At 67.0% G+C, this 54,429-nt stretch carries 55 protein-coding genes, 1 tRNA gene and 2 pseudogenes (1 of these 58 only partly in view); 19 read left to right on the top strand and 39 right to left on the bottom strand.

The features are described from left to right. Positions 1-455: 455 nt before the first annotated feature. Positions 456-929 carry a hypothetical protein gene (locus ACP69S_RS03675; protein ID WP_425994949.1) on the top strand — a complete coding sequence of 158 codons (474 nt, stop codon included), beginning with the start codon at positions 456-458 and terminating at the stop codon, positions 927-929. A 19-nt stretch (positions 930-948) separates the two neighbouring features. Here ACP69S_RS03675 and ACP69S_RS03670 read toward each other — a convergent pair whose 3' ends face one another. From ACP69S_RS03670 to ACP69S_RS03655, 4 genes are all read right to left on the bottom strand, one after another. Next, complete coding sequence (locus ACP69S_RS03670; RefSeq protein WP_425994947.1) at positions 949-2,229, bottom strand: phytanoyl-CoA dioxygenase family protein; 1,281 nt, start codon at positions 2,227-2,229, stop codon at positions 949-951. A gap of 320 nt (positions 2,230-2,549) precedes the next feature. Beyond that, positions 2,550-3,107 (bottom strand): transcription termination/antitermination protein NusG, encoded by a 558-nt coding sequence (gene nusG, locus ACP69S_RS03665; protein ID WP_425994945.1) that lies wholly within the window; start codon positions 3,105-3,107, stop codon positions 2,550-2,552. 9 nt (positions 3,108-3,116) lie between these two features. Further along, positions 3,117-3,428 carry a preprotein translocase subunit SecE gene (gene secE, locus ACP69S_RS03660; RefSeq protein ID WP_425994944.1) on the bottom strand — a complete coding sequence of 104 codons (312 nt, stop codon included), beginning with the start codon at positions 3,426-3,428 and terminating at the stop codon, positions 3,117-3,119. Between the two features lie 98 nt (positions 3,429-3,526). Next, positions 3,527-3,602, bottom strand: a tRNA-Trp gene (locus ACP69S_RS03655). A gap of 236 nt (positions 3,603-3,838) precedes the next feature. Here ACP69S_RS03655 and ACP69S_RS03650 point away from each other — a divergent pair. Further along, positions 3,839-4,045, top strand: a complete 207-nt coding sequence (locus tag ACP69S_RS03650) for a hypothetical protein (RefSeq protein WP_425994942.1) — start codon at positions 3,839-3,841, stop codon at positions 4,043-4,045. A 55-nt stretch (positions 4,046-4,100) separates the two neighbouring features. On the opposite strand, the gene ACP69S_RS03645 is transcribed toward ACP69S_RS03650, so the two are convergent. Beyond that, positions 4,101-4,499, bottom strand: a complete 399-nt coding sequence (locus ACP69S_RS03645) for a hypothetical protein (protein WP_425994940.1) — start codon at positions 4,497-4,499, stop codon at positions 4,101-4,103. Positions 4,500-4,769: 270 nt separating this feature from the next. On the opposite strand from ACP69S_RS03645, the gene ACP69S_RS03640 reads away from it, so the two are divergent. The 3 genes from ACP69S_RS03640 to ACP69S_RS03630 all read left to right on the top strand — a co-directional run bounded on the left by ACP69S_RS03640 (position 4,770) and on the right by ACP69S_RS03630 (position 8,806). Beyond that, the gene (locus ACP69S_RS03640) at positions 4,770-5,612 is read left to right on the top strand and encodes a ferredoxin--NADP reductase (protein ID WP_425994938.1); all 843 of its coding nucleotides are present in this window, start codon (positions 4,770-4,772) and stop codon (positions 5,610-5,612) included. Positions 5,613-5,615: 3 nt separating this feature from the next. Then, positions 5,616-6,845 (top strand): gephyrin-like molybdotransferase Glp, encoded by a 1,230-nt coding sequence (glp, locus tag ACP69S_RS03635; protein WP_425994936.1) that lies wholly within the window; start codon positions 5,616-5,618, stop codon positions 6,843-6,845. 83 nt (positions 6,846-6,928) lie between these two features. Next, on the top strand, positions 6,929-8,806 hold the full coding sequence (locus ACP69S_RS03630; RefSeq protein WP_425994934.1) for a polysaccharide biosynthesis protein: 1,878 nt from the start codon (positions 6,929-6,931) through the stop codon (positions 8,804-8,806). Between the two features lie 4 nt (positions 8,807-8,810). On the opposite strand, the gene ACP69S_RS03625 is transcribed toward ACP69S_RS03630, so the two are convergent. The 3 genes from ACP69S_RS03625 to ACP69S_RS03615 all read right to left on the bottom strand — a co-directional run bounded on the left by ACP69S_RS03625 (position 8,811) and on the right by ACP69S_RS03615 (position 14,412). Continuing rightward, positions 8,811-12,050 (bottom strand): error-prone DNA polymerase, encoded by a 3,240-nt coding sequence (locus ACP69S_RS03625; protein ID WP_425994932.1) that lies wholly within the window; start codon positions 12,048-12,050, stop codon positions 8,811-8,813. A gap of 126 nt (positions 12,051-12,176) precedes the next feature. Further along, complete coding sequence (locus tag ACP69S_RS03620) at positions 12,177-13,703, bottom strand: Y-family DNA polymerase (protein WP_425994930.1); 1,527 nt, start codon at positions 13,701-13,703, stop codon at positions 12,177-12,179. Beyond that, positions 13,618-14,412, bottom strand: coding sequence for an ImuA family protein (locus ACP69S_RS03615; RefSeq protein ID WP_425994928.1), 795 nt, complete (start codon positions 14,410-14,412; stop codon positions 13,618-13,620). Before ACP69S_RS03615 ends, ACP69S_RS03620 begins: the two co-directional genes overlap by 86 nt. 122 nt (positions 14,413-14,534) lie before the next feature. Here ACP69S_RS03615 and rfbH point away from each other — a divergent pair, with 122 nt between their 5' ends. Genes rfbH through ACP69S_RS03600 form a run of 3 tightly spaced genes read left to right on the top strand, consistent with a single transcriptional unit; the run spans position 14,535 to position 17,276 of the window. Continuing rightward, positions 14,535-15,878, top strand: coding sequence for a lipopolysaccharide biosynthesis protein RfbH (rfbH, locus tag ACP69S_RS03610; RefSeq protein ID WP_425994926.1), 1,344 nt, complete (start codon positions 14,535-14,537; stop codon positions 15,876-15,878). Then, positions 15,875-16,747: an NAD-dependent epimerase/dehydratase family protein gene (locus tag ACP69S_RS03605; protein WP_425994924.1), complete on the top strand. Its 873-nt coding sequence runs from the start codon at positions 15,875-15,877 to the stop codon at positions 16,745-16,747. Before rfbH ends, ACP69S_RS03605 begins: the two co-directional genes overlap by 4 nt. Continuing rightward, positions 16,737-17,276 carry a dTDP-4-dehydrorhamnose 3,5-epimerase family protein gene (locus ACP69S_RS03600; RefSeq protein WP_425994922.1) on the top strand — a complete coding sequence of 180 codons (540 nt, stop codon included), beginning with the start codon at positions 16,737-16,739 and terminating at the stop codon, positions 17,274-17,276. Before ACP69S_RS03605 ends, ACP69S_RS03600 begins: the two co-directional genes overlap by 11 nt. Here ACP69S_RS03600 and rfbG read toward each other — a convergent pair. Next, on the bottom strand, positions 17,269-18,342 hold the full coding sequence (gene rfbG, locus ACP69S_RS03595) for a CDP-glucose 4,6-dehydratase (protein ID WP_425994920.1): 1,074 nt from the start codon (positions 18,340-18,342) through the stop codon (positions 17,269-17,271). The genes ACP69S_RS03600 and rfbG overlap by 8 nt on opposite strands. Next, positions 18,327-19,109, bottom strand: coding sequence for a glucose-1-phosphate cytidylyltransferase (gene rfbF / locus ACP69S_RS03590; protein WP_425994918.1), 783 nt, complete (start codon positions 19,107-19,109; stop codon positions 18,327-18,329). Before rfbF ends, rfbG begins: the two co-directional genes overlap by 16 nt. Positions 19,110-19,195: 86 nt before the next feature. Between rfbF and ACP69S_RS03585 the strand changes: the two genes are divergently transcribed. Continuing rightward, positions 19,196-19,957 carry a DUF4422 domain-containing protein gene (locus tag ACP69S_RS03585; protein WP_425994916.1) on the top strand — a complete coding sequence of 254 codons (762 nt, stop codon included), beginning with the start codon at positions 19,196-19,198 and terminating at the stop codon, positions 19,955-19,957. Between the two features lie 22 nt (positions 19,958-19,979). On the opposite strand, the gene ACP69S_RS03580 is transcribed toward ACP69S_RS03585, so the two are convergent. From ACP69S_RS03580 to ACP69S_RS03560, 5 genes are all read right to left on the bottom strand, one after another. Further along, complete coding sequence (locus tag ACP69S_RS03580; RefSeq protein ID WP_425994914.1) at positions 19,980-20,345, bottom strand: VanZ family protein; 366 nt, start codon at positions 20,343-20,345, stop codon at positions 19,980-19,982. A 181-nt stretch (positions 20,346-20,526) separates the two neighbouring features. Next, positions 20,527-22,107: a phosphoglycerate dehydrogenase gene (gene serA, locus ACP69S_RS03575; protein WP_425994912.1), complete on the bottom strand. Its 1,581-nt coding sequence runs from the start codon at positions 22,105-22,107 to the stop codon at positions 20,527-20,529. A 125-nt stretch (positions 22,108-22,232) separates the two neighbouring features. Next, complete coding sequence (locus ACP69S_RS03570; RefSeq protein WP_425994910.1) at positions 22,233-23,405, bottom strand: phosphoserine transaminase; 1,173 nt, start codon at positions 23,403-23,405, stop codon at positions 22,233-22,235. 135 nt (positions 23,406-23,540) lie between these two features. Further along, the gene (locus tag ACP69S_RS03565; protein ID WP_425994908.1) at positions 23,541-23,966 is read right to left on the bottom strand and encodes a hypothetical protein; all 426 of its coding nucleotides are present in this window, start codon (positions 23,964-23,966) and stop codon (positions 23,541-23,543) included. Positions 23,967-24,027: 61 nt separating this feature from the next. Beyond that, positions 24,028-24,378, bottom strand: coding sequence for a hypothetical protein (locus ACP69S_RS03560; RefSeq protein WP_425994906.1), 351 nt, complete (start codon positions 24,376-24,378; stop codon positions 24,028-24,030). Positions 24,379-24,538: 160 nt separating this feature from the next. Between ACP69S_RS03560 and ACP69S_RS03555 the strand changes: the two genes are divergently transcribed. Next, positions 24,539-26,425 (top strand): ATP-binding protein, encoded by a 1,887-nt coding sequence (locus ACP69S_RS03555; RefSeq protein WP_425994904.1) that lies wholly within the window; start codon positions 24,539-24,541, stop codon positions 26,423-26,425. Between the two features lie 133 nt (positions 26,426-26,558). After that, positions 26,559-26,921, top strand: a pseudogene (locus ACP69S_RS03550) (hypothetical protein); the annotation flags it as partial. An 81-nt stretch (positions 26,922-27,002) separates the two neighbouring features. Here the strand turns inward: ACP69S_RS03550 and ACP69S_RS03545 are convergent. From ACP69S_RS03545 to ACP69S_RS03530, 4 genes are all read right to left on the bottom strand, one after another. After that, on the bottom strand, positions 27,003-27,824 hold the full coding sequence (locus tag ACP69S_RS03545; RefSeq protein WP_425994902.1) for a PhzF family phenazine biosynthesis protein: 822 nt from the start codon (positions 27,822-27,824) through the stop codon (positions 27,003-27,005). Between the two features lie 83 nt (positions 27,825-27,907). Beyond that, complete coding sequence (locus tag ACP69S_RS03540; protein WP_425994900.1) at positions 27,908-28,495, bottom strand: nucleotidyltransferase family protein; 588 nt, start codon at positions 28,493-28,495, stop codon at positions 27,908-27,910. Next, positions 28,492-29,295 (bottom strand): bifunctional hydroxymethylpyrimidine kinase/phosphomethylpyrimidine kinase, encoded by an 804-nt coding sequence (gene thiD, locus ACP69S_RS03535; RefSeq protein ID WP_425994898.1) that lies wholly within the window; start codon positions 29,293-29,295, stop codon positions 28,492-28,494. The genes ACP69S_RS03540 and thiD overlap by 4 nt, the downstream gene beginning before the upstream one ends. 1,005 nt (positions 29,296-30,300) lie before the next feature. Then, the gene (locus tag ACP69S_RS03530; protein WP_425994896.1) at positions 30,301-31,026 is read right to left on the bottom strand and encodes a hypothetical protein; all 726 of its coding nucleotides are present in this window, start codon (positions 31,024-31,026) and stop codon (positions 30,301-30,303) included. A gap of 125 nt (positions 31,027-31,151) precedes the next feature. Here ACP69S_RS03530 and ACP69S_RS03525 point away from each other — a divergent pair, with 125 nt between their 5' ends. After that, a complete protein-coding gene (locus tag ACP69S_RS03525) occupies positions 31,152-31,676 on the top strand; it encodes a TetR/AcrR family transcriptional regulator (RefSeq protein WP_425994894.1) in 525 nt (174 codons plus the stop codon). A gap of 23 nt (positions 31,677-31,699) precedes the next feature. Here ACP69S_RS03525 and folP read toward each other — a convergent pair whose 3' ends face one another. The 14 genes from folP to ruvC all read right to left on the bottom strand — a co-directional run bounded on the left by folP (position 31,700) and on the right by ruvC (position 44,613). Then, positions 31,700-32,515 carry a dihydropteroate synthase gene (gene folP / locus ACP69S_RS03520; protein ID WP_425995005.1) on the bottom strand — a complete coding sequence of 272 codons (816 nt, stop codon included), beginning with the start codon at positions 32,513-32,515 and terminating at the stop codon, positions 31,700-31,702. A gap of 136 nt (positions 32,516-32,651) precedes the next feature. Further along, positions 32,652-34,523 (bottom strand): ATP-dependent zinc metalloprotease FtsH, encoded by a 1,872-nt coding sequence (ftsH, locus tag ACP69S_RS03515; protein WP_425994892.1) that lies wholly within the window; start codon positions 34,521-34,523, stop codon positions 32,652-32,654. A 76-nt stretch (positions 34,524-34,599) separates the two neighbouring features. After that, complete coding sequence (tilS, locus tag ACP69S_RS03510; protein ID WP_425994890.1) at positions 34,600-35,823, bottom strand: tRNA lysidine(34) synthetase TilS; 1,224 nt, start codon at positions 35,821-35,823, stop codon at positions 34,600-34,602. Beyond that, positions 35,814-36,662: a tol-pal system protein YbgF gene (ybgF, locus tag ACP69S_RS03505; RefSeq protein ID WP_425994888.1), complete on the bottom strand. Its 849-nt coding sequence runs from the start codon at positions 36,660-36,662 to the stop codon at positions 35,814-35,816. Before ybgF ends, tilS begins: the two co-directional genes overlap by 10 nt. A 207-nt stretch (positions 36,663-36,869) precedes the next feature. Continuing rightward, entirely contained in the window at positions 36,870-37,436 is a 567-nt protein-coding gene (pal, locus tag ACP69S_RS03500) for a peptidoglycan-associated lipoprotein Pal (protein WP_425994886.1), read from the bottom strand. Between the two features lie 171 nt (positions 37,437-37,607). Then, positions 37,608-38,906 (bottom strand): Tol-Pal system beta propeller repeat protein TolB, encoded by a 1,299-nt coding sequence (tolB, locus tag ACP69S_RS03495; protein ID WP_425994884.1) that lies wholly within the window; start codon positions 38,904-38,906, stop codon positions 37,608-37,610. A 20-nt stretch (positions 38,907-38,926) separates the two neighbouring features. Beyond that, positions 38,927-39,748: an energy transducer TonB gene (locus ACP69S_RS03490; RefSeq protein WP_425994882.1), complete on the bottom strand. Its 822-nt coding sequence runs from the start codon at positions 39,746-39,748 to the stop codon at positions 38,927-38,929. An 8-nt stretch (positions 39,749-39,756) separates the two neighbouring features. Beyond that, the gene (gene tolR / locus ACP69S_RS03485) at positions 39,757-40,290 is read right to left on the bottom strand and encodes a protein TolR (RefSeq protein ID WP_425994880.1); all 534 of its coding nucleotides are present in this window, start codon (positions 40,288-40,290) and stop codon (positions 39,757-39,759) included. Positions 40,291-40,293: 3 nt separating this feature from the next. After that, positions 40,294-40,992, bottom strand: a complete 699-nt coding sequence (gene tolQ / locus ACP69S_RS03480; protein ID WP_425994878.1) for a protein TolQ — start codon at positions 40,990-40,992, stop codon at positions 40,294-40,296. A 114-nt stretch (positions 40,993-41,106) separates the two neighbouring features. Further along, a complete protein-coding gene (locus ACP69S_RS03475; protein ID WP_425994876.1) occupies positions 41,107-41,556 on the bottom strand; it encodes a YbgC/FadM family acyl-CoA thioesterase in 450 nt (149 codons plus the stop codon). Further along, positions 41,553-42,404 carry an FtsW/RodA/SpoVE family cell cycle protein gene (locus tag ACP69S_RS03470; RefSeq protein ID WP_425994874.1) on the bottom strand — a complete coding sequence of 284 codons (852 nt, stop codon included), beginning with the start codon at positions 42,402-42,404 and terminating at the stop codon, positions 41,553-41,555. The genes ACP69S_RS03475 and ACP69S_RS03470 overlap by 4 nt, the downstream gene beginning before the upstream one ends. A gap of 4 nt (positions 42,405-42,408) precedes the next feature. Then, positions 42,409-43,449 (bottom strand): Holliday junction branch migration DNA helicase RuvB, encoded by a 1,041-nt coding sequence (gene ruvB, locus ACP69S_RS03465; protein WP_425994872.1) that lies wholly within the window; start codon positions 43,447-43,449, stop codon positions 42,409-42,411. A 28-nt stretch (positions 43,450-43,477) separates the two neighbouring features. Then, a complete protein-coding gene (ruvA, locus tag ACP69S_RS03460) occupies positions 43,478-44,095 on the bottom strand; it encodes a Holliday junction branch migration protein RuvA (RefSeq protein ID WP_425994870.1) in 618 nt (205 codons plus the stop codon). After that, a complete protein-coding gene (ruvC, locus tag ACP69S_RS03455) occupies positions 44,092-44,613 on the bottom strand; it encodes a crossover junction endodeoxyribonuclease RuvC (RefSeq protein WP_425995003.1) in 522 nt (173 codons plus the stop codon). The genes ruvA and ruvC overlap by 4 nt, the downstream gene beginning before the upstream one ends. A gap of 120 nt (positions 44,614-44,733) precedes the next feature. On the opposite strand from ruvC, the gene ACP69S_RS03450 reads away from it, so the two are divergent. Beyond that, entirely contained in the window at positions 44,734-46,158 is a 1,425-nt protein-coding gene (locus ACP69S_RS03450) for a M20/M25/M40 family metallo-hydrolase (protein ID WP_425994868.1), read from the top strand. 149 nt (positions 46,159-46,307) lie between these two features. On the opposite strand, the gene ACP69S_RS03445 is transcribed toward ACP69S_RS03450, so the two are convergent. The 4 genes from ACP69S_RS03445 to ACP69S_RS03430 form a co-directional block, all read right to left on the bottom strand. After that, positions 46,308-47,240: a nucleoside hydrolase gene (locus tag ACP69S_RS03445; protein ID WP_425994866.1), complete on the bottom strand. Its 933-nt coding sequence runs from the start codon at positions 47,238-47,240 to the stop codon at positions 46,308-46,310. Positions 47,241-47,481: 241 nt separating this feature from the next. Next, the gene (locus ACP69S_RS03440) at positions 47,482-48,237 is read right to left on the bottom strand and encodes a YebC/PmpR family DNA-binding transcriptional regulator (protein WP_425994865.1); all 756 of its coding nucleotides are present in this window, start codon (positions 48,235-48,237) and stop codon (positions 47,482-47,484) included. A gap of 177 nt (positions 48,238-48,414) precedes the next feature. Next, positions 48,415-49,236: a TIGR00282 family metallophosphoesterase gene (locus tag ACP69S_RS03435; RefSeq protein WP_425994863.1), complete on the bottom strand. Its 822-nt coding sequence runs from the start codon at positions 49,234-49,236 to the stop codon at positions 48,415-48,417. A gap of 122 nt (positions 49,237-49,358) precedes the next feature. Then, a complete protein-coding gene (locus ACP69S_RS03430; RefSeq protein WP_425994861.1) occupies positions 49,359-49,955 on the bottom strand; it encodes a 5-formyltetrahydrofolate cyclo-ligase in 597 nt (198 codons plus the stop codon). A gap of 500 nt (positions 49,956-50,455) precedes the next feature. Between ACP69S_RS03430 and ACP69S_RS03425 the strand changes: the two genes are divergently transcribed. The 3 genes and pseudogenes from ACP69S_RS03425 (at position 50,456) to ACP69S_RS03415 (ending at position 51,218) form a co-directional block, all read left to right on the top strand. Further along, on the top strand, positions 50,456-50,710 hold the full coding sequence (locus ACP69S_RS03425) for a hypothetical protein (protein ID WP_425994859.1): 255 nt from the start codon (positions 50,456-50,458) through the stop codon (positions 50,708-50,710). 33 nt (positions 50,711-50,743) lie between these two features. Then, positions 50,744-50,962: pseudogene (locus tag ACP69S_RS03420) on the top strand (response regulator); the annotation flags it as partial. Between the two features lie 22 nt (positions 50,963-50,984). Next, the gene (locus ACP69S_RS03415) at positions 50,985-51,218 is read left to right on the top strand and encodes a hypothetical protein (protein ID WP_425994857.1); all 234 of its coding nucleotides are present in this window, start codon (positions 50,985-50,987) and stop codon (positions 51,216-51,218) included. Between the two features lie 12 nt (positions 51,219-51,230). Here the strand turns inward: ACP69S_RS03415 and ACP69S_RS03410 are convergent, their stop codons facing one another. Together ACP69S_RS03410 and ACP69S_RS03405 are read right to left on the bottom strand one after the other, a co-directional pair. Further along, the gene (locus ACP69S_RS03410) at positions 51,231-51,557 is read right to left on the bottom strand and encodes a cell division protein ZapA (protein ID WP_425994855.1); all 327 of its coding nucleotides are present in this window, start codon (positions 51,555-51,557) and stop codon (positions 51,231-51,233) included. A gap of 3 nt (positions 51,558-51,560) precedes the next feature. Then, on the bottom strand, positions 51,561-51,923 hold the full coding sequence (locus tag ACP69S_RS03405) for a DUF4164 family protein (protein ID WP_425994853.1): 363 nt from the start codon (positions 51,921-51,923) through the stop codon (positions 51,561-51,563). A 220-nt stretch (positions 51,924-52,143) separates the two neighbouring features. Between ACP69S_RS03405 and gap the strand changes: the two genes are divergently transcribed. From gap to ACP69S_RS03390, 3 genes are all read left to right on the top strand, one after another. Beyond that, positions 52,144-53,151 carry a type I glyceraldehyde-3-phosphate dehydrogenase gene (gene gap, locus ACP69S_RS03400; RefSeq protein ID WP_425994851.1) on the top strand — a complete coding sequence of 336 codons (1,008 nt, stop codon included), beginning with the start codon at positions 52,144-52,146 and terminating at the stop codon, positions 53,149-53,151. Positions 53,152-53,227: 76 nt separating this feature from the next. Beyond that, a complete protein-coding gene (locus ACP69S_RS03395) occupies positions 53,228-53,629 on the top strand; it encodes a hypothetical protein (RefSeq protein WP_425994849.1) in 402 nt (133 codons plus the stop codon). Between the two features lie 92 nt (positions 53,630-53,721). Further along, positions 53,722-54,429: the 5' portion of a phosphoglycerate kinase gene (locus ACP69S_RS03390; protein WP_425994847.1), read on the top strand. The gene runs 483 nt beyond the window's last position; 708 of the gene's 1,191 nt are visible here — the first part of the coding sequence; it begins with the start codon at positions 53,722-53,724; the stop codon falls past the right edge of the window.

Here is a 54,429-nt window from a genome sequence, read left to right as displayed (position 1 = left end):
AGCGCGGGCGCGGTGGTCGGCGGCGTGGCGCCGGTTGGCAGGGCGACCCGTTCAACGAACGCGAAAGCAATCCACACCCACTCAAGTCAAGCTTGATGTCTAAAACCACGCCATAACCTAGACTGCAAATCCATAATGCTTCAGTTTTACTTTATGATAAAGCAAAGCTTGCTTGTTCAAGTCCCATTCATCCGAATGGATACATATGCATCAACAATGAAGTGGGTCCGCAGCAAAGATCCGGCGTTTTTTGGACTACGGCTATGGTGTATTTCAGCCCAGCGCGTCAGGAGACCTGGGCGCAAAGACGATACGCTCCAGAGCCGGCGCCGGCGCGCCGGCGCGGCCGGCCCTTGATGATAGTTCTGGGGGCCGTGATGTCTGCGCTGGGGGGCGCGCATCTGGGGGGACTTATGCCAACGCCAACCCTGTCACCAGAGGCCGAACTGAGGCCCATGCCGCACGTGTCCCGGCCGACCGAAGGGCTTAGCATCGTCCTGATCGGGACGACTGACGCAGAGCCGGCCGCTTCGTCGACAGAGGATCAGGCCACGACGCTTACCCTCGCAATGACCGAACAGGCGCCAGTCGCCCCGCCTGTCGTCAACGCGGTGAAGGTCGTATCGGCCAGTTTCCAACCGCCTCCTGTCGCCGCGCCTGCCTGCAAGGAACCCGCGACCCTGGCGGCGGAAATGGCGTGCGTCGATCCCATCTTGGCCCTGGCTGAGCAGCGCCTCTCGCGGGCCTATATCGACGCCATAGACGCGGGCGCGGCTCGGCTGGAGCTGGGCCGGGATCAGGCGCGGTGGCTGCTGGTGCGGGAGGCGGCGGCGCGAGCGTCGCCCGAGGCCTTGGCGGAAGTCTACCAGCGCCGGGAACAGCGCCTGATCGCCCTTAGCGCCGCCCTTAGCGAGCGGCGGGCTACCTGAGACCCTCACCTCCGGGTCGCTAGCCTCGCGCATCCAGATGCATGGCGCCGGGCGTGGCGCTGGAGTCGTAGTAGCCCACGACCCCCTCCGCGAAGTAGTGACAGACGATCGACTTGCGCGACTTGGTCAGGTCCTCGCGGACAGATCCCGCATGCATCAAATTCTCATGCCAGATCAGCACGGTGCCCGCCTTGGGTTGATAGACTTGGGGCGCGACCGCCAAGTCGTCGAGCATCTGCTTCCAGCGCGTCACCACCTTGTCGCCAAAGCTTGTCCAGTCACCATCCACGACGGGCGGCAGATCGACCGTCTGGCGATAGATACGCGGGAGGCGATGGGTGCCTGGATACACCACCAGTTCGCCCGATGAAGGCTGGACGTCCTCAAGCGCTGTCCACACGCCGCACATGTAGCCCGCCGGAAACGGCGTCAGGTGGATCGTGTCCTGGTGGTGGTCCTGCTGTGATCCGAACACGTAGGTCAGCGACTGGCAGGGCCGGGCGGGCGCGTCGAAGATCAGGTCCAGAAGGCGCGTCACCTTGGGATGGAGCCAGAGCTTGCGAACGGCCGGATAGCGCTCATGCAGATTGTGCAGCCGCTGGCTCGATCCCCATTCATAGCCCTCGAGCCCCTTGGCGACCGCATCCTCGACGGCCAGGTTCAGGGCCTCCAGCTCGTCAGGGCCGAGCAGATCCTCCACGACAAGGAAGCCATGATCGACGAAATGCTCGAAGATGGCGGCCTCGGCGGAGTCGATGGTCCCGTCCTGGACCAGGGCGGCGATATGAGCCGCCGCGGCCTCGGCGTCGCGGTCGAACCAAGGCGTCACCTGACGATCCGCGTAGTCGTAAAGCTCACTGCCGCATTGATCGATGACGATAGGCGCACCTTGCCGTGTCAGGCTTTCCGTCACGCGCTGCGCCAGGGCCCCGCGATTTCGGGCGAAGATGGAGGCAACGCCCTGCGCCAGGAGCCCACCTTCGGAATCGAGTAGCTCGACCCGGATCTCATGGACGCCATCGCCCAGCAGGTGGCCATGCAGCGCCAGCCAGCGCGTTTGCTTCTGGGGCGCGAGGGCGATGTCGGCCTTATGGAGCGTCTGATCGCGCGCGCTCAAGACCAGGGTCGCCAGCATGGGCTCGGGGGCGAAGGCGGTTATGAAGATACGGATCAGACCGGCGGTCGGTTCGCCGGAATAGTCGAGCGACAGGAAAGCCCGGGGGGCGACCTCTTCGACCGGCACTGGAGCCGGCTCCGGCGCCGGCGCCGGGCTGGTCGGAGCGCGAAGCAAGGCGCGCACCCGCCGGAGGATCCGTGGCGCCAGGGCGCGAAACCATGAAATGCGGCGACGAGCCGCCACAAGCGCTAGATGCATACTGGCCGATACTCGGAGTGATCAAAACGTGTGAGCGGGCTTGTCACAACCCAGACAAGCTCCACCTTAATCATGTTTCTCGGGCGTTTGAATGTGCTTTGGGATCGGGGCGAACATTATTTTCCAATTTCCCCTTCCGGGGAGAACGCCGCGCGGCGCGGAAGTGACCGACGCCCGATTGCAAAAAACCCCGCGCCGTTTACGGCGCGGGGTTTTCGAAAGCTAAGACCGACCGTAAGGCCGGATCAGCTGATCTTTTCGACCTGATTATATTCCAGCTCGACCGGGGTGGCGCGGCCGAAGATCGAGACGGTGACGCGCAGGCGCGAGCGCTCTTCGTCGACCTGCTCGACCGAGCCGTTGAAGCTGGCGAAAGGACCGTCGGTGACGCGGACGTTCTCGCCGATCTCGAACAACACGACCGTCTTGGGACGCTCGACGCCCTCTTCGATTGCGCCGACGATGCGCTGAACTTCCTTTTCCGACACGGGCATCGGCTTGGAGCCGCTGCCGAGGAAGCCGGTGACCTTCGGGGTGTTCTTGATCAGGTGATAGGCTTCGTCCGAGAGGTTCATCTTCACCAGCACATAGCCGGGGAAGAACTTGCGCTCAGCATTAACCTTGCGGCCACGGCGGATCTCGACGACGTCCTCGGTCGGAACCAGGATTTCGGAGAAGCTGTCCTCGAGCCCCTGGCTCTTGGCTTGCTCGCGGATGCTCTCGGCCACCTTCTTCTCGAAGTTCGAGTAGGCGTGGACGATGTACCACTTGTGGTTCGGGTTGGACGCGGTTTCGGTGTTCATCGTCTTTTCTTATCCCGCGGCGAACGACAGGAGCGCCTTGGCTCCGAGGCCCAGCAGCCCGTCGACCGCCGAGAAGAACAGGGCGGCCAGAACCACCATCATGAAGACCATCACCGAGGTGATCCAGGTCTCCTTGCGGGTGGTCCAGGTGATCTTGCGGGCTTCGGCGCGCACTTCGCGGAAGAACTGCACGGGGTTCGTGCGCTTCTTCTTGGGCGTCGCCGCCGCAGCGGGAGCCCCACCGGCGGGCGCGAGCGCAGCCGTCGTACGGGCGGCGCGGCTCTTGATCGCGGACGGGCTCGAACCCGGTTTCCTGGCCATGCTCTTGAGGCTCACGACTTTCAAATACGCCCAGATCGCAAAGCGACCCGGTTAGCCAAAACGACAGGGCCGGAACCGGGCCTGTCGAAGACATATAGTGGCAGGAGTGGGGGGACTCGAACCCACGACTTTCGGTTTTGGAGACCGACGCTCTACCAGCTGAGCTACACTCCTGCAGACCATGGCCCCTTTCGGGTCCCGGTCTCTGGAAATGGACAACGCGCCGGAGGCCTTCAAGGCCCGTCAGCGCGCTGGGTCCAATCGCCAGAGCCGCGCCATTTAGCAGGGTCGCCTCCGCCGGGCAAGCGGCCCGAAGCCGTCATGGCCATGTTCGGCGTCAAGCGAACGCTCCCGGCGCGCGAAAGGCCGTGAGATCGGGATCGAAGCGGGCCGCATTGCGTTAGACGGGCATGACCCAGTCAGCCTCGATCCAACCCGTTAACGACAATGCCATGCACGCTGCAGAGCGGGCGCCCGACCGCGCCGTGGAGAACGAGAATCTTCGCGCGCCGGCCGAAGATGGCGAGCCGCCTCGCCCCGCGACCGAACCGCAGGGGAGCGAGGACAGCACCAAGTCGCCCAAGACCCGCACAGATCCCGGCTCGGGCGAGAACTGAACCATCAGGGCGGTCGCTTGCGCGCCGCCCGTGACAGCCTCCAGGGCGGCCTTGGTCAGCCCGCCTTCTTGTCAGTCTTGTCGGCCGAGGCCGAGGTCGATGGCGCGGCGCACTGGATGCCCAGATAGGACCACTTCACGTCGGTCAGTTGACGGCCGCATTCGGTGTTCCTGCCTAGATCCTTGCCTTGCAGCGAGATAGCCACACCCTTGCTGGGATCGGGCGCCGGGCTGGCGGAGCTGATATCGTAATATCCGCCCGCACGACCGCGAACCACCAGGCACGACGTGGTTTCCACCGGCCGCACGCAGCCGGACGCCGTGACAGATTTTGCTTCCAAGACTACCTTCTGGGCCTGCGCGACCTTCGTCGTCGCGCCGCCATCGCTGCAACCGGCCAAACCAAACGCTAACAGACCGGCCGCCGCGGCGGCCCTCACGAACCATACCCGCATACGTTCCTCCGTATCGTTGGCTCCGCGAACGAAGCAAAGGAAGTTTGCGCTCCGTTTGAGTGGTCGGCAATCACATTTTTGACACGTTTTGAAAAAGCGTTACGGCGCGTTTTGACGACATGCTGAAAGATTTTCCCGAGACGTCGTCAGAGGAGCTGAGTTGACTTCTTTGCCCCGCTCCTCAAATGAGACCAGCGTCGCCTCAGGGCCGTGGCGACGAGACCGGATTTATCTTTTCGCGCGTCTGCGCCCAGGACCGAAACATTGACGATGACGGCCGCTCCAGTCCCCGCTGCTCAAGCCCCCCCCGCCCCGATCAAGGAAGCTGCCCAGTACGTCGAGACCGTGCTGTGGGTGAAGCACTGGACGGACCGCCTGTTCAGCTTCGCCATCACCCGACCGGCCAGCTTCCGCTTCCGCTCGGGCGAGTTCGTGATGATCGGCCTGCCGCCCCGCGAGGAGCTGGGCGAGAAGAAGCCGATCCTGCGCGCCTATTCCATAGGCTCGCCCAGCTTCGCGGAGGAGCTGGAGTTCTTTTCGATCAAGGTTCCCGGCGGTCCCCTGACCTCGCGCCTGCAGCAGATCAAGGTCGGCGACCAGGTCCTGCTGGGCAAGAAGCCGACCGGCACCCTGGTTCTGGACGCCGTGCGCCCCGGCAAGCGCCTGTTCCTGTTCGGCACAGGCACCGGCCTCGCCCCCTGGCTGGCCGTGGCCCGCGACCCCGACGCCTATAGTCGCTTCCAGAAGGTGATCGTCGCCCACGGCGTGCGCGAGGTTTCCGAACTGGCCTATCGCGACCTGTTCACCAGCGAGATCCACGACGATCCGCTGGTCGGCGACGAAGCCAAGGCCCAACTCGTCTACTATCCCACCGTAACCCGCGAGCCGTTCGAGCGTCAGGGCCGCTTTACCGACCTGATCGAGAGCGGCCAACTGTTCCGCGACCTCGGTCTGGAAGGCGACAGGTTCGATCCCGAGCACGACCGCGCCATGCTGTGCGGCTCGATGGCCATGATCAAGGACACCGCCGCCCTGCTGGAGGCCCACGGCCTGAAGGAAGGCTCCAACGCCGAGCCGGGCGACTTTGTCATCGAACGGGCTTTCGTCGGCTAGGGCATGGCCCAGGCTTCGCTCAAGAATCTCTCTGTCGAGGAAGCTCGCGCCCGGATGCTGGCGGACGCCGCCCTGCTGGGTGTGGAGACCGTGGCGATCGGGCAGGCTCTGGGGCGGGTGTTGACCCAGACCATCGATGCGACTCGCGACCAGCCACCGTTCGCGGCCTCGGCCATGGACGGCTGGGCCATCCGCCGCGCCGACCTGACGGAGGGCGCCGTCTTCCGTGTCGCCGGAGAGAGCGCCGCCGGCAAGGCCTACTCCGGCCTCGTCAGGCAAGGCGAGGCGATCCGCATCTTTACCGGCGCGCCGGTTCCGGGGGGCGCCGACCTCGTCGTCATCCAGGAAGAGGCCCAGCGCGACGGCGACACCGTACGCTTCGCCGCCGACGACGATCCCAAGTCCAATATCCGTCCGGCTGGCGGTGATTTCCGCTCCGGCGACCGCCTGCTGGAACCCGGCGTCCGACTGGATCCCTGGCGGCTGTCGCTGGCGGCGGCGGCGGGCCGCGCCACGCTGGAGGTCGCCCGCCGGCCCCGCGTCGCCATCCTGGCCACCGGCGATGAACTGGTTCAGCCCGGCGGGACGCCCGCTGCCGACCAGATCTTCGAGTCCGGCTCGATAGCCCTGGCCGCGCTGGTCGAGACCTGGAGCGGCTCGGCGATGCGCCTGACAGCGGCCGCCGACAATGCCGAGGCCATCGCCGCCTCGGTGGCCGGCATCGAGGCTGACCTGATCGTTACGGTCGGCGGCGCCTCGGTGGGCGACCACGACCTGGTCAAGCCGGCCATGGAGCGCCTTGGCCTGTCCCTGCGGGTCGAGACCATCGCCGTCCGCCCGGGCAAGCCCACCTGGTTTGGGACCTTGGACGCCAAAGACCAAGGCGGGCGACGGGTGCTGGGCCTACCGGGCAACCCCGCCTCCGCCCTGGTTTGCGCCGAGCTTTTCCTGCGTCCGCTGTTAGCCGCCCTGACCGGACGCAACCCCGCGCCGGCGATGATCGCGGCGCGCCTGGCCGCGCCCTTGGCGGCCAACGGGCCCCGCGAACACTGGATGCGGGCAGCCTTGTCCATCGATCCCGAGGGGCGAGCGATCGTCGCCGCATTCCCCGATCAGGATTCCTCGCTGGTCGGCGTCTTCTCCCGGGCCGATGCTCTGGTTCGGCGCCCTGCCAACGCGGCCGCCGCATCCTCTGGCGACATCGTCGATGTTCTGCCACTTGCGCGAGGGTGACGGGGAGGACGGCGGCGATCAGGCGTGCTAAGCCCGGTTCGACTCCGGGTCTCGGCCGGGTGTTTGAAGTAGAGGTTTCGTCTATGGGCCGTGCCGGAAAGATCGCAGCGCACACGCTGCTAGCCTTCCTGGCCTTCCTGGCCGGCAGGGTCCTGGCCGGTGTCACCACGATCGACATGCACGTCCTGCCTCAGGCCGCTCTGTTCGCCGCCTCAGCCCTGCTGGTCGAACTTGTGCTTCGCGTCGAGCGCGTGCCGTGGCGCTTCGTGGCCGCCAGCGACATCCTGCGCCTTGCACGCTCAGCCTTCATCACCTGCTTGGTCTTCGCCGCCCTGCTCTGGCTCGTCACCTCCCGGTTCGAGGGCCTGCGCGCCCTGATCGGGGCCTTCGTGATCCAGGTCTTTCTGCTGGCCAGCCTTCGCGTTGTGCGCCGTGGTCTGCATGAGCGCGTGCTGTTCGAATCCATACTGGGCCTGCGCGCCGCCGCGGCCCACCCCACCCAGCCCCGCCTGCTGATCGTCGGCGCCGCGGCCGAGGCCGAAGAGTTCCTACGCGCGCCCACCGGCCTTGGCGAGCGCTACACCCCGGTCGGCGTGGTCTCGCCGCTGGACAAGGAAACCGGTGACGAACTGCGCGGCGTTTGCGTTCTGGGCTCGATCACGGCCTTCGACGAAGTGCTGGCCCAGCTGCGCGAAGGCGGCCTGGCCCCGGCGGCCATCCTGTTCCTGGCCGACAGCCCGATGAGCGCCTTCGGCGCCGAACGCCTGGGCAGGTTGAAGAGCGAAGGCATGCGTCTGCTGCGTCGCCATGGCGTGGTCGAGATGGGCCATACCGCCGTCGCCCTGCGCGAGATCAGCCTCGAGGAACTGCTCAGCCGTCCGCCCGTGCGTCTCGATCCCGAACCGGTCCGCACCCTGGTCGCGGGTCGCCGCGTTCTGGTCACGGGCGCTGGCGGCAGCATCGGCTCCGAGCTTTGCCGTCAGATCGCGGCCAGCGGCTGCGCCCAGCTGACCATGCTCGATGTTGCGGAAGCCAACCTCTACCACATCGACCGCGAGCTCGGCGAAGCCTGGCCTCGCCTGCCGCGTCGAGAAATCCTGTGCGACGTGCGCGACGCCTCGCGGCTGGACCGCATCTTCGCCGCCGAGCGGCCCGAGATCGTGTTCCATGCGGCGGCGCTCAAGCACGTCACCATGGTCGAGAATCACCCCTGCGAAGGCGCCCGCACCAATGTGCTGGGCACCCGCAACGTCGCCATGGCCGCCAAGGCCTTCGGCGCTGCGCACATGGCGCTGATCTCGACCGACAAGGCCGTGGCCCCCACCAGCGTGATGGGCGCGACCAAGCGCGTCGCCGAGACCCTGGCCCGCCAGTATGGCTCCAGCCACGAGACCCGCGTCAGTATCGTGCGCTTTGGCAATGTGTTGGGCTCGGCCGGTTCCGTAGTGCCGCTGTTCCAGCATCAGATCGCCCGCGGCGGCCCGATCACCCTGACCGACGCCGAGGTCGAGCGGTTCTTCATGACCATTCCAGAGGCGGTACAACTGGTGCTGCGCGCCGTCGCCCTGTCGGCCACCTCGCCGGAGCCTCCAGCCGGGGTGCTGACCCTGGAAATGGGCGAGCCGGTGAAGATCATCGACCTGGCACGCCGGATGATCGAACTGCAGGGCCTGGTCCCCGATCGCGACATCGAGATCCGCATCACCGGCCTTCGCCCAGGCGAGAAGCTCACCGAGGTGCTGGTCGACGTCAACGAGGCCGCCCGGCCCAAGGCGCCCGGCGTCATCGAGGCCGCGCCCCTGACCCCTTGCCCGGTCATAGAGCCCGAAACTCTGACCCTTTTGGAAAGCACCGCCATGGCGGGCGACGAATTTGGCGTCCGCACCCAGCTATTTGCGATGGTCGACCGTATTCGCGGGACCGAGCCCGCCACGCCGGCCAAGGCCCGCACCCGCGCCTGATCCTTTAGTGAAAGTCCCGGCTGCGCTGCAGGCGCCCTGAGGTCCTGTGGCGGACCCGCGGCGCGGGAGCCTTTGGGTCTTCCTTCAATCGCCCCAGTTCCGCCGACAGGTCGGTGAAGCGCTCGGCGACGACATGGATCACCCCCTCCGCCGCCTGGACCCGGCCATGGACGACCAGGAACGAGGCCGTCATCACCGTGTTGCGGTCGGCCTCGAACCGATCCTTCCAGACCACTGCATTGGCGACGCCCGTCTCGTCTTCCAGGGTGACGAACACCACCCCCTTGGCGGTGCCGGGGCGTTGACGGATCAGCACGATGCCGGCCACCGCGACACGCGTGCCGTCCTTGATCCCCGCAAGCTGGTCGGCGGCGATTACGCCCATCCTGTCCAGCAGCGGCCGATAGAAGCGGCAGGGATGGGCCTTCAGCGACAGGCTGGTGGTGCGATAGTCCTCGGCCACGGCCTGGGGCAAGGCCATGACCGGCAGGCTGACCGCCGCTTCGAACAGTGGCAGACCGGCCAGCAGCGGCGCCTGGACAGGAGCCTTGTTCTCGCCCTTGACGCCCTTGACCGCCCAGAGGGCTTCGCGACGGCTCAGGCCCGTGGAGGCGAAGGCGTCGGCTTCGGCGAGGAGTTCCAGCGCCCGCTGCGGCACGCCGGCCTGGGCGAACTCCGCAGGGGTGCGAGCGCCTTCGTCGCGGGCCTTGGCCAGGAGCCGAGCCTCGACCTCCCGCACACCTTTCACCTGACGCAGGCCCAGACGAACGGCCTTCCAGCGGGCCCGCGTTTCCGGATTGAACAGCTTGTCGCCGCGGATCCGCGCCGTCGGCGACGCTGCCGCTTCCAGCGTGCAGTCCCAATCGCTGGACAGCATGTCCGGCGGCCGCACCTCGACCCCGTGTTCGCGGGCGTCGCGCACCAGCTGGGCCGGCTGGTAGAACCCCATGGGCTGAGAGTTGATCAGCACCGCGCAGAAGACATCCGGCCAAGCCCATTTCATCCAGGCCGAGACATAGACCAGCTTGGCGAAACTGGCCGCATGGCTTTCGGGAAAGCCGTAGTGACCGAAACCCTCGATCTGCTTGAAGCAACGCTCGGCGAAGTCGCGCCTGTAGCCTCGCCCCGTCATGCCCTCGATGAACTTGTCGCGAAATTCGGCCGGCGTGCCGAGGTTCTTGAAGGTGGCCATGGCCTTGCGCAGGCCATCGGCCTCGTCGGGGGTGAACTTGGCGGCCTCGATGGCTAGGCTCATGGCCTGTTCCTGAAACAGCGGCACGCCAAAGGTGTTGCCCAGAATGCCGAACAGCTCGTCGGGCGGCCCATGCTCCGGCGACGGCGCGGGCCATTCCACGGGTTCCTGGCCGTTGCGACGCCGCAGATACGGATGGACCATGTCGCCCTGAATCGGGCCGGGCCGAACGATCGCTACCTCGATGACGAGATCGTAGAACTTGTTGGGCTTGAGCCTTGGCAGCATCGACATCTGCGCTCGGCTCTCAACCTGGAAGACCCCGACGGAATCGGCCTTGGACAGCATGTCATAGACGCCCTTTTCCTCGACCGGGACGTCGGCGAGGTCGCGGATCTCCAGGCCATGTTCGGCGCGCAGCATGCCAAAGCCCCGCTGGATTGCGGTCAGCATGCCCAGGGCCAGGATATCGACCTTCATCAAGCCCAGGCTGTCGATGTCGTCCTTGTCCCACTCGATGAAGGTGCGGTCCTTCATGGCCGCATTGCCGATCGGCACGGTCTCGTCGAGGCGGCGCTTGGTCAGGACGAAGCCCCCGACGTGCTGCGACAGGTGGCGAGGAAAGCCCAGCAGTTCGGTGGCCAGACTGACAGCGCGGGCGATCTCGGGCGCGTCGGGGTCCAGGCCCGCGTTGCGGATATGCTCTTCCGGCAGGCCCGAGCCCCAGCTGCCCCAGACCGTGGCGGCAAGCAGGCTGGTGACGTCCTCGGTCAGACCCAGGGCCTTGCCGACATCGCGGATGGCGCTGCGCGGCCGATAGTGGATCACCGTCCCGCAGATGGCGGCGTAATCGCGGCCATAGCGCTCATAGACGTACTGCATCACCTCCTCGCGTCGCTCGTGTTCGAAATCGACATCGATATCCGGCGGCTCGCCCCGGTTCTCGGAGATGAAGCGGGTGAACAGCAGGCGATGCTCGGTGGGATCAATCGCCGTCACGCCCAGACAGAAACAGACCGAGGAATTGGCCGCCGAGCCGCGCCCTTGACACAGGATGCCCATCTCCCGCGCCTTGTGGACAATGTCGTGCACGGTGATGAAATAGTTGGGGTAGTCCATCTTGCGGATCAGCCGCAGCTCTTCAGCCAGCTGTGCGGCGACCTTGTCCGGCACACCTTTCGGATACCGCCAGGCGGCCCCCGTCCAAGTCAGGTCGGTCAGATGCTGTATGGCGGTCTTGCCCGGCGGCACGGGCTCGTCGGGATATTCCTCCTTCAGGTCGCCCAGATCGAAGCCGATACGCGAGACGATCTCCATCGTGCGCTCGACGGCGCGGGGCCAGCGTTCGAACAGGCGGGCCATTTCCTGCGGCGTCTTCAGGTGTCGCTCCGCATTGGCCTCCAGCCGGAAGCCCGCTTCGTGGATCGTGCAATGCTCGCGCACGCAGGTCATGACGTCCTGCAACGGCCGTCGCTCGGGCGCGTGGTAGAGCACGTCATTGGTCGCCGCCATCGGCGCGCCGGCCTGGCGAGCCAGCTCGTCCAGCCGCGCCAGCCGTTGCAGGTCGCGGGCCGCATAGGCCCGGCTGGCCGCCAGCCAGACCCGCCCCCGCAGTTCGCCGGCCATGCGCGTCAGGTCGATCGTGAAGGCCTCGTCAAGCTTGGCGGGCGGCACGATAAGGGCCATCTGGCCTTCGGCGTGCTGCTGAAAGTCCTCCCAGTGCAGCTCGCACCCGCCCTTGTCGGCGCGCCGCTGGCCGACCGTGAGCAGACGGGTCAGTCGGGCGAAGGCTTCGCGGTCCGAGGGATAGCAAAGCAGGCTCGGCGTCCCGTCGGCGAAGTCCAGCCGGCAGCCGGTCAGGGCGCGCACCTGCAGTTTCTTGGCCGCCGTCCAGGCGCGCACCACGCCCGACAGGGTGTTGCGGTCGGTGATCCCGACGGCGGCCAGACCCAGGCCTTGGGCGGTCGGCATCAGCTCGCGGGCGTGGGACGCGCCGCGCAGGAAGGAGAAGTTGCTGGTGGTCTGCAGCTCGGCATAGGCGTGGGTCGTCATCAAGTCCTCCCCCTGAAGGGGGAGGTGTCCGCGCAGCGGACGGAGGGGGAAAACAGCCGGCCTTGGGGATTACTCCCCCTCCGGCGCTTCGCGCCGCCTCCCCTTTCAGGGGGAGGATCTTCGACCTCATCCAAACAGACCATGGATCCACCACTTCGGGTCCTCGCCCGTTCCGAACAGCCCCTGGCGAAAGATCCAGAACCGCCCGCCGACCTCGTCTTCCACGCGGTAATAGTCGCGAATCTTGCCCGGCCCGGTGTCGTCGAAATCGCCGCGCCACCATTCCTGGCCTATGCGTTCGGGGCCCTCGGCGCGCCGCACGCGATGGGGTCGGCCGCGCCAGTGAAACTGAACGGGCGGATCGTCGGGCAGCTTGGCCAGGGCGGTGATCGGCTCGGGCCGCTTGAACAGCCGCACGGGTCGGGGCCGCTCGGGATCCCAGGACTTTCCGGACGGCGACGCCAGAGGCGCGCGACGGATCACAGAGCGTTCCGGCACATGACTCTCATGCGGATCGGCCCGCCAGACGCGGTCCTCGCCTAGGCGGTTGATCAGCCGGTCGACCAGCGGCGCCAGGGTCTCGTCCAGCCCAGCGCCAGCTTCGGCGTCGAGCCGCGCCTGGACGGCGGTCAAGGGTTCGACATCGCCGGCGAAGATAGTGACCACCTCGATCCCGAAACCGGGGTCGATCCGGTCGAGCTTGGGGATCAGCAGCCGGGTCAGCCGCGCGGCGTCGCGGCCCGGCCGCGCCAGCCCGGCCCGCGCCGGCATGGCCTTGCCGTCCAGTCGATGGAACACGACCTCCAACCTCCGCGCGCCCTGCCCCTCAACCTCCAGCCGTCGGCAGATCAGGGCTGTAATGTCCCCGACCACACGGGCCAGATCGTCCGGCGCGCTGATCGGCTCGGCGAAGGCCAGGCGGTCGAACCACGGACTGGCCGGACGCCGGAACACCAGGGCCTCGCCCGCCGCGCCCAGGGCCTGATCCAGACGCAGGGTCAGGTGCATCCCGAACCGCTTGGCCAGCTGGGCGCGTGGCAGGCCCAGGATCTGGCCGATGTGGAACAGGCCCAGGCGCGGCAACTGGGCGGTCGCCGCTTCGTCCAGCCGCAGGGCCGCCACGGGCAGGTCGGCCAGAAGGGCGCGCTGCCCATCCGGCGGCGCGATCTGGCCGGGCTGGCCAAAGCGCGCCAGAGCCCAAGCCGCGCCGGGCGTGTCGGCGACCGCCGCCTGAGCCGGCACGCCCCAGCGCGAGAGCCGCGCCAGCAGGTCGGCCAGCATCGCCGCCTCACCGCCCCACAGGTGGTCGGTTCCGGTGATGTCGAGGAACAGGCCGTCGACGCCATCGATGGCCACGGCCGGCGAGAACCGCACGCACCAGTCGCTTAAGGCCTCCAGCGCCGCGCGGTCGGCCTCGGGATCGTGGTCGGCGGTGACGAGGTTGGGCGCGAGCGCCATGGCGTCGGCGGCCTTCTGGCCAGGGCGTAGATTCAGGGCCTGGGCGGCTTCGTCGATAGCGACGAGGCGGCGGGTTCCGCCCTCGGAGGCCAGCAGGGCGAACGCCCCCTCACCCCACCCGCCTGAGTTCGGATTCCGCCGCCGCCAAGTCGTGATCGGCCAGTTGGGACACCAGACGGAAAGGATGCGGGCCATGATCGGCCTCCAAAGACTCCAAAACCCATGCGCCAGGACGTCCGCCCCGACAGCGTTCAAGTTCGACCCGCCAGCGCGGCGAACCAAGGCCCGGGACGTCGGGCGGCGGCTGGCTGGGCGCGCCAGCGATGCGCCAACGGCTGAAGGACGACGAGCCCGACACCGTCCGCGCCCTGCCCACCGGAGCGCCATACGGCCGGCGATGCAGCAGCACACCGAAACTGCCGCGCTTCTCGCAGGCCAGTTGCAGGCGGCGGCCAGCCTTGAGCTCCGGGGCCTCGGCCTCGCCGATAGCGGCGGCGACCCCGACGGTGGAAAGAGCATCCTCCAGCACCGACAGCACCTCGGCCTCGTCGCGGGCCTTGACCTGGATCAGCCGCTCGGTCGGGAAGTCGAGCCCTGCCAAGCCCGGCGCGTGCAGGTCATCGCGCCGCATCACCCACACCACCGCCCCGGTCTTCAACAAGGGTCTCGTCAACAGGCCGACGAAGGCGGCGGGCGCTGCGGAAGTCTCATCCTCCAGCCCCGCGCCCATCACCTCGTGCCAGCACCCCGAGGGCAGTCCGCCGGACGGAAAGCAGCCGTCGATGCGGCTGTCGCCGAAAGCCAGGACGGGATTCGGAGTCCGAGTCCCTGCTTCCAAGGCAGCGATCCGGCCCTTCAATGCCGCTATGCGCGCGTCGCGCGATCCGGCCATTTCCCGCTCCATGTTCCATTTTTGTTCTAAAGAAGAAAACACGGAGAGTCGAGGCGTCGCTGGCGTGCCCCGGCCGTGGTCTTTGCCGCCTCTTGATTCCCGCCTAGGCTGCCGCCGCACCGACGGAGAACGCATTGACCGACCTTCAAGACATCGAGGCCCTGCGCCGTCAGATCCTCGAGCTCACGGCCCAGTACGCTTCCCTGGCCCACGCGACGAAGCCCTTCGTCGCGGGCCAGTCCCCCGTGCCGGTCGCCGGCAAGGTGTACGGCGCTCCCGAAATGACCAGCCTGGTGGATTCCGCCTTGGACTTCTGGCTCACCACCGGCCGCTTCAACGCGGCTTTCGAGCAGCGGCTGGGCGAATATCTGGGGGTGATGAAAAAGGGGGTGCTGACGGTCAATTCCGGTTCGTCGGCGAACTTGACGGCTCTGACCGGCCTGACCTCGCACATGCACGGCGACCGCGCCCTGAAGCCCGGCGACGAGGTGATCACCGCCACTACCGGCTTTCCCACCACCATCAACCCGATCCTGCAGAACGGCCTGACGCCGGTCTTCATCGACATCGACATCCCGACCTACAACATCGATCCGGCCCTGATCGAGCAGGCGGTCGGCGAGCGGACCCGCGCCATCATGGTCGCCCACACGCTGGGTAACCCCTTCGCCCTCGACGAGGTGATGCGGGTGGCCGAGAAATACGATCTGTGGGTGGTCGAGGACTGCTGCGACGCCCTGGGCGCCACCTATGACGGCCGGCTGGTTGGCACGTTCGGCGATGTGGGCACGCTCAGCTTCTATCCGGCCCACCACATCACCATGGGCGAAGGCGGGGCGGTGTTCACCTCCAGCCCGGCGGTGCGCCGGGCCATGGAGTCCATCCGCGACTGGGGCCGCGACTGCTATTGCGACCCCGGCATGGACAATACCTGCAAGCGTCGGTTCGACTGGCAGCTGGGCGACCTGCCCTATGGCTACGACCACAAGTACGTCTACTCGCACCTGGGCTACAATCTGAAGATCACCGACATGCAGGCGGCGGTAGGCCTGGCCCAGATGGACCGCTTGGACGAGTTCGTGGCCACGCGCCGCACAAATTTCGCCTATCTGAAGAGCCTGCTGGCCGACCTCGAGCCGTTCTTCATCCTGCCCGAGGCCACGCCCCGGAGCGACCCGTCGTGGTTTGGCTTCCTGCTGACCCTGCGCGAGGACGCGCCCTTCACCCGCGACGCCCTGGTCCGCCACCTTAACGCCCATCAGGTCGCCACCCGCTTCCTGTTTGGCGGCAACCTGCTGCGCCAGCCCTACATGAAGGGCCGGCCCCACCGTCTGGCCAGCGGAACCATTAATGCAGACATCGTGGTCGACCGGACGTTCTGGGTCGGAGTCTATCCGGGCCTCACGATCGCCCATCTGGACTACATGGCCGACATGATCAGGAGCTTCGTCGCGCAGCACGCCAAGGTCCCGGCGTGAGTGACATCCTGCTGACCGGCGGCTCGGGCTTCGTGGGCGGCCATGTCGCGCGCGGGTTACTGGACGACGGACATCGGGTCTTGGCCGTGCTGCGGCCCGGCGCGGCGACCGCCGACCTGGATCCGCGCGCCGAGATCCTGGTCCACGACGGCTCGACGGACGGGCTCCATCGCCTGGTCCAGACCGCCGCGCCCGACGCGGCCGTGCATATCGCCTCGAAGTTCACGGCCGTCCACGCCCCTGGAGACATCGACGCTCTTGTCGACTCGAACCTGCGCTTCGGCCTCCAGCTTCTGGACGCTCTGGCTAGCGAGAGCGTTCCCCGGCTGGTGAACTTCGGCACCGCCTGGCAGCACTATCAGACCGACGCCTATCGCCCCGTCTCCCTCTATGCGGCCACCAAGCAGGCTTTCGAGGATCTGGCCGCCTACTATGCCGACGCGTGCGGCCTTCAGGTCGTCACGCTGAAACTGTCGGACACCTATGGCCCCCGCGACCGGCGGGGCAAGCTGATCTCGGCCCTGGTCGCGGCGACGCGCTCGGGCCAGCCGATGTCGCTGTCGCCGGGCGGGCAATTCCTCAATCCCGTGCATGTCGACGATGTGGTCGAAGCGGTGCGGATCGCCTTGGGGCGCGAGGCGGGCGGCGCCTTTGCCGTGCGGGGCGAGGAGATCACGCTGCGCGACCTGGTCGCGCAGCTCGAGCGCTTGGCCGGCCGCCCCGTCCCGGTCGATTGGGGCGCGCGGCCCTATCGCGACCGCGAGGTGATGACACCCTGGCGCGGCGCGACCCTGCCGGACTGGTCGCCGCGCATCGGCCTGGACGCCGGCCTGTCGGCCCTGCTGCAAGAGGCGGCCGATGCGGCTTGAGCCCACCGAGGTCGAGGGTGTCCGCTTCGTGCGGCCGTTCAGCGCCCACGACGCGCGCGGCGGCTTCGTGAAGGCCATCCACGCCCCGACCTTCGCCGAACACGGCCTGGCGACGGACTATCCCGAAGTGTTCTGGTCCAGTTCGTGGGCCGGGGTGATCCGCGGGATGCACCTGCAAATTCCGCCACATGACCACGACAAGCTGGTGCTGTGCGTTGCGGGCCGCGTGCTGGACGTGGCGCTCGACCTGCGCGCCGGCTCGCCCACTTTCCGCCGGGTCGCGGCCCGCGAACTGGACGGACGGGACGGGACCGGTCTCTACATCCCCCGAGGCTGCGCCCACGGCTTTCTGGCGCTGAGCGACGACGCCGTCCTGATGTACGCGGTCACCAGCGTCCACAGCCCCGCTCACGACACCGGGGTGCGGTTCGACAGCATCGGCTTCAGCTGGCCGGGCAGCGACTTCGTCGTATCCGACCGCGACCGCGCCCTGCCGCCGCTGGACGCGTGGAAGACCCCGTTCAGCTGAGGGCTTCGTAGGCCTCGATCTGAGCCTGGGTATAGGCGGCGACATCCCCGCCGCCAGCCTCGGCCTTGTACCAGTCGACCGACCATTTCAGCGCCTCGGCGGCCGACAGGCGCGGCCGCCAGCCCAGGCGGCTTCGCGCCTTGGTCGCGTCCACCCGCAGCAGCATGGCCTCGTGCGGCCACCCGGCTGGATCCCGCGCCCAGCGGGCGTCCTCGCCCCACAAGGCAACGAGGCGGTCAGCTACCTGGCCCACCGTCCAGGCGTCGGCGTCCGCCGGGCCGAAATTCCACCCCTCGGCGACCGCCGCCCGCTTTTCGACCAACGCCTGGGCGAGGACCAGATAGCCGCTCAACGGCTCCAGCACGTGCTGCCAGGGTCGCGTCGCCAGCGGATTGCGGATCAGGACCTCGCGGCCAGCGGCGAAGGCCCGGACGCAGTCGGGCACCAGCCTGTCGGCAGCCCAGTCGCCGCCACCGATCACATTGCCTGCCCGCGCCGAGGCCAGGGAGGGACCATCGCCGCTGAAAAACGACCGCCGCCAGGCCGAAGCGACCAGTTCAGCGCAGCCCTTGGAGGCGCTGTAGGGGTCGGCCCCACCCATCGCCTCGTCCTCGCGATAGGCCCAGATCTGCTCGCGGTTCTCATAGGCCTTGTCGCTGGTGATGTTGACGAAGGCCTCCAGGCCGTCGCTCCGGCGGGCCGCCTCCAGCAGGTTGACGGTGCCCATCACGTTGGTTGCGAAGGTCGCGACCGGGTCCTCATAGCCGGCCTGGACCAGGGACTGGGCGGCCGTATGGATCACCACCTGCGGCCGGGCCTCGTCGAAGGCGGCCCCCACCGCCACCGGGTCGCGGACGTCGCCGATGCGGGTCGAGCCGAACCGCCCCAGATCGGCCGCCGCCCACAGGTCACGCTGCGTCCGCGGGGCCAGGGACAGGCCGTGCACCTTTGCGCCCAGCCGAGTCAGCCACAGGGTTAGCCAGGCGCCCTTGAAACCGGTGTGGCCCGTGAGCAGCACCCGCCGCCCCCGCCAGAAATCCGCCGAGGGGGTCACCACGTCTTCCACGGAGCCCTATCCCCCGCCCAGAGTTCCTCCAGGTGTAGCCGGTCGCGCACGGTGTCCATCGGCTGCCAGAAGCCCTCGTGGCGGAAGGCGTTCAGCTGGCCGTCGCGCGCCAGGCCCTGCAGGGGCTGCTGTTCCCAGATGGTTTCGTCGCCGTCCACATAGTCCAGCGTTCCCGGCTCCAGAACGAAGAAGCCGCCATTGATCCAGCCACCGTCGCCGCGTGGCTTCTCGATAAAGCCAGCGACCCGATCGCCCCGGCCGTCTTGATCGAGGTCCAGGGCGCCGAAGCGGCCCGGCGGCTTGACGGCCGTGACCGTCGCCAACCGGCCGCCGGCCTTGTGAGCGGCAAGCAGAGCGGTGATGTCGACGTCCCCCACGCCGTCGCCATAGGTCATGCAGAATGTCTCGTCAGCGACGTACTTTGCCACGCGCTTCAGGCGGCCGCCGGTCATGGTGGCCGAGCCAGTGTCGACCAGGGTCACGCACCAGTCCTCGGCGCGGCCGTCGTGGACGGTCAGCTTGTTCTGGGCCAGGTCGATCGTCACGTCCGCCTGGTGCAGGAAGTAGTTGGCGAAGTATTCCTTGATCACATAGCCCTTGTAGCCAAGGCACACCACGAACTCGCGCACGCCGTGCTGGGCGTAAAGCTTCATGATGTGCCAGAGGATCGGCTTGCCCCCGATCTCCACCATGGGCTTGGGGCGGACTTCAGTCTCTTCGGCCAGGCGCGTGCCCAGGCCGCCGGCCAGAATGACGAGCTTGGTCATGAACGCCCTCCCCGAGCCGGCGAGCGCCGCCGGTGATTCGGGGAATCATGATAGCCGCATTTAAGGTTACGGCCTTCGGAGAAGCCATGCTCAAGACCTATGTCGCCAGTCACATCCAGACTGAGCAGCCGGCCGTGAGCTATTTCGCGCCCGTCCAGACCGGCTCGGCGCAGAAAGAGGCCTGGCCGGGTTTCCTGCGCGATGACGTCGGCGACCACATCTCGCACCTGAACCGCAACTTCGGCGAACTGACCGGCCTCTACTGGGTGTGGAAGAACACCACCGAGGACAAGGTCGGCTGGTGCCACTACCGTCGCTTCTTCTCGCCCACCCTGTTCCCGCCGGACCAGTACAAGGGCGTCTCGGTCGACGTGTCCCTGGCCCAGCTGATCCTCGACCAGAATCCCGACGGTTCGCTGTTCGATTTCGAGCTGAAACTCTGCGACATCATCCTGCCGGCGATGATCCCGGTCGAATTCGCCGGAGCGGCCTGGTACCGCCACGTCTATCGCGGGGAAGACTGGAACGGCCTGCTGGCGGCGTTGGCCGAGATCTATCCCGAGGAGTATCCCGGCTTCGTGAAATTCTTCGACGAGGTCCACCCGCTGCACTTCTGGTGCATGTTCAAGGCCAAGCGGAAAGTCTTGGACGACTACTGCGAGTGGCTGTTTCCGCTGCTTTTCCACATGTCGACGAAGATCACCCCGTCGGAAGACGACTTCCAGTGCCGGGTCTACGCCTTCGTCACCGAGCTGATCTTCAACTGGTGGACCGTCTCGCGCGGCGTCAGGGCCGTCCATCGGCCAATCATCTTTCTGCCGCAGGCCAAGCCGCCAGGCATCTTCTGACGTCTGGCGCATCGACGCGCAGCTAGGACCGCGCCATCCAGTCCCGCACCAGGATCGGTCCAAGGAAGAAGCCGACGCCCAGGGTGTCGGCGACCACGTCAAAGATATCCGCGTCGCGGCTGACGATCGGCAGGCCCTGCAAGATCTCGATGGCGACCCCAAAGCCCAGCAGAACCAGCGCGATCTTCCAGAACCGGCTTTTGGGTAGGGCGAACGTGACCAGGAAGGTCAGGCCGTAGAAGACGATGAAGTGCTTGGCCTTGTCCCACGGGATCAGGCCGGCGGTGTCATCCCCCGGCGCCACGGCCGCATACAGCGTGAACGCCGTGGCGGCGACAAAGACTGCAAGGCCGAGGCGGTTGATCTTGCGGGGGATGAGGAGGGACATCGGATCCTCTGTTTCCCCTTCCCCTTGCGGGAGAGGGCGGCCCACCCCCGGGTCGCGCAGAGCGCGCGCCCGAGGGTAATGGGTGGGGTGAGGGGTCGCACGGATAGGTCGGCACAACCCCTCATCCGTCATCCGTCTTGCGGATGACACCTTCTCCCGTAAGGGGAGAAGGGCATTCACATTAGAAGGTCAGCGCGCGGGCTTCCTTGACGTGCGGCAGGGCCTGGATCTTGGCCAGCAGCTCGGCCTCCGGCGCCTGATCGACGCCGACCAGGGCGATCGCATCTTCATCAGCAGAGAGACGGCCCAGGTTGAAGGTGGCGATATTGACGCCCGCCTCGCCCAGCAGCATGCCCAAGGCCCCGATAAAGCCCGGCTTGTCGAGATTGTTGATATAGAGCATGGCTGGCGAGAAGCCCGCATCCAGCTCCATGCCCTTGACCTCGACCATGCGCGGCGCGCCGGCGATCACCGTACCGGCGAAGGCGCGCTTGCCCTTTTCGGTGGTGATGGTGATGCGCATCAGGCTGTCATAGGTGGGGCTGACCTCCTGGCGGCTCTCCGAGACGGTGATGCCGCGCTCCTTGGCCACGGCGGGCGCGGAGACCATGTTGATCTCGGCCAGCATCGGCTTGAGGATCCCCGACAGGGCGGCCGAGGTCAGCGGCTTGACGTTCAGCTTGGAGACCTCGCCCTCGTAAGCGATGTCGATCGCGGCGATGCCGAAATCGACCATCTGGCCGGCCAAGGCGCCGATCTTCTCGGCCAAAGCCACGAACGGCTTCAGCTTGGGGGCTTCCTCGGCGCTGATCGAGGGACTGTTGAGGGCGTTGGTCACCGCGCCGGTCAACAGGTAGTCGCTCATCTGCTCGGCGACCTGCAGGGCGACGTTTTCCTGGGCTTCATTGGTGCTGGCGCCCAGGTGCGGGGTGGCCACGACCTTGTCCGATCCGAACAGCACATTGGCCTTGGCCGGCTCTTCGGTGAACACGTCAAAGCCCGCGCCGCCGATGTGGCCGCTGTCGAGCAGGGCGCGCAGGGCGTTCTCGTCGACCAGGCCGCCACGGGCGCAGTTGACGATCAGCACGCCCTTCTTGACCTTGGCCAGAGCTTCGGCCGACAGGATGTTGCGGGTCTTGTCGGTCAGGGGCGTGTGCAGGGTGATGACGTCGGCGCGGGCCAGCAGCTCGTCCAGTTCCACCTTCTCGACGCCGATCTCGATGGCGCGCTCGGGGCTCAGGAACGGGTCGAAGGCCACGACCTTCATCTTCAGGCCCTGGGCCCGGTCGGCGACGATGGAGCCGATATTGCCGGCCCCGATCAGGCCCAGCGTCTTGGCGTACAGTTCCACGCCCATGAAGCGGTTCTTCTCCCATTTTCCCGCCTGGGTGCTGGCATCCGCCGCCGGCAGTTGGCGAGCCAGGGCGAACATCATGGCGATGGCGTGCTCGGCCGTGGTGATCGAGTTGCCGAAGGGGGTGTTCATCACGACGATGCCGGCGGCGGTGGCGGCCAGAATGTTGACGTTGTCGACGCCGATGCCGGCGCGGCCGATGACCTTCAGCTTCTTGGCGGCGGCGATGACGTCCGGATCGGCCTTGGTGGCCGAGCGGACGGCCAAGCCGTCATAGTCGCCGATGATTTCGAGCAGTTCGGCCTTGGTAAGGCCGGTCTTGACGTCGGCCTGGACGCCGCGGGCCGTGAAAATGGCGACGGCGGCGGGGGACAGGGAGTCGGCGATGAGGACGCGGGGAGCGGTCATGGGGAGGTCCAATCTGGTAGAGCCACCCTCGTTTTCGACGAACCGAGGATCAGGCTACTGAAGCGTGAGAGCCGAGCCCCGGTCCTGGCGTGTCGCGGGACGAGGGCTCGGTCGCAGGGCGTTGGTTAGGCGGCGACCAGTTCGGCCGAGACGGTCTCGAACGCCCAGTCGAGCCAGGGCGTCAGGGCTTCCAGATCCGAAGCCTCGACCGTGGCGCCGCACCAGATGCGCAGGCCGGCCGGAGCGTCGCGATAGCCGCCGATGTCGAGGGCGGCGCCCTCCTTCTCGAGCAGGCTGGCCAGCTTCTTGGCGAAGTCGGCTTGGGCGTCGTCAGGCAGGGCGGCGATGGTGGGATCGACGACTTTGAGGCACACCGAGGTGTTGGAGCGGATGTCCGGCGTGGCGGCCAGGAAGTCGACCCACGGGGTCTTGGCCACCCAGTCGGCGAGCACGGCCAGGTTCTGGTCGGCGCGGGCCTGCATGCCTTCCAGACCGCCGATCGACGAAGCCCACTTCAGGGCGTCGAGCGCATCTTCGACACAGAGCATTGAGGGCGTGTTGATCGTCGCGCCCTCGAAGATATCGAGGCTGACCTTACCGCCCTTGGTCATGCGGAAGAGCTTGGGCATCGGCCAGGCCGGCGTATAGCTCTCGAGACGGGCGACAGCGCGGGGCGACAGGATCAGCACGCCGTGCGCGCCTTCGCCGCCAAGCGCCTTCTGCCAGGAGAAGGTCACGACATCGAGCTTCGTCCAGTCCAGGTCCTGGGCGAAGGCGGCGCTGGTGGCGTCGCAGATGGTGATGCCTTCACGGTCGGCCGAAATGAAGTCGGCATTTGGGACCCGGACGCCCGAGGTGGTGCCATTCCAGGTGAAGACCAGGTCCTTGGCCGGATCGACCTTGGCGGTGTCGGGCAGCTGGCCGTAGGGCGCGTCGAGTACCTCGACGTTCGGCAGCTTCAGTTGCTTGGTCACGTCGGTGACCCAGTCCTTGCCGAACGATTCGAAGGCCATCAGCTGCACCGGGCGAGCGCCCAACATCGACCACATGGCCATTTCGACGGCGCCGGTGTCGGAGCCGGCGACGATGCCGATCAGGAAGTCGGCGGGGACCTCGAGCACTTCGCGGGTCTGGTCGATGGCGGCCTTGAGGCGCGCCTTGCCCAGCTTGGAGCGATGCGAACGGCCCAGCACGGCGTTTCTGAGGTTTTCGGGGGCCCAGCCGGGCCTCTTGGCGCAGGGGCCGGAAGAGAACTCGGGACGAGCCGGGCGCTGCGCCGGCTTGGCGAGGGTAGTCATGACGATGTCTCCCATCCTTACAGATGGACAGCGCCCCGTTGGGGGGGCGTGGCCCGCCGGCGAGAAACTCCGTTTCGACGGGGAAGGCAAGGAGAGAATTGTCGCGGACGGCGCTTTTTCGCGCCCTGTCGGCAATTATTTTGCGAGGCGGTTCCGCTTTCGCCAAGCCAGCAAGGCACCGAGCAGGATGCACGCCAGGACCCCCAGGGTGTCGATGTTGTTGATCACCGCGTAGGTGAAATCCCGGGGCAGCTCGCCGACAAGATAATAGGCGTGAAGGCTGAACTGGATCGCCTGAAACAGCATGGCGCCGCCAAGCCAAGGACTGGCATAGCGCAGGGCCAGCATCAGGAAAGCCAGTCCCATCGCGCCTTCGCCGCCCAGCAGCAACAGGGCGTGCAACGACGCGGGAGCGCCCCAGTGGACCAGCAGCGCGAAAGCCCCGCCCGCCAGGACGATGCCGACACCCCAACGCTCCGGCGCGCCACCTTTCGCCCAAGCGAAGGCGAACACCGCGATGATGAGCAGCCAAACAAGAATGGGTTCGAGGGAAGAGTACATGCAAAAGGCCTCTAACCGGAATTAGAGGCCTAAAGCAGTTAAACTATTGCAATGATCGTTTTTAGATCGCTTCGCGCACCGGCTGGATATCACTGCGACGGAAAGCGCCTTGCGGCGGCTTGTCCTCAACGCCGATCATCTTGGTACGGACACCGATGCGCAGCTTCACGTCGTTCAGCTCAGAGTGCATCTCGACCATGGCCGAGCGCGCTTCGCCCAGAGCGGCAAGAGCTTCAACGAGCTTGGAGCTGGCGCGGTCGCCGACCACGACCGACAGGCCGATGTCCTTGCGAGCCTTAAGCATGTCGGCCATCAGTTCGGCCGCTTCAACCATCGCCGCGTCTACGGCGTTTTCCGTCGCGAACAACTTCGTCGCGATCCGCTGTGCAACAAAAACCTTTTCCATGCCCATCTCCCGTTAAGAACCTGTCAATCAAGGTAAACGAAGTCTTAACGGGTGCGCAATCAGAAACACCTCTTAGTGTTGATTTGTCGCGTTCCCCTCCGGGCTTGGAAGCGAAGCGTTAGGGAGATGCCTGCAAAATGAGCTCCTGATTTCACTCGGACGGCCCATGCCTGACCCGCTTCGCAACGCTGACACGCCAACGTACGCGCCGCTCCAGGCGCGAATCGCGGGCGTTGCGCTGATCACGACGGTCATCGCCCTGGTTGCCGCCTGCGCCTGTTTCATGGTCCAGCAATGGAGCGTCGCGCGGCAGGAGGCCCGGGCCAATCATCAGGTTCTGACCCAGATGATCGCCGCAGGCGCCGCAGCGCCGCTCGCAGCGGGCGACGTGGCCGGTGTCCGCAGCGCGCTTGAGGCCGTGGTCAAAGCCCCCCACGTGGCCGGCGTCCAGATCTCGGATCTGCAAGGTCGCATCGTCGCCCGCCTTGGCGATTCGCCACGCGGTGAAGCCATCGGCAAACCGACCCAGACCGTCGAGAAAAAGATCCTGCTTGACGGCCGTCCGATCGGCAGCCTGTCGCTGGTGGCTCGCGAGCCACGCCTGGAGCAGATTCTGGCCCGGGACCTCGCCTTGACCGGCACCTTGTTCTTCGGTTCGGCCGGCCTGGCCATTCTCCTGGCCAATAGCCTGGCGCGCCGCATGACCCAACCCATGCAGCGCCTGACCGAGGCGATGCAGGCCGTGGCCGCCGACGGCCATTTCCGGCCCGTCGAGCAGACCAGCAAGGACGACGTCTTCCAGAGCCTGACCGAGAGCTTCAACCAGTTGGTCGGGCGACTGGAGATCAACGACCAGGACCTGCGCGGCGCCATGGCCGAACTGGTAACGGCCCGCGACGAGGCCAATGCCGCCAATGTCCTGAAATCCCATTTCCTGGCCAATATGAGCCACGAGATCCGCACGCCGCTGAACGGCGTGTTGGCCATGGCCGAGGTCATGGCGATGGATGATCTCAAGCCCGCCCAGCGCGAGCGTCTGGCGGTGATCCGCGATTCGGGAGGCCTGCTGCTCGCCGTGCTGAACGACGTGCTCGACCTATCCAAGATCGAGGCCGGACGGCTCGACCTCGCGGCTGAGAACTTCGATCTGGCGACCCTGGCCGCCGCCTTGCGCGACAGCTTTGTCGGCGAAGCGCGCGACAAGGGTCTGGCCTTCGAGGTCGCCGTCGCCGCCGAGGCCCAGGGCGTCTGGCTCGGCGATGTCGATCGTCTGCGGCAGATCCTCGGCAACCTGATCTCCAACGCTCTGAAATTCACCCTGAACGGCGCGGTGGCCGTGCGGTTCGCCTCCGCCGAGGACGGCTCGGGCCTGCGCATCGATGTGGCGGACACCGGCATCGGCATCTCCGCCGACATCCAGCCGCGCCTGTTCGACAAGTTCGTCCAGGCCGACAGCTCGACCACCCGCCAGTTCGGCGGCTCCGGCCTGGGCCTGGCGATCTGCCGCGAACTGGCCACCCTGATGGGCGGCGGGATCGCCGTGCAAAGCCGCGAAGGCCAAGGCTCGACCTTCACCGTGGTGCTGGCCATGCCGCGCGGCGGCGAGATGGCCCTGGCCGCCGAGGTCGTCGAAGAGGCGCGGCCCACGGCCCGCACCCGTCCTCGCGTGCTGGCCGCCGACGACAATCCGACCAATCAAAGGGTCATCACTGCCGTCCTGGCCCCGCTGGGCGCCGAGGTCGAGCTGGTCGCCGACGGCGTGGCCTGTATCGAGGCCTGGAAGCGCGGCGGGCACGACATCATCCTGATGGACATCCATATGCCGATCATGGACGGCGTCGAGGCCGCCAAGATCATCCGCGAGCTGGAACGCGCCGAGGGTCGCGCTCGCACGCCGATCGTGGCTGTCACGGCCAACGCCCTGGCCCATCAGGTCGAAGGCTATCTGGCCGCCGGCATGGATGGTCACGTCGCCAAGCCCATCGAAGTGACCAAGCTCTATGCGGCCATCGAGGCCGCCATGACCGCCGCGAGCCTCGCCGACGCGGCCTGAAAAGCCTCGCGAAGTTTTTTCGAACCTGAACGCCAGACAACGAGCGGCTCAGAACCGCTTCAGGCGAGACGTGTTTTCTTGGGGTCAACGTCGTCACACAGGCGATGGAGACATTCCTGAGAGGAACCGACCGATGAAGAAGATCCTGCTTTCGATCACGGCGGTCTCGGCCCTGACGGCCGCCACCGTTGTCCCTGCTGTAGCGTCCGCCCAATCCGGCAATCAGCGCCAATACCGGCTCGAGCACCGGATCGATCAAGGCCTGCGCAATGGCTCGCTGAGCCGCGCCGAAGCCTATCGTCTCAACATTCAACTGCGCGAAACCGCCCGCCTGGAATATCGCTATCGCCGCGACGGCCTGAGCGGCTGGGAACGCGCCGACCTCGACCGTCGCTTCGACCGCATCAGCGCCGCGATCCGCTACGAGCGTCATGATCGCGACTATGGTTCGGGCTATGGCCGCGACAATGACCGCGACTACCGTGACGGACATCGCGACCATGACCGCGACTACCGTGACGATCGTCGCGACGATCGTCGCGACGACTATCGCCCGCGCTGGTAGTCCGCATGCAGGTCAGACCGGCTCCAGGCGGAGCCGGCTTTCCACCACGGTAAAGCCGCGGCCGCGCAACAGAATGCGCGCGCCGCGGCTTTCGCATTCCAGGTCCCCGCCCCGGCCGGGATAGGCCTGATGGAAGTGCAAAACCTCGCGTCCCAGCTTGTCGCCGAACAGCGGCATCAGGATGCAGTGAGCCGAGCCGGTGGTCGGATCCTCGGGGATGCCGCAGCCCGGCGCGAAGAAGCGGCTGACCACCTGATAGGGATGGCCCGCATCGGCCAGGGCCACGACCACGATCTGGCCAGGACCGCCGGTGGCCTCTCCGCCGATCAGTTTCACAGCCGTTTGATCGGGCCGAAGCCCGCGCACCGTCGCCTCATCCTTCATCACTGCGATCAGATACATGCCGGCCCAGACTTCGACCGGCGTCTCGCCTAGGGCCTGGGCGAGACCGTCGGGAATCGGGGTCTGGCGCGGCAGGTCGGCGGGGAAGTTCATCTCCAGACGGTCGCCGTCGCGGCGCACGGTCAGTTCGCCGGCGTGGGTGTCGAAGGTCAGGAGCGGTGCCTCGACGCCCATCTCGAAGAACAGCGCATGGGCTGCGGCCAGGGTGGCGTGGCCGCAGATCGGCGCCTCGACGGCCGGGGTGAACCAGCGCAGGCCAAACCGCGCCGGGTCTCCGGTCTTCTGCAGGAACGAGGTCTCGGCCTGATTGTTCTCCGCCGCCAGGGTCTGCATCCAGGCAGCCGACGGCCAGGCGTCGAGCGGCTCGACCACGCAGGCCGGGTTGCCCTTGAACGGCGCGGAAGCAAAGGCGTCGATGGTCCACTGGCGCATGGCGCGGGTCCTTCAGAAAATGACGGCGACAGAGCTAATGCGAATTGAATCATGGATCAAAGCAAACATTGTCATGATGACAATCAAGTCCCCTCCACCGTGATCTCCGGCCAGCGCGCCTGGGCGGAAGCGGTAGTTCGCTCCCAGCCGCCCGCGCCCTTCACGCGCAGGGGATTGGGCCGCAGGTACAGGGCGAACAGGTCCTCCAGCCCGAACGGCGCGAAGAGGCTCAAGGTGTCGCCGGCCTCCATCCGAACCCCCACGCAGAAGGCGGTGGCGACGAACCGCTTGAGGGCGGCGGCGCTGTCCTCGAGCGGCGGATAGGGCTCGTCGGCCCCGAACTTCTTTTCGAACCACAGATGCACCCGGGCCTGGTTTCGCACCTCGACCAGCTCGCGCAGCGGCGGCTCAAACGCTGTGGCGACCCGCTGGATCACCACATCCTCGGCCTCGTAGGAGGTGTCCGAGGCGTCGTGATAGGCGACGTCGTAGTCCTTGATGCCGTAGTCCGGCGCGCGGCCGGTCAGGTGGTTCCAGACCGGCTGATAGATCGCGCCAGAGAAGATCATCGCGTCGGGCAGCCCCAGATCGCGGATCGTCCGCAGCACCTGCATCGTCGTCGGCACGCCGTAGATGATGTCGATCAGGCGGGTTTCGAGGGAAGTCGTCATTTCCGCAGCGTCCATCCGTGGTCCAGGGGTCCGTGTCCGCCGCCGAAGCCGGGCGCGCGCAGCATGGCCTCGTGCACATAGTTCCAGGCCCGCGCCACAGCCTGTTCCAGCGGCAGGCCCTGGGCCAGACCGACGGCGCAGGCCGAGGCCAGGGTGCAGCCGGTGCCGTGCGTGTGGCGGGTGTCGATCCGCTCGCCCTCGAAGCTGGTCTCGCCGGCCGGGGTCATCAGCAGATCGACGACGCGGTCGCCGGCCACATGACCGCCCTTCATCAGCACAGCCTTGGCGCCGAGCGCCAGCAGCGCCTCGCCAGCCCGACGCAGGTCATCGGTGGTCTCGACCGCAAGCCCTGTGAGGGCCGCGGCCTCGGGCGCGTTGGGCGTCAGGAGGGCGGCGCGGGGGATCATCAGGCTTTTCACCGCGCCGATCGCGGCGTCGGCCAGCAGGCTGGTCCCGCCCTTGGCGACCATCACCGGATCGATGACAGCAGGAACGCCTTTGGAATAGTCCAGCGCGGCCGCCACCGTTTCGACCACCCCGACATCGCCCAGCATGCCGGTCTTGATGGCGTCGGCCCCGATGTCGTCGAGCACGGCGCGGGCCTGGGCCGCGATGATCTCCAGCGGGATCGGATGCACGCCGGTGACGCCCAGGGTGTTCTGCACGGTCACGGCGGTGATGGCTGTGGCCGCATAGCCGCCCAGGGCGGTGATGGTCTTGATATCGGCCTGAATGCCCGCGCCGCCGCCGGAATCCGATCCGGCGATGACGAGAACGCGGCCTAGATGAGCTTGGATCATGACGGGAGTCCTAGGGGGGAATCGGCAGGGTGCGAAGGGGGGAGCGATCATCGGCAAGGATCGGGACGCCCCCTCCGTCACGTCGCCTCCATCCTTTGCTTGGGGGCGCGCCGCGCCACCTCCCCCGCTACGCAAGGGAGGAGAAGATCGCATCGCCTCACCCGTACAACGGGGGAGGTGGCGAGCTGCGAATACGCAGCGTGACGGAGGGGGCGTCCCGGCGTCGGACACGGCTTTTCAGCCTCGCGCCAAACTGGCTGCAAGTGGTTGGGGAGGCGCGAAGCGGCCGGGGCGACCCCGGATGACCGTGATGTGTTTTGTGCGTTTCGGTTCGACCTGTCCGCTTCGCCAAGCTGTTCTTGACCGTGAGGATTGGGGCACACGAGCGTGAGTTTCAGCTCTGATTCCCAATTAACCCCCGGACGGGCGCGCATCTCGTCGATCGGCTATCCGTCTCGACGCCGACGATGTGCGATAGGCGGCTTCTGACCCCCGCCCTCCTTTATTCCGCGCTGTCTCACCTGCGAGTGGTCCGGTGGTCCCGGATCAATCCAACGAACAGACCACCATCGTACCCGCCGCGTGACCGCGCGGCCCCGCTCAGCTTCATCACCCGTCGCCGCATCAGGCCGGTACCAAGCGCCCTCCCCCTGCGACGGGGACAGCACTGAGAATACGGGCGGTTTCAGCGCCGAGGATCGGGGCGATGAAGTTTTTTACAAGCTGCTGATCTAGCTGGAGTTTGCCTCGGAAAGCACGGGGATGGAGCAGGTCCAATCCCCATAACCCATGCAAACCTCGTCATCCCGCGACTTGTTCGCGGGATCCCATTTGCCCGCCGCAAGTGCTGAGCGGAACGAAGCACTCATATGGAAGCTGAACCATGGGTCCCGGGAACAAGTCCCGGGATGACGGAGGTTTATGGATGGGTCCGCACTCATCTTGGCGCCGAAGGGAGCGACCCTCTACCTCACGGCCGGCGGCTTAGATCGTCGGGATGGACGATCAGTCTTTCGCCGCCACAAGGGGCGCCGCACCGGCACTTTTAGCGGAAGGCTTGAAGCTCTCTGCGGCAAGCATGGCTGCCATGCAGAGGCCCCAGCCAGCGAGGAGTGCGAGGATCTGGGTCAGTTGCTCAGGTCCGACGTAGTCTCCCGACATCAGGATCGCTACCGGGGCTGCAGCAGCCATGACAGAGGCGGCTGCCGCAATACGCGCCTTCCCGCCAAGCGACCATGAAGCGATGCCAAAGGCGACGAAACCGAAGCATTGCGCTCCGAAGCCCAGCTTCGTGAATCCCTGGATCACCGCCGCCATCAGGCGCAGACCGTCCGCTGTCGCCGCTGTACAGCCCGCCGCCGACGCGTTGCAGCGAGAGATCAATTCGTAGACCACGAAGCCGTCAAAGGTCATCGCGATCACCAGAAGGGCAGCCGCGAGACTGCAGAAGATCGTCCCGACGAGAACCAATGGCCGATCCAGACCAAGGCGGCGCGCAAGCAAGAACAGTCCAAGGAGCTGACCGACGACAATGAGCATGAGAACGGCGTGGAAGGTGAGATTCGTCTGCATGATCGCGGCGAGCCCCCCGAAGGGAATGCCGGACTCCTGCTCGGCGCGGGAAACGACGGGATGATGCGTGACCAGCGCGACTTCCAGGAGCGCTGTGCACCCAACGAGCGCAGCCGCAAGGCGGGCGGGGGGCGGCATAGGGTGAGCGGCTGCTGTCATGGGATGGTCCTGTTCATCAAAACGAAGCCCTAGTTAGCCGGAAGGGCTCCCCGAGATCTTGGACACTTGTGCCGATCCGTCGGAAGTGGAACACCGAAGAACATTCGTCTGGGATCCGATAGCCAATGGTAGATAAGCGCGTCGACAGAACCCGTTCGGCGCTTGAGCAATCCTTCAATGATATCTTTCTCGGCGAGGGCTACGAGAAGACCACCCCCGCGCGCGTGGCGGAAGCAGCGCAGGTTGGACGCTCGACCTTCTACGAACATTTCGACGGGCAAGAGGACCTTCTGGAAAAGCGCCTGCTGAAGGTGTTGCTTCCGTTGAGTGACGCGACAATGTCGAACGCCGTGCCTGGCGACCTCGAGTCCCTGCTCCTACATTTCTGGGAAAAACGCGTTATCGTTCGAGCGCTCCTTGGCGGTCGGGCTCGCGCGGTGGCTATGCGTGCTCTGACAGGGTTGATTGAAGAGCAGATCCGTAGTCAGCGAACGGGATCGGCGGTTCCGCTTCGCCTGATCGCGGTCCAGATTGCTGGCGGTCACCTGGCGTTGCTGGAGGAATGGCTATCGGGACGTCACCGGTGTTCGACCGATGACTTGGCCAGGGTGATCGCCGCAAACGCCCGCGCTCTGGTGCTGGTCCAGTAGGCGCACCGTCGCCAATTACACCCTCAGTGGGCGGAGCCCACCGCTTCCCACACCGCAAGCGCCTGCGCCGTCTCGCGCACGTCGTGGACCCGCACCGCCGCGACGCCCGCCGCCGCGCCGGCCAGATGCGCCGCCAGCGAGCCGCCCAAACGGTCATCCGAATGTGCCCCCAGGGGATCGATGGCTGCGATGAAGCGCTTTCGGCTGGCGCCCAGCAGGATCGGATAGCCTAGCGCCACAAACCGCGGCAGGGCGGCGATCAGGGCCAGGTTGTGCTCGGTGGTCTTGCCAAAGCCGATGCCGGGATCCAGCCAGATCTTCCCACGCTCGACCCCGGCGGCCATGGCCGTGAAGGCGCGGGCCAGTAGGAAGGCCTCGACCTCGGCCACGACGTCACTATAGCGCGGGGCATCTTGCATCGTGTCGGGCTCGCCCAGCATGTGCATCAGCACCACTTCGCAGCCCATCTCGGCGGCGACCTCGGGCGCGTCCGGCGCCGCGCGCAGGGCCGCGACGTCGTTCCAGATCGTGGCTCCCGCCGCGACGGCGGCGCGGGCCACGGCGGGCTTCATGGTGTCGATCGAGATCGACACGCCGCTGTGGGCGCGGATCGCCTGAACCAGCGGGATGACCCGCGCCAGTTCATCGGCCTGGGCCACGGGCGCGGCGCCCGGCCGGGTCGACTCGCCGCCGATGTCGAGGATGTCGGCCCCGTCGGCGATCAACTGGCGGGCATGGGCCAGGGCCAGGGCGTCGTCGAAGAACCGTCCGCCGTCCGAGAAGCTGTCGGGCGTGACATTGACGATCCCCATGACGCGGGGGCGGGCGTGACGGGCGATCATTGAGGTGTTTTAGGCGCAGACGCCCCCCGCGTCATGTCGCGTGTTTGCGCCCTGCCATGCCTCTCGACGACCCAAAGAAAAAGCCGGATCGGCGAACCGATCCGGCTTCAACATCTTCCGAAAGCAGAAAAGCTTAGGCTGTCACGCCCGCAGGCGAGATCGGCACCGACGAGATCGGGGCGACCGGCTTCTTCTCTTCCTCGTCCGTCCGCGTAGGCTGGACGCCCTTCATGACGCCGATGATCTCGTCGCCGCTCAGGGTCTCGAACTCCAGCAGGGCCTTGGCCACCGCGTGCAGGTTTTCCAGGTCCTCGGTCAGGATCCGGCGAGCCTCGTCCTCACCGGTCTTGACCAGGCGGCGGACCTCAGCGTCGATGGTGATCATGGTCTCGGGCGAGACGTTCTGGGTGCGCGCCACCGAATGGCCCAGGAACACCTCGTCCTGGTTGTCGCCGTAAGCCACGGTGCCCAGTTTGTCAGAGAAGCCCCAGCGGGTGACCATGTTGCGGGCCAGGCCCGTGGCGGCGCTGATGTCGCTGGAGGCGCCCGAGGTGATCTTCTCCTTGCCGAAGATCAGTTCCTCGGCCACCCGGCCGGCCATCATGATCGCCAGGCGCGAGGTCATCATGTCGAAGCTCATCGAGTAGCGGTCGCCCTCGGGAAGCTGCATGACCATGCCCAGGGCCCGGCCGCGCGGTACGATGGTGGCCTTGTGCACCGGATCGGCGACGGGGACGCGCAGAGCCACCAGGGCGTGGCCGCCCTCGTGATAGGCCGTCAGCTTCTTCTCATCCTCGCTCATGGCCATCGAGCGACGCTCGGCGCCCATCATGACCTTGTCCTTGGCGTATTCGAAGTCGTGCATGGTGACCATGCGGCGCTCTTTGCGGGCCGCCGTAAGGGCCGCCTCATTGACCAGATTTGCCAGGTCGGCGCCTGAGAAGCCGGGCGTGCCGCGCGCCAGGGTGCGCACATCGACATCGGCGGCCAGGGGCACATTCTTCATGTGGACGCGGATGATCTTCTCGCGGCCGGCGACGTCGGGATTGGGCACCACGACCTGACGGTCGAAGCGGCCGGGACGCAGCAGGGCGGGGTCCAGAACGTCGGGACGGTTGGTCGCCGCGATCAGGATGATGCCTTCATTAGCCTCGAAGCCGTCCATCTCGACCAGCAACTGGTTGAGGGTCTGTTCGCGCTCGTCATTGCCGCCGCCCAGGCCGGCGCCGCGATGGCGACCGACGGCGTCGATTTCGTCGATGAAGATGATGCAGGGGGCGTTCTTCTTGGCCTGCTCGAACATGTCGCGCACGCGGCTGGCGCCGACGCCGACGAACATCTCGACGAAGTCCGAACCCGAGATCGTGAAGAACGGCACGCCCGCCTCACCCGCGACGGCGCGGGCGATCAGGGTTTTACCCGTACCGGGAGGGCCGATCAGCAGGGCGCCCTTGGGGATCTTGCCGCCCAGGCGCTGGAACTTGGCTGGATCCTTCAGGAAATCGACGATCTCCTGAAGTTCTTCCTTGGCTTCGTCCACGCCGGCGACGTCGTCGAAGATCACCTTGTTCTTGTTCTCGGTCAGCAGGCGGGCCTTGGACTTGCCAAAGCCCATGGCGCCTTTGGCCCCGCCCTGCATCTGGCGCATGAAGAACACCCACACGCCGATCACCAGGATGATCGGCAGCAGGTTGACCAGGATGGCCAGCAGACTGATGCCGCCGCCCTTGAACTTGACGTCCGCGCCCTTCGCCACCAGGCGATTGACCAGTTCGTCCGAATTGTTCGGGGCGTTGACGGTCAGCACCTTACCCGAACCGTCCTTGGCCTGGACAATCTGCCCGGCGATGTCGGCCGACTTGATCTCGCCGGCGTCCACCTTCCGCAGAAGCTCCGAATAGCTGATTTCGCCGCCGGTCTGAGTGCGTGAGGTCTGGTTCACGACGAACACGCCGACCAGCACCGCAACGAACACCAGCCAGATGGCCAGATTCCTGAAATTCATACGCGTCGTCTTCCCAACGATAGCCTTCGACCTCCCAAGATAGGGGGTCGCGAGCGCTTGCGCCACGCGCGCGTGGTCAGGTCACGCATTCTTGGTCGATAAGGCCGGTCGCAGCCCTGAAACGATCCAGGAATAGAGCCCCAATTCGCGCGCCATCGCAGACTGCAAAAGTCGGGCCGCCGAGGATGGGACAGCTCACCGCTCCGCTCGCCGAAACCAAGGCAGGCAAGGCCGGACGGGCTGCGGCGGGCGCGGTCTTGAGCGCGGCTTGCTCGGCTTTCGACAGAGTGGCGGCCAGACCTTTCAGGGCTCGGACGGTGATCGGCGCGCTCCCCGCCGAAATTTCGTAGCGGCCGTCCCAGACGCCGGTTTCGCCCGGCGAGAGGGCCATATCGGCCAGGCCACCCCGCGCCGACTCGCCGGCGTCGCGGTGGAATCGCACGGCGTCGGGGTTGGCCTCGATTCGCGCGCCGGCCAGGGTGGCGGTGAAACGCTCGCCCGAACGCAGCCGGGCGACCAGCCGTTCAAGACGCTCGCCGCGCGGCGGACGGTCAGTTCCGGCCGCGCACAGGCAGGCGGCGGCGAGGTGAGCGGCGGCGGCGTCTCGCGGCAGGACGATGACGCCCAGCCGATCGCCCTCGAAGGACGGAGGCGTTCGGATCGGCGCGGCGGGGGTCGCGACCGCCGGCGCAGAGCGCCTGGCCCGGGCGCGGGCCGACCCGGGATCGTCGTTGGCCGGATCGTCGAGCCAGGTTTCGCCCCGCTCGGCCAGCCACGTCCGGATGTCGGCGCGGCGCTGGTCCAGCAAGGGGCGCAGGAGGAAAACGCCCCGCCCTTCCGGCCAGGCCGGCGACGGCGCCCAGTCGCGCGGATCGGAAACGGTCGAGCCCTCGGCGCGCATGACGGCGGCCTCGGCGATGTCGTCGGCGGTATGGCCCAGCAGCAGGATGCGGGCTCCGGCGGCCCTGGCCGCATCGGCCAGCAGGGCGTGGCGGGCCCGGCGGGCGGCGGCGGAAAGACCGGTGGCCGGCTTGTCGGCCGTCCAGGAGAGGGCCAGGGCCGTCGCGCCAAGCGACCGGGCCTTGGCCACGGCGTCACGGGTCCAGGCGCCGCTGTCTGGCTGCAGCCGATGATCGACGGTCAGGCTCAGCACCGGCCGGTCATGGGCCTTGGCCCAGTCCAGCGTCAGAATCAGCAAGGCCAGCGAGTCGCTGCCGCCGGAAAAGCCAATCGCCAGAGGGGCGAGGCTTCCAGGATCCAGCCGCCGGTCGAGGACGGCCGAAACCTCGTTTAGGCGCACTTGGCCGCGACGCGGGTCGAGGCGGCTCGCGAGACGACGGCCGGCGGGGCCTTGGGATAGCGCTTGGCCAGCTCGTCCAGGGTCTTGCAAGCGTCGGTGGGCTTCTTCAGGGCCACCAGCGAGCGTGACAGCTTCAGGGTGGCGTCCGGCGCCCAGCTGGTCTGCGGCCAGCCGCGGACGGCGCCGAGATAAGCGCCGGCGGCGTCGCCATAGGCCTCGCGGACGAACAGGGTCTCGCCCAGCCAGTAGCGGGCCTCGGGCGTTCTGGCGGTGTCGGGATAGTTGCTCACATAGGCCGAGAAGGCGGCTTCGGCATTGGCGTAGTCGCCGTCCAGCAGGAACTGGCGGGCCTGCTTGAAGGCCAGGGCAGGATCAGCAGGCGGCGCGGGTGGAGCCGGCGGTTCGGCGGCGGCCTGGACGGCAGCGGTCTCCATGGCCGTCAGCTTGGCTTCCAGCGCCCCGAGCCGGGCTTCCAGAGCGTCGCCGCGCGTCTTCTGCTCCGTTGACGCCCGGCGGGCCTGGTCCAGGTCGTGGGTCAGGGTCTCGTTCTGGCCGTTGACCTTCTGCAGCGTCTGTTCGAGATCGCCGATGCGCTCGCCCAGGGTCAGGATCTGGGCCTCGGTCTCGGCCGGCTGAACTACGACCGGCTTGCCGGTGTCGCGGCCCTGAAAGACGATGGCCCGCAGTTCACGGACCACCTTCTCCATACGCTCGACGCGCTTGACCGAGCGATCGTCCAGAGGATCCTCGGGCATGGGCGTCTGGGCGAGAGCCGGAGCGGCGCCCATGACGAGCAGAGGGGCCAGCAGGCCGGCGAGCAGGGCGGATTTCAGCTTCATGTCGGCGATTATGCCCTGATTGCGGACAAAAGTGGGGCGGAGGAAAAAACTCTCACCCGAGGGCTGCGATCAGCATCCCCTAAAACAGCCCATCATCCGGCCGCCCCCGGCGAAGGCCGCGGGCGAAGCCGGGACCCAGGAGCAGCCGCAGTGCGCTGGCCCCCGGGTCCCGGACAGCCTCTGCGAGGCCTCCGGAATAACGAGTTTTCAGCGCGCGCCGTCGGTGATGGCGGTGCGAGCGTTACGGTTCTTGGCCCAGGCGTCTTCCGAGGTTCCGGCGTCGATCGGGCGTTCCTTGCCGTAGGACAGGGTCTCGATGCGCGCGCCCGAGACGCCCTGGCCGACCAGGAACTCGCGGACGGCGTTGGCGCGGCGGGCGCCGAGGGCGAGGTTGTATTCGCGGGTGCCGCGCTCGTCGGCATTGCCTTCGATGCGGACGCGAACGCCCTGGTAGCGGTTCAGCCATTGGGCCTGGGCGGCCAACACCGGTTGGGCGTCGCTGCGGACGGCATATTCGTCGGTGTCGAAATAGATGCGCTCACCGATATTGATGACGAAGTCCTGCACCGAACCGGGGATCGCTCCCTGGTTCACGCCGGGCGATTGCGGCGGGGTGTACGGATCGCTGGGGTTCGACGGCTGGCTCGGAGCGACAGGGCCGGGACCGGCGGGCTTCGGACGCGAAGCGCAGGCGGCGAGAGACACGGCCGCCAAACCGATCAGCGCCAGTCTAGCGGCGCGCTTGGTGTCGAAGTTCATCCAGTTTCTCCTCAAAACCTCGGTTCGGACCTGATGGATACGCGCCAAGCACCTTGGTGGGGCAATCAAAATGCCTAACCAAGCCTCATAATGCCGTCAGATGACCTTGTCGCGACCTTGATTCACTTGCAAGGCGAACCGTCACAGCAACGCCTGCAAACGGCCAAGGTTTCGCCAGGGCCTGATTCAGTCGAGCAAGGGCGACCATGCCGGGTCGGAGGCCTGCCCCTGATAGGCGGCCGGACGCAGGATCCGGCCGGTGATGTCGACGGTCCACAGGCGCGGCGTTCCGCTCTGGGTCTCGCGGAAATACATCAGCACCCGGCCGTTCGGCGCCCAGGTGGGGCCCTCGTCCAGATAGCTGGTGGTCAGCAGGCGCTCGTCCGAGCCATCGGTGCGCATGACGCCGATGTGGAACCGGCCGCTGCTTTGCTTGGTGAAGGCGATGAAGTCGCCGCGCGGGCTCCACACCGGGGTGGTGTAGCGACCGCCGCCATAGGAGATGCGGCGCACGCCCGAGCCGTCGGCGTTCATCATATAGAGCTGCGCCTGGCCGCCCCGGTCGGAGTTGAAGACGATCTTGCTTCCGTCCGGCGAGAACGAGGGCGAGGTGTCGATAGCCGGGTCGGTGGTGATCCGCACCGAATTTCGGCTGCGCAGGTCCAGCACGTAGATGTCGCTGTTGCCGCCCTTCTCGACCGAGAAGGCCACCTTGCGGCCGTCGGGCGAAAAGCGCGGGGCGAAGACCATGCCCGGGAACTTGCCCACCGTTTCCTGGCGGCTGGTTTCCAGGTTCAGCAGGTAGATCGACGAGCCCGTCGGCCGCAGGGCCATATAGGTCAGCTCCTGGCTGGTGGCCGAGAAGCGCGGGGTCATGACGATATAGGAGCCGTCAGTCAGGAACTGCGGGTTGGCGCCGTCCTGGTCCATGATCGCCAGACGCTTGACCCGGGCCACCTTCGGGCCGCTCTCGGCCACGAAGGCCACGCGGGTGTCGAAATAGCCCTTTTCGCCGGTCAGGCGCTCATAGACGGCGTCGCTGATCTTGTGGGCCACACGTCGCCAGTTGTCGGGCGTCGAGCTGAACTGCAGGCCAAGCAGTTGCTGCTGGCTGAACACGTCCCACAGGCGGAAATCGACGCGCAGGCCGCCGTCGGCGCCCACGGTCACCTGGCCGTTGATCAGGGCCTGGGCCCCGGTCGCCTGCCAGTCCGGGAAACGCGGTTGGACGTTCACGTCCGGCAGCTTGTCGGCCACGGCCGCGACGTTCAGCGGCTGGAACAGGCCCGAGCGCTCCAGATTGCCGGTGATGACCTGGGCGATCTCGGCCCCGCGCGGCGTTCCGGAAAAGGCGGGCACGGCGATCGGAAGCGGCTTGACCGCGCCGGCATTGATGTCGACCTCAATCTGGGCGGCGGCCGGGCCGGCGATCATGGCGCCGCCGACCAGGGCGGCGACCATCAGAAGCAGGGCTTTCAAGCGCATCACATTCCCCTTGGGCGTCATCATCGCGAGCAGGCCTGTTTTGCGTTGAAGTTCAGGGCGATTTTCTGACCGTAGAGGTCGGAAGGCAGATAGGCGAACGGCGAGGCCTGCAACAACGCGCGAACCGCGCGGTCGGACGCGGCCTTGACCACGGAGTCCGGCGAGGATGTGCCAGGCGATTCCGGCTGACCGACGACGCGTCCGCCCGGACCGATCACGAACACCACCCGCACATTGACGCTGGAGCCGCCCTCGACTTCGCAATTGGGGTTCCAGCGATCCTGCACCTCGCCCTGCAAGCGGCCCAGGGCGGCGGCCGACAGGCCGGTGGCCGCGCCTGCGGCGGGACGCGCCGAGACCGAAGTCTCTGCGCGGCTGGGGCCCTTGGGCGCATTGGCGGCGGGCTTGCCGGTCGACTTCTTGGTCTTCGACAGCGACGCCTCCAGCGAGGCGAAGAAGTCGTCATTGGCCTTGGCCGGCGCCGGCTTCTTGGCTGGCGTCGGCGTCGGGGTCGGCTTGGGCGCGGCCTTGGACGGCGGGGTCGGGGCGGGTGTCGGAACGGGCGCCGGCACGGGGGCGGGCGGGGTCGGCGTCGCCTCGGGGATCGGCTCCTCGGTCAGGGCCGTCTGCTCTTCCAGCGCTTCCTGCGCCGGGCGGACATTGGTCGGGCCGTTGGTGACGATCGTCACCGGCACGCTCTCGCCCAAGGTGATGGGCGTGGGCTTCTTCCACGGCAGGCCGATCAGGATCGCCGCCGCCAGCAGCCCGTGCAGCGCGACCGACCCGATCAGGGCGGGCGAGAATTCGGTCTCCCTCTGACTGTGCACGGCGCCGCGAGCCATCCGAGGTCCTATTGCGCCGGCCGCAGGTCGCCCGCGCCCTCAGGCAAGGCGTCGCGCGGGGCAGCGCCGGAGGACGGGCCTCCCGTCTCGGTGATCAGGTTGATCTTGGCGAAGCCAGCATTGGACAACGCCGCCATGGTCTGGGCGACCACGGCATAGGTCGCCGCGCCGTCGGCCCGCACGAACAGCGGCTTGTCATAGCCGTCTCCGGCGATGGCGGTGATGCGCGGCGCCAGATTCTCGAACGGAATTTGCGTCTCGCCCCCCTTGGGATCGGTTACGAAGATCTGGCCATCGGCGCGGACCGACACGGTGATCGGCTCCTGCTGACTTTGCAGGGCGGCGGCCTCGGTCTTGGGCAGCTCCAGCGGCACACCGGCGGTCAGGAGCGGGGCGCTGATCATGAAGATGATCAGCAGCACCAGCATCACGTCGACCAGCGGGGTGACATTGATCTCGGACAGGGCCCCGCGCGAACGGCGGCCGCGCCGGCGACCGCGTCGCCCGCCGGTGGCGAAGGCGTCATTGGCGGACATCGACATGGGCTAGACCCGCTCGGCCAGGCGACGCTGGATCGCGGTGGACAGGTCGTCGGCGAAGCCTTCCAGGCGGCCGGCATACTTGCCCGCGTCGGTCGAAAACTTGTTGTAGGCGATATAGGCCGGGATGGCGGCGACCAGGCCGATGGCAGTGGCGAACAGGGCCTCAGCGATCGATGGGGCCACCACGGCCAGCGAGGTGTTCTTCGAAAGGGCGATGGCCTGGAAGGCGTGCATGATGCCCCACACCGTGCCGAACAGGCCGATGAAGGGGCTGGCGGTGGCGACGATGGCCAGGCTGCCCAGGCCTTCCTCGACCTTGGCGCTCTCGCGGGCGATCATGGTGTCCATGATCCGGTCGATGCGCTGGATCAGGAAGGCGCTCTGGCTTTCGCTGATCGCGCCCCGCGCCTTGGCCTCTCGCCATTCGCGCAAGGCCGCCTGCAGCATGCGTGGCAGCGGATGGCGCGGATTTGAGCCAGCCTCACCCGCGACGTCTTCCAGCGAGCGCCCGGCGCCGACCTGGGTTTCAAAGCGGTCGGCGGCGCGGTTGAGCGTTGCGAAGCGGAACAGCTTTTCGAGGATCACGGCCCAGGAGCCCAATGAGGCGAGGATCAGGCCGATCATCACCCCCTTCACCACCCAGTCGGCCTGCATGAACAGGGCGAGGAACGAGAAATTGGCGGGGGCTGCGGCGGCGTCCATGCGGGAATCCTGCTCCGTTCGGGCGTCAGTCTTAGGTCTGGTGTCTTACTGGCATGAAGCGGCGCTTTGGTGAAACTATGACAATCATCGAGGGAGCCGGAAAATTTCGTCGGCTCAACTTGCGAGCTTCCCACCCTCGAGCCAGGGGGACAGCTGGGCCAGCATCTCCGACGTCGGCTTGCGGGGCCGACCGTCGAGCGTGATGCACACCGCCACGCCCGAGGCCTGACAGATCAGGTCGGCGCCGCGCGTGATCCTCTGGGTCACGAACAGGCGCGGCCCCTTGATGCTGTCATAGGTCGTGCGGACCACCAGGGCGTCGTCGATCCGCGCCGAACGCTTGAAGTCCAGCTCCATGCGGATGATTGCGAACGCCGTGTCGGCCTCCGCCAAGGCGGTGTGCGAGATGCCGATCAGCCTGAAGAAGTCGCTCCGCCCCCGCTCGAAATAGCGCAGGTAATTGGCGTGATAAACGACGCCGGAGAAGTCGGTGTCCTCGTAATAGATCCGGACAGGCAGCTGGTGCTCGCGGCCCTCGAACACGCCGGCGGTGGGGTGGATCATGGCGCTGGATCACCCTCCTTGGCGGGTTCTGCAAAGACGAGACCGATCGAAAGGCCCCAGGCCAGGATCGGCGCGGCGCCGTAACCCAAGACCGGCGCGGGATAGTTGCCAAACAGGTTGGCGAAAATCCAGCCTGCCCACAACGCCGCCAGAGCCAAAGCTTCGGCGCGCCGCTCTGGTCGGCTGGCGGCGACCAGCAGAAACGGCGCGGGCAGGCTGAACATCAGGATCGCGGCCAGGGCGCCCACCACGGGGCTGGTCGCGAAGCTGACGGCCAGCAGGCCTTCAACATAGGGCACGGCCGGAAGGGCGTCGGGTGCGGTCCAGGCGGCGTAGGCGAACACGGCGGCGACGGCGACCACGGCCCAGGGGACCATCTGGCGCGGGCGCTGGACAAAGGTTGCCGCGCCGATGGCCAGGACCCAGGCCAGGGACGAGGCCGCGTCATGCTGGTAGAGCAGCGCAAAGCTCAGGCCGGCGGCCAGGGGAGCAACGCGCCGGTCGTCGAAACCTCTCGCGAACGCCCACACAGCCAGTGGCAGGGCCAGGAAGGCGGTGTGCAGTTGCACCGGCCCAAGGGCCAGCCAACGCCGCGCGCCCTCCAGGGCGACGCCGGTTATCAGGGTCCAGACCAGCGCCAGGGCGCAGGCGGCGACCAGCAACCAGTACCGCCAGCCCGCCTTGCGCCAGAAGCGCGCAACGACCAGCGCCAGGCCAAGGGCGATGACGGCGGCCAGGGTCTGCGGCACCAGCGCGTTGCGACCGGCGCCGGCCACAGTGATCGCAACCAGCGAAACGCCAAGGCAGGCCGCCGCCTGGAGGCCGGTCACGAACCGGATGGCGCGCATGCTCCTATTCCTCTCCGAACAGCCCCGCCTGCCCTTGCGGCGCGGCGGGAGCCTTCAGCCCCAGGTGCAGATAAGCCTTACCGCAGGCCACCCGGCCACGCGGGGTGCGCTGGATGAAGCCCTGCTGCATCAGATAGGGCTCAATAACGTCTTCCACCGCGTCGCGGGACTCGGCGATGGCATAGGCGATGGTCTCGACCCCGGCCGGGCCGCCGCCATAGTGCTCGATCAGGGCGCGCAGATAGCGGCGGTCGAGGCTGTCGAGTCCGACCCCGTCGACTTCAAGACGCGCCAAAGCCATGCCCGCCGCGTTGCGGTCGATTACGGTCGCGCCATCGGCCTCGGCGAAGTCGCGGACCCGGCGCAGCAGGCGGCCGGCGACGCGGGGCGTGCCGCGAGCCCGGGCGGCGATCTCGGCGGCGCCGTCTTCCGACAGCGGCGCGCCCATCTTGCGGGCCGCGCCCAGCAGCACGTGTTTCAGCTCGGCGTGGGTGTAGAATTCCAGCCGGATCGGGATGCCGAAGCGATCGCGCAGCGGCGTGGCCAGCATGCCCGCCCGGGTCGTCGCCGCGACGAGGGTAAAGGGGGCCAGGTCGATGCGGATCGAGCGCGCCGAGGGGCCCTCGCCGATCACCAGGTCCAGCACATGGTCCTCCATGGCTGGATAGAGGATCTCCTCGACGTTCGACGACAGGCGATGGATCTCGTCGATAAACAGGACGTCGTTGGCTTCGAGGTTGGTCAGGATCGCCGCCAGGTCGCCGGGCTTGTTCAGCACCGGACCCGAGGTGGCGCGGAAATTGACCCCCAGCTCGCGGGCGATGATCTGGGCCAGGGTGGTCTTGCCCAGGCCTGGCGGGCCAAACAGCAGCACATGGTCCAGGGCCTCGCCCCGACCCTTGGCGGCCTCGATGAAGATGCGGAGATTGCCCTTGGTCTGCTCCTGACCGACGAACTCGGCCAGGGTTTGCGGGCGCAGCGCCTTGTCGGCGGCCAGCGGGATGGCCTCGTGGGGCTGGGCTTCGCCGGAGATGATGCGGGTCACGCTTTCCCCCCACCTTCGCGCTTCGCGCTCACCGGCCCAGCTCCTGCAGACCGGCCTTGATCAACTGCTGCACGGTGGCCTCTTCACCCAGCTTGGCGGCGGCGGCCTCGACCACGCGGCGGGCGTTGACCTCGGCCACGCCCAGACCCATCAGCGCCGCAACAGCGTCTCCGGTCGGTGCGGGCTTGGCCTTCGCGGGCGCCAAACCCGAGCTCGGCGCGCTCATCAGCACCGGCCCGTCTGTGATCGGCTTGTCCTTCAGCTCGGTGACGATCCGCAGGGCCAGCTTGGGTCCTACGCCTGATGCGCGCCCGACAGCGGCCTTGTCCTCGCGCGCCACGGCGCTCGCCAGTTCCGCCGGCGACAGGATGTCGAGCACCGCCATGGCCGCCTTGGGTCCCACGCCCTGAATGGCCTGCAGAAGCACGAAGGCGCGGCGGTCCTCACGGGTGGCGAAGCCATAGAGCCGCAGGCCTGCGCTCTCGCTCCACTGGCTCTCGATGTGCAGCAGGGCTTCCTCGCCGAGAGCCGGCAGGCGCGACAGGGTGCGGCCGCCGCAGCGGACCACATAGCCGACACCCATGACGTCGATCAGGGCCTCTTCCTCACCGACCTCAGCCACGGCCCCGCGAAGACGGCCGATCATGCGACCCTCCGGTTGGCGACGCGCAGATTGGCGTGGGTGATGGCGACGGCGAGTGCGTCGGCGCAGTCGGCCGTGGTCTTGCCGGCCGTCGGCAGCAGGCGGGCGATCATGAAGCCGATCTGGGCCTTGTCGGCCGCGCCGGTGCCGACCACCGCCTTCTTGACCAGGCGGGTGGAATATTCAGCGACCAACAGCCCGGCGCGGGCCGGCGCGATCAGGGCGGCGGCCCGCGCGTGGCCCAGCTTCAGGGTCGACTGGGCGTTGGTGTTGAGGAACACCTCCTCCACCGCCGCCTCATCCGGGCGTTGCTCTGCGATCACCGCGCAGATGCCCTCGAACAGGTGCAGCAGGCGCTGGGCGAAGTCGGCCTTGTCGTCGGGGACGATCACCCCGTGGGCGACGTGGCTCATGCGCGAGCCCTCGACCGCGATCACGCCCCAGCCGGTGCGGCGCAGGCCGGGATCGAGCCCCAGGATTCGGATCGGGATGCGATTCATGTTCATCATGTGTTCTCGCAACATCGCCTGTTCCGCGCCCGAGGAAAAGCCCCTGTATTGCTAACGAGGGCTTAACGCCGGCCCTTGCGCGCAACGGCGCTCCGGGCTCTCCTCAGGCAAGGTTCCTAGGGAGATGAGTTGATGCGTCTGGCGCGATTGATGACGACGGCGGCCTTGCTGGCCTTGCCGGTGATGGCGAACGCCCAAACGACCCCTCCACCGACCAATGTCCGACCAGACCAGGCCAAGTTTCGAGAGCTCTACAAGGAGCTGGTCGAGATCAACACCACCCTGTCGATCGGCAGTTGCACCAAGGCCGCCGAGGCCATGGGTGCGCGCCTCAGGGCCGCCGGCTATCCCGAGGCCGACGTGAAAGTGGTCGTAGAGCCCAAGCATCCGCGCGAAGGCTCGTTGGTCGCCGTTCTGCGCGGGACCGATCCGAAGTCCAAGCCGATACTGCTGCTGGCCCATATCGACGTGGTCGAGGCCAATCGCGCCGACTGGACCCGCGACCCGTTCGTGCTGGTCGAGGAGAACGGCTATTTTTACGGACGCGGCACGTCGGACGACAAGTCCCAGGCCGCCATCTGGGCCGACAGCCTGATCCGTCTGAAGCAGGAGGGCTACAAGCCCAAGCGCGACATCAAGATGGCCCTGACCTGCGGCGAGGAAAGCGAGGGCTATAACGGCATCGAGGACCTGCTGAAGAACCACCGCCCGATGGTGGACGCCGAATTCGCCCTGAACGAAGGCGCGGACGGCCTGCTGGACGAGCAGGGCAAGGAAGTGGTGCTTGAGGTCCAGGCCGGCGAAAAGGTCTACCAGGACTTCACCCTGACGGTGACCAATCCGGGCGGTCACTCCAGCCGCCCCCAAGGCGCCAACGCCATCTATCAGCTGTCAGCCGCCCTAGACCGGATCGGCGCCTACCAGTTTCCGCCGCGCTTCATCGACGCCACCAAGGGCTATTTCACCCAGATGCAGCCCCGGGTTTCGGCCGAGCAGGCGGCGGCGATGAAGGCCCTCGTCGCCAATATCCAGGACCCGGCGGCTTTGAAGACCGTCACGGCCGACCCGATGTGGAACTCGATGCTGCGCACCACCTGTGTGGCCACGATGGTCAGCGCCGGCCACGCGCCCAACGCCCTGCCCCAGCGCGCGACGGCCAACGTCAATTGCCGCATCCTGCCGGGCACGCCGGTCGAGGAGGTGAAAGCCAAGCTGGCCGAGGTCGCCGCCGATCCGGCCGTCGCCTTCACCCTGGCCCACGAGGCCAAGACCGCCTCGCCGCCTCCGGCCCTGACGCCCGCCATCATGGGTCCGATCACCAAGCAGGCCGCCAAGCTATGGCCCGGCGTGCCGATCGTGCCCATCCTGCTGACCGGCGCCACTGACGGCGTGCACACCAACGCCGCCGGCATCCCGACCTATGGCGTCACCGGCATCTTCGGCGGCTCTGACGGCGACGGCATCCACGGGCTGAACGAGCGCGTGCGGGTCAAGTCGCTGTATGAGGGGCGGGACTTCCTGCACGGGCTGATCAAGGACTATGCGGGCGGGAAATAGAAAGCGCTGAAACGTGACCCTCTCCCCTTGCGGGAGAGGGTGGCCCGGCGCCGCCGGGTCGGGGTGAAGGGTCGCACAGACCTTTCGGACAGGGTTTTCAACCCCTCATCCGGCGCTTTGCACCACCTTCTCCCGCAAGGGGAGAAGGATTAGGCGGCGAGCGCTCTCGCCCCGAACAGCGTCGTCAGGATCAACCGCTCCACGGCCATGACATCGATGCTCACACAAACCTCCGCGTTCGGCGCGCCGTCCATGCGGTCGATCCTGCCCTGACGCACGCCGTCTGTCGCGACCCGCAACCGCGCCGGCTCGAATACGAAGGCCTCGGGAAGGATCAGGCTGGCGGCGGCCGCCGCGTCGTGGGGATGGCAGGCGCCTACCGTGCCCCAGACCTGAGCGTGGAAATCCATATAGGGACCCGCTGACCGCGCCAGCCGCGCCGACAGGGGCGAGCCGCAGCAGGCCGAACCGGCGTCGAGCGCAGCTCTGGTCAGGGTCACCTGGCTGGAGACGTCCAGCGGCACAAGACGCGGCCGCGCGCCCGATTCCAGCACGCGCTGCAGGGCCTCCGGATCGCTCCAGCTATTGAAGTCTGCCCCGCCAGCCGCCTTGCCCTCGACGGCGAAAGCGCCGGCCATGATGGTCGGGCGCCAGTCGCGGAAGGCTGCGGGATCGTCCAGCAGGCTCCTGGCCAGATTGGTCAGAGGCCCCAGGAACAGGCCCGTGATCTTGCGGCGAGCTGCGAAGGCCAGCATGCCGACCCCGTGGCCGCGGTCCAGTTCCGGCAGCTTCCAGCGCTGCGAGAAGCCCGCGCCATTCAGGCCATCGACGCCGTGGGCCGGCCGCATCCGCTCGACCCGCCGCTTGGCCAGGCCCGATCCTGCGCCGATATAGACCTCGGCCCCGCAGCCGGCCAGCCGCAGCACGCCCCGGGCGTTAGCCGCGGCTTGATCGACATAGGTGTTGCCGAACACCGCCGAAACCGATCCCACCTCGACCACATCGCGCGCCCGCGCCAGCATGGTCAGCGCCAGGGCGTCGTCCACGCCGCAGTCGGTGTCGATGTGCACGCGAAGGGTCATGGCGGCACTGTAGCGGAAGCGATGCGACGGGGAGAAGACGGCGTGTGCGGAAAGGCCCGGACGCCCCCTCCGTCACGCTACATATTTGCAGCGCGCCACCTCCCCCGCACGCTTCGCTACAAGGGAGGAGATGCAGTCTTCTCCTCCCCTGTGAAACGGAGGAGGTGGCGCGGCGCCAATAGGCGACGTGACGGAGGGGGCGTCCGACGGTTCCCGCCACGCAAGGCCACGCGGCGTCAGATCACCCCAGCTTGGCGAGGTCTTCGTCGCTGATCTCTTCGTTCGAATAGACGTTCTGGACGTCGTCATCGTCGTTGAGCATGTCCAGCAGCTTCATCAGCGTGACCACCGAGTCGCCGGTCACCGGGACCTGCATCTTCGGACGCCAGGCGATCCTGGTATTGCTGGCTGCGCCGAACCTGGCTTCCAAGGCGGCGGCCACCTCGTTGAGGTCTTCGAAGGCGGTGTAGACGGTGTGGCCTTCGCCTTCCTCGTCCATGTCCGAGATGGCGTCGTCGGCGCCGGCCTCGATAGCGGCTTCCATCATCGCGTCTTCGCTGGCGACCTTGGCCGGGTAACTGATTTGTCCCACGTGGTCGTAATTGAACACCACCGAGCCGGTCGCGCCCATATTGCCGCCCAGCTTGGTGAAGTAGGAGCGTACATTGGCGGCGGCGCGGTTGCGGTTGTCGGTCAGCACCTCGACGATGATGCCGACGCCGCCGGCGGCCACGCCCTCATAGCGGATTTCCGCATAGTCGGCCGCGTCGCCCATCTGCGACTTCTTGATCGCGCGGTCGATGACATCCTTGGGCAGGCTTTCGGCCTTGGCGTTGTTCACGGCCAAGCGCAGGCGCGGGTTCATGTTGGGGTCGGGCAGGCCCGCCTTGGCCGCCACGGTGATTTCCCGCGACAGCTTGGAGAACAGCTTGGAGCGCGCAGCGTCGGCGCGGCCCTTGCGGTGCATGATGTTCTTGAATTTCGAGTGGCCGGCCATTCGCGGGGCTCTTCTCTGATCTGACGAAGGTGGAGTGGGCGCGCTTCTAGCCTTTGGAGGGTGGTTTTGTCACCCGACTTGATCCGACGGGTGGTTGCGCGTTTCACTTTGAGCGCCGTAACCCCTCACCTCCCACCGCTACGCGGCGGGTCCCTCCTCTCCCTCCGGGAGAGGTTTTTAGACCGCGGGAACCGTCTGCTTCAGCCTTCCGCCCACCCGGATCGGCTCGACGCGCACTGCCAGGCCCGTGCGGTCGTCGGTCTCGACGAAGACGCCGCACACCGTGGCCGGACCCGAGGCCGGCGTATAGCGGCCGCCGCTGATCTTGGTGGTGAAGCGCCGCAGGGGCTCTTCCTTCTGGTTGCCGATGACGCTGTCATAGTCGGCGCAGGCGCCGGCGTCCGTCTGGTAGGCGGTGCCGCCCGGCAGGATCTGGGCGTCGGCGGTCGGCACGTGGGTGTGGGTGCCGACCACCAAGGAAGCGCGGCCGTCGCAATAGTGGCCCATGGCCATCTTCTCGGAGGTCGCTTCACAGTGCATGTCGACCACCACCGCATCCGCCACCTGGCCCAGCGGGGCCTTGTCCAGCTCGCGGTCGGCGGAGGCGAAGGGGTCGTCCATGGCGTCCATGTGCACCCGGCCCAGCAGGTTGATCACCATGATGGTGCGGCCACGCTCGGTCTGGAACAGGTGGCTGCCCTTGCCCGGCGCGTCCGACAGGATCGGGTAGTTAGCCGGGCGGATCAGGCGTGGCTCGCGGACGATGTAGGTCAGGGCCTCGCGCTGGTCCCAGCTGTGGTTGCCCAGGGTCAGGCAGTCAGCGCCGGCCTCGAACAGCTCGCGCGCCGTGTTCTCGGTGATTCCGAAGCCGGCGGCGGCGTTTTCGGCGTTGACGATCACGAACTCAAGGTCGAGGTCACGGCGCAGGGCGGGAAGATGATCGGCCAGACCGTCGCGGCCCGACTTGCCGACGACATCCCCGAAGAAAGCAAAACGCATCGAATTTCCTCAAAGCCGTTCTTCGCAGAAGAACGGCGTTTGCTCAAAAGTTAGGGCGTGACAGGCGCCGAAACCGGCATCCACTTTCGGCTGTCACGCCCTTAGCGGACCCGACGAGGGTCTCAGACTTTCACCGCGATATACTCTTTTTCGGTGAGAATGGCGTCCAGCGCTTGATCGTGCGGCTCGCGCGGTAAATCCGCCACTTCCTGGCCGCTATAGGCCAGACCCAGCACCAGCACCTGACGCCGGGCCTTCAGATCGGCCAGAGCGCGATCATAGTATCCACCGCCCTGCCCCAACCGCCGCCCGTCGCGGTCGAAGGCCAACAGCGGCACGATGAGGAGGTCGGGTTCCAGCACCTCGCACTCGCTGTCCGGCGCATTAAGGCCAATGGCGTCATGAACCAGAGGCCGCTCGCGGTCCCAGCGGCGAAACACCATCTGCCCCTCCGCGCCTTCGACGGATGGGAGGGCCAGTATCCAGCCCTGCTCGGCCAGATGGTCGGCCAGGATGCGCGGCGAAACCTCGGCGCCCAGGCCGTAATAGAGCGCGGCGACCTTGCCGGCAGGATCGGGAAAGCTGGCGGCCAGAGGGGCGCGGGCTACCTCGGCGACCATCCAGTCAGCCTCGGGATGTTCGCGCGCCAATTCCTTGCGGCGACTGCGGACAAAGACCCGCAGAGCGGTCTTGGCGGAGGCGGGATCGGCGTGAACCATGAGCTCTTAAACGCGATGGCGCTCAAAAAGTCAGGAGTCGAAAAGTGGGGAGATAGGGTGGCGGCGCCATGAAGAACCGTGAAGACGTTTCAATCCACTCGAACCTGTTTGTTACAGGTGGGCTCCGTGTTCCCGCAGCCACGGCCACGGGAGGGAACAGATCCCGATAGAGAGATTAAGGTCCCTGGGAATAGAAATCTTCGACGAGGGCCACAGCAGACCCGCCAGTTACGGATATAGGGCGTCACGGGGGCGAGCGATAGGGCTTCAAGCGTCACATCGCCCGGTGCGCCAGAACGGCGCGCCCCGGATCAGGGTTAAGCCGCCGTTAGGAGCCGCGCCCTAGCCTTCTGGAAAAGGGAGGATCGGACCTGCCCACGACGCCAGCAGAGCTTCGGTCCGACGCCGCGCACACGTTCGACGTCCTGTCGTGGGAGATCGAGCTGGCGGGCGCGCGCTGCATCTTCCTAGACACCCTGATCGGCAAGCTGCTGGCGACAGTGGCCCCGGAATATCGCGACCAGTTGCTGGAAGGCGTCCAGGCCGTGGACCTGCTGAGCCAGCACCTGACCGGACTTTCGACCTTCGCCCGCGAACTCAGCCAGAGCGTCGCGATCCCGGAGCAGTTCGAGGTCGCGGCGGCGCTCAAGAGCGTCACCCTCGGCGCCTTGGCCGACCGGATGAGGACCTCGTTCGGCGGTGCTGACGAAGGTCTCGGCGACGGCGACGACGCCGGCGACCTGGATCTCTTCTGATGTCCCGCCCCCGCCTCGCCCCCGCGCGCTCCCATGAACAGCCACGGCCACAACGCCAAGATCCTGGTCGCCGACAGCGATCGCGCCGTGCTGGAGATGCTGCAGATCCGCCTGGACCTCGCCGGCTACCACGCGCTCGCCGCGCGCAGCGCCTCTGCGGCGCTTGAGATCATCCACAACATGGGCCCCGCCATCCTGGTGCTGGACCTGGCGCTGCCCGAAAACGACGCCTTCGACCTGCTGACGACCCTGCAGAAGGACTCGGTCGCGGCTGATGTGCCCGACGCTGCTGATCGGCAAGCGGCTGGGAATCGAAGAAATCAAGCACGCCGCGACATTCGGAGTCCGCGCCTGCATGGTCAAACCGTTCAGCGGCGCCGATCTGCTGGAGCGCGTGGCGAAAATCCTGAAGCCCGCGCCACCGGCTCGGCCCGCCGGCAATGGTTATGTTCCGCAGCGAAGCGGATCAGGCCCGCAGATCTCGCCGTCGGGCGATTTCTTCCTGTAGTCGGAAAGCGACCTACTCGGCCGCCAGCTTCTCGATCCGCTCGGCCGCGGCGTCAATGGCGCGGATGGCCGTGGCTTCGGCGCGGCTGCGTTCGGTCTGGATCTTGGCCAGCTCGCTCTGGGCGTGAGCCAGGCGCAGCTTCAGGTCGCTCATTTCGTCGGCTAGCAACAGGGCGCCCATCAGGAAGAGGCGCGTCTCGCCCAATTGCCCCACGTCCTGGCTGACCTGGCGAACCTGACGGTCGAACAGCCGGGCGATCTCCAGCAGATGGGCTTCCTGGCCGTCTTCGCAGCCGACGGTATAGGGCCGGCCGTTCACCTGGATGGTCAGTTGAGCCATGGGTCAGGCCTCCCGCGGATCATCGAACAGCTCGTTGGTCTCGTCGGCGAGATCGACGTCGTCTGCGGGGTGGTCGTCATTGACGGGACCATCGTCACCCAAAGCGGCGCGGATCTCGGCGATGGCGCGGCCGAGGGCGACAGAGGCCTGGACGCCGGCTTCTTCGAGGGCGCGCTCGCGCTCGCGGGCGGCGCCCAGCTCGGCCTTCAGCCGCACGGCCTCGCCATCGAACAGATCCCCGGCCTTGGCGGGCGCGGGCGCCGCCGGTTGCGACGCGCGCGCGGCCAGCCGCTGCTCAAGCTGGGCCAAGGCGCGCTCCAGTCGGCGCGAGGCAAGGTCGAGGGCGCTCGTTTCGCCCAGGGTCATCGGCGGGTTCCAATCATGCGGTGCAACATATAGATCAGGGCCAGCTTCGCCACCCGCTGCGGCGACATTACGGTGATGAAAACGCCCCAGTCCTTATTCCGTCACGCGTTGTTATCGGCGCCGGGCTTGACTTCCCCGCCCCCGCCCGCAAAACGCGCCTGCAAAATCAAGGAACGCTGGTCCTTTACGGCCGCGTCCGATCGTTAGGAGAAAGACCACCATGGCTCTTCGCGTCGCCATCAACGGCTTTGGCCGTATCGGCCGCCTTGTCCTGCGCTCCATCGTCGAGCACGCGCGTCGTGACATCGAGGTCGTGGCGATCAACGATCTGGGCCCGGTCGAGACCAACGCCCACCTGCTGCGCTACGACAGCGTGCACGGCCGGTTCCCGGGCGTCGTGACCTCGGGCGAAGACTGGATCGACGTCGGCACCGGCAAGATCAAGGTCACGGCGATCCGCGACCCGGCCCAGCTGCCGCACGCCGAACTGAACGTCGACATCGCGTTCGAGTGCACCGGTCTCTTCACCACCAAGGAAAAGGCCAGCGCTCACCTGACCGCCGGCGCCAAGCGCGTGCTGGTCAGCGCCCCGTGCGACGGCGCCGATCAGACCATCGTATACAAGGTCAATGACGACGTGCTGAGCGCCGCCGACCTGGTGGTTTCCAACGGCTCCTGCACCACCAACTGCCTGGCCCCCATCGCCAAGGTCATCCATGACCTGGTCGGCATCGAGCGCGGCTACATGACCACCATTCACAGCTACACCGGCGACCAGCCGACGCTGGATACGATGCACAAGGATCTGTATCGAGGCCGGGCAGCAGCCCTGTCGATGATCCCCACCTCGACCGGCGCCGCCAAGGCCCTGGGTCTCGTCTTGCCGGCCCTGAAGGGCAAGCTGGACGGCAGCTCGATCCGCGTGCCGACCCCGAACGTCTCGTGCGTTGACCTGAAGTTCGTCCCGGGCCGCGACACCACCGTCGAGGAACTGAACAACGCCCTGAAGGCCGCCGCAGAAGGTCCGCTGAAGGGTGTGCTGGGCGTGACGGAAGAGGCCCTGGTCTCGACCGACTTCAACCACATCGCCGCCAGCTCGACGGCGGCCCTGGCCCAGACCCAGGTCATCGAAGGCAAGCTGGGCCGCGTGCTCAGCTGGTACGACAACGAATGGGGCTTCGCGACCCGCATGAGCGACACCGCGCTCGTTATGGCGAAGTACCTGTAAGGACCTCCCGGCCCTCTCCCCTTTCTAGGGGAGAGGAAGAAGGCGAAGGCCAAATGTCCGTTCCAGGAGTGAATAGATGATCCTAACGGCCTTCAGGCCAGAAGCCGTTCGCTTCGTTCGATTGGCCTCAGTCTACGAAGAAGTCGAACAGGCCATCCAGGTCAGTGGCAGGTGGGCCGAATGGGAGGGCGCGCTCTGCTGTCTGGATGACGCCAAAGGCGACCTGACGGCCACTTGGCGCAACGCCAAAGATCGCGAGCGCTTCAGCGGTCTTGTCGACGCCGCGTGGCGCAAGCGCGGCGAGGACGGGGTCATCCATCAGGTGGAAACGGTTGAAGCGCTTGCCGGTCAGGTTGGCGGGGACGCTCGCTCTAAGAACTCCAAGCGCGGACCAAGCCTTCTATCTATCCTGTTTATATTCACCACTGGGGCTCTTCTCGGCGGCGTGGTTGTCCTTGGATACTTGGCCATGCTGTGACGACGTTTTTACGCGCCCTTGTGTAGAGGAAGCGTTCGATCTCGATGCGCCGCGCGCGGTGTAGCAATCCTAACACTCATCGGATATTGGCCATGCCCTTCCGCACCCTCGACACCGCCGATCTCGCCGGCAAGACCGCCCTGGTTCGCGTGGACTTCAACGTGCCCGTCGAGGGCGGCAAGATCACTGACGACACCCGCCTGCGCTCGGCCCTGCCGACCATCCGCTATTTGAGCACCCAGGGCGCCAAGGTGGTGTTGCTGGCCCACTTCGACCGGCCCAAGGGCAAGGTGGTCCCCGAGATGAGCCTGGCCTTCGTGGCCGAGCCGCTGGGCAAGCTGCTGGAGCAGGAGGTGGCCTTCGCCAGCGACTGCGTCGGACCCGAGGCCGCCAAGGTCATCGCGGCTCTCGAAAAGGGCGGCGTCGCCCTGCTGGAAAACGTCCGCTTCCACGTCGGCGAAGAGACGAACGATCCGGCCTTCGCCGCTGAGCTCGCCAAGCTGGGCGACCTCTATGTCAATGACGCCTTCAGCGCCGCCCACCGCGCCCATGCCTCGACCGAAGCCCTGGCCCGCGCCCTGCCGTCCTATCCGGGCCTGGCCATGCAGCGCGAACTGGAAGCGCTCGACGCGGCGCTCGGCAATCCGCAGAAGCCGGTGATCGGCATCGTTGGCGGCTCCAAGGTCTCGACCAAGCTCGATTTGCTCAACAACTTGGTCGCCAAGCTGGATCGCCTGGCGATCGGCGGCGGCATGGCCAACACCTTCCTGCACGCCCAGGGCCACGACGTCGGAGGGTCG

This window comes from Caulobacter sp. DWR1-3-2b1, assembly GCF_049895765.1.
Lineage (GTDB): Bacteria > Pseudomonadota > Alphaproteobacteria > Caulobacterales > Caulobacteraceae > Caulobacter.
This window is presented reverse-complemented; position numbering and strand designations above follow the sequence as displayed.

Bases quoted from the DNA above. Each gene is read 5' to 3' on its own strand.
- ACP69S_RS03675 (WP_425994949.1), top strand. From the start codon at position 456: ATGCCGCACGTGTCCCGGCCGACCGAAGGGCTTAGCATCGTCCTGATC.
- nusG (WP_425994945.1), bottom strand. From the start codon at position 3,107: ATGAACACCGAAACCGCGTCCAACCCGAACCACAAGTGGTACATCGTC.
- secE (WP_425994944.1), bottom strand. From the start codon at position 3,428: ATGGCCAGGAAACCGGGTTCGAGCCCGTCCGCGATCAAGAGCCGCGCC.
- ACP69S_RS03650 (WP_425994942.1), top strand. From the start codon at position 3,839: ATGACCCAGTCAGCCTCGATCCAACCCGTTAACGACAATGCCATGCAC.
- ACP69S_RS03645 (WP_425994940.1), bottom strand. From the start codon at position 4,499: ATGCGGGTATGGTTCGTGAGGGCCGCCGCGGCGGCCGGTCTGTTAGCG.
- ACP69S_RS03640 (WP_425994938.1), top strand. From the start codon at position 4,770: ATGACGGCCGCTCCAGTCCCCGCTGCTCAAGCCCCCCCCGCCCCGATC.
- glp (WP_425994936.1), top strand. From the start codon at position 5,616: ATGGCCCAGGCTTCGCTCAAGAATCTCTCTGTCGAGGAAGCTCGCGCC.
- ACP69S_RS03630 (WP_425994934.1), top strand. From the start codon at position 6,929: ATGGGCCGTGCCGGAAAGATCGCAGCGCACACGCTGCTAGCCTTCCTG.
- ACP69S_RS03625 (WP_425994932.1), bottom strand. From the start codon at position 12,050: ATGACGACCCACGCCTATGCCGAGCTGCAGACCACCAGCAACTTCTCC.
- ACP69S_RS03620 (WP_425994930.1), bottom strand. From the start codon at position 13,703: ATGGCCCGCATCCTTTCCGTCTGGTGTCCCAACTGGCCGATCACGACT.
- ACP69S_RS03615 (WP_425994928.1), bottom strand. From the start codon at position 14,412: ATGGAGCGGGAAATGGCCGGATCGCGCGACGCGCGCATAGCGGCATTG.
- ACP69S_RS03600 (WP_425994922.1), top strand. From the start codon at position 16,737: ATGCGGCTTGAGCCCACCGAGGTCGAGGGTGTCCGCTTCGTGCGGCCG.
- rfbF (WP_425994918.1), bottom strand. From the start codon at position 19,109: ATGACCAAGCTCGTCATTCTGGCCGGCGGCCTGGGCACGCGCCTGGCC.
- ACP69S_RS03585 (WP_425994916.1), top strand. From the start codon at position 19,196: ATGCTCAAGACCTATGTCGCCAGTCACATCCAGACTGAGCAGCCGGCC.
- ACP69S_RS03580 (WP_425994914.1), bottom strand. From the start codon at position 20,345: ATGTCCCTCCTCATCCCCCGCAAGATCAACCGCCTCGGCCTTGCAGTC.
- serA (WP_425994912.1), bottom strand. From the start codon at position 22,107: ATGACCGCTCCCCGCGTCCTCATCGCCGACTCCCTGTCCCCCGCCGCC.
- ACP69S_RS03570 (WP_425994910.1), bottom strand. From the start codon at position 23,405: ATGACTACCCTCGCCAAGCCGGCGCAGCGCCCGGCTCGTCCCGAGTTC.
- ACP69S_RS03565 (WP_425994908.1), bottom strand. From the start codon at position 23,966: ATGTACTCTTCCCTCGAACCCATTCTTGTTTGGCTGCTCATCATCGCG.
- ACP69S_RS03560 (WP_425994906.1), bottom strand. From the start codon at position 24,378: ATGGGCATGGAAAAGGTTTTTGTTGCACAGCGGATCGCGACGAAGTTG.
- ACP69S_RS03555 (WP_425994904.1), top strand. From the start codon at position 24,539: ATGCCTGACCCGCTTCGCAACGCTGACACGCCAACGTACGCGCCGCTC.
- ACP69S_RS03545 (WP_425994902.1), bottom strand. From the start codon at position 27,824: ATGCGCCAGTGGACCATCGACGCCTTTGCTTCCGCGCCGTTCAAGGGC.
- ACP69S_RS03540 (WP_425994900.1), bottom strand. From the start codon at position 28,495: ATGACGACTTCCCTCGAAACCCGCCTGATCGACATCATCTACGGCGTG.
- thiD (WP_425994898.1), bottom strand. From the start codon at position 29,295: ATGATCCAAGCTCATCTAGGCCGCGTTCTCGTCATCGCCGGATCGGAT.
- ACP69S_RS03530 (WP_425994896.1), bottom strand. From the start codon at position 31,026: ATGACAGCAGCCGCTCACCCTATGCCGCCCCCCGCCCGCCTTGCGGCT.
- ACP69S_RS03525 (WP_425994894.1), top strand. From the start codon at position 31,152: ATGGTAGATAAGCGCGTCGACAGAACCCGTTCGGCGCTTGAGCAATCC.
- ftsH (WP_425994892.1), bottom strand. From the start codon at position 34,523: ATGAATTTCAGGAATCTGGCCATCTGGCTGGTGTTCGTTGCGGTGCTG.
- ybgF (WP_425994888.1), bottom strand. From the start codon at position 36,662: ATGAAGCTGAAATCCGCCCTGCTCGCCGGCCTGCTGGCCCCTCTGCTC.
- tolB (WP_425994884.1), bottom strand. From the start codon at position 38,906: ATGCGCTTGAAAGCCCTGCTTCTGATGGTCGCCGCCCTGGTCGGCGGC.
- ACP69S_RS03490 (WP_425994882.1), bottom strand. From the start codon at position 39,748: ATGGCTCGCGGCGCCGTGCACAGTCAGAGGGAGACCGAATTCTCGCCC.
- tolR (WP_425994880.1), bottom strand. From the start codon at position 40,290: ATGTCGATGTCCGCCAATGACGCCTTCGCCACCGGCGGGCGACGCGGT.
- tolQ (WP_425994878.1), bottom strand. From the start codon at position 40,992: ATGGACGCCGCCGCAGCCCCCGCCAATTTCTCGTTCCTCGCCCTGTTC.
- ACP69S_RS03475 (WP_425994876.1), bottom strand. From the start codon at position 41,556: ATGATCCACCCCACCGCCGGCGTGTTCGAGGGCCGCGAGCACCAGCTG.
- ACP69S_RS03470 (WP_425994874.1), bottom strand. From the start codon at position 42,404: ATGCGCGCCATCCGGTTCGTGACCGGCCTCCAGGCGGCGGCCTGCCTT.
- ruvA (WP_425994870.1), bottom strand. From the start codon at position 44,095: ATGATCGGCCGTCTTCGCGGGGCCGTGGCTGAGGTCGGTGAGGAAGAG.
- ACP69S_RS03450 (WP_425994868.1), top strand. From the start codon at position 44,734: ATGCGTCTGGCGCGATTGATGACGACGGCGGCCTTGCTGGCCTTGCCG.
- ACP69S_RS03445 (WP_425994866.1), bottom strand. From the start codon at position 47,240: ATGACCCTTCGCGTGCACATCGACACCGACTGCGGCGTGGACGACGCC.
- ACP69S_RS03440 (WP_425994865.1), bottom strand. From the start codon at position 48,237: ATGGCCGGCCACTCGAAATTCAAGAACATCATGCACCGCAAGGGCCGC.
- ACP69S_RS03435 (WP_425994863.1), bottom strand. From the start codon at position 49,236: ATGCGTTTTGCTTTCTTCGGGGATGTCGTCGGCAAGTCGGGCCGCGAC.
- ACP69S_RS03430 (WP_425994861.1), bottom strand. From the start codon at position 49,955: ATGGTTCACGCCGATCCCGCCTCCGCCAAGACCGCTCTGCGGGTCTTT.
- ACP69S_RS03415 (WP_425994857.1), top strand. From the start codon at position 50,985: ATGTGCCCGACGCTGCTGATCGGCAAGCGGCTGGGAATCGAAGAAATC.
- ACP69S_RS03410 (WP_425994855.1), bottom strand. From the start codon at position 51,557: ATGGCTCAACTGACCATCCAGGTGAACGGCCGGCCCTATACCGTCGGC.
- ACP69S_RS03405 (WP_425994853.1), bottom strand. From the start codon at position 51,923: ATGACCCTGGGCGAAACGAGCGCCCTCGACCTTGCCTCGCGCCGACTG.
- gap (WP_425994851.1), top strand. From the start codon at position 52,144: ATGGCTCTTCGCGTCGCCATCAACGGCTTTGGCCGTATCGGCCGCCTT.
- ACP69S_RS03395 (WP_425994849.1), top strand. From the start codon at position 53,228: ATGATCCTAACGGCCTTCAGGCCAGAAGCCGTTCGCTTCGTTCGATTG.